Source organism: Streptomyces sp. CoH27 (assembly GCF_020181035.1).
GTDB classification, from domain to species: domain Bacteria; phylum Actinomycetota; class Actinomycetes; order Streptomycetales; family Streptomycetaceae; genus Streptomyces; species Streptomyces camelliae.
Genome location: NZ_JAIQYY010000002.1, coordinates 215828 through 273075 on the forward strand (window position 1 = coordinate 215828; position 57248 = coordinate 273075).

50 protein-coding genes and 2 pseudogenes (1 of these 52 cut by a window edge) are annotated in these 57248 nt (G+C 71.7%); 14 read left to right on the forward strand and 38 right to left on the reverse strand.

Going from position 1 to position 57248, the window contains the following annotated elements:
- A partial coding sequence (locus tag LE548_RS03800; RefSeq protein ID WP_225095165.1) for an MBL fold metallo-hydrolase occupies window positions 1–1128 on the reverse strand: 1128 nt, incomplete at its 3' end.
- Between the two features lie 290 nt (window positions 1129–1418).
- On the opposite strand from LE548_RS03800, the gene LE548_RS03805 reads away from it, so the two are divergent.
- Both LE548_RS03805 and LE548_RS03810 read left to right on the forward strand, forming a co-directional pair.
- On the forward strand, window positions 1419–2603 hold the full coding sequence (locus LE548_RS03805; protein ID WP_225095166.1) for a glutamate dehydrogenase: 1185 nt from the start codon (window positions 1419–1421) through the stop codon (window positions 2601–2603).
- A gap of 152 nt (window positions 2604–2755) precedes the next feature.
- The gene (locus LE548_RS03810) at window positions 2756–3376 is read left to right on the forward strand and encodes a TetR/AcrR family transcriptional regulator (RefSeq protein ID WP_225095167.1); all 621 of its coding nucleotides are present in this window, start codon (window positions 2756–2758) and stop codon (window positions 3374–3376) included.
- A gap of 82 nt (window positions 3377–3458) precedes the next feature.
- On the opposite strand, the gene LE548_RS03815 is transcribed toward LE548_RS03810, so the two are convergent.
- The 3 genes from LE548_RS03815 to LE548_RS03825 all read right to left on the reverse strand — a co-directional run bounded on the left by LE548_RS03815 (window position 3459) and on the right by LE548_RS03825 (window position 7427).
- Window positions 3459–4244, reverse strand: a complete 786-nt coding sequence (locus tag LE548_RS03815; RefSeq protein ID WP_225095425.1) for an SGNH/GDSL hydrolase family protein — start codon at window positions 4242–4244, stop codon at window positions 3459–3461.
- Between the two features lie 144 nt (window positions 4245–4388).
- On the reverse strand, window positions 4389–5105 hold the full coding sequence (locus LE548_RS03820; RefSeq protein ID WP_225095168.1) for a DUF6250 domain-containing protein: 717 nt from the start codon (window positions 5103–5105) through the stop codon (window positions 4389–4391).
- Window positions 5106–5351: 246 nt separating this feature from the next.
- Window positions 5352–7427 (reverse strand): alpha-galactosidase, encoded by a 2076-nt coding sequence (locus LE548_RS03825; RefSeq protein WP_225095426.1) that lies wholly within the window; start codon window positions 7425–7427, stop codon window positions 5352–5354.
- Window positions 7428–7643: 216 nt separating this feature from the next.
- On the opposite strand from LE548_RS03825, the gene LE548_RS03830 reads away from it, so the two are divergent.
- Window positions 7644–8441 carry a tyrosine-protein phosphatase gene (locus LE548_RS03830; RefSeq protein WP_225095169.1) on the forward strand — a complete coding sequence of 266 codons (798 nt, stop codon included), beginning with the start codon at window positions 7644–7646 and terminating at the stop codon, window positions 8439–8441.
- Between the two features lie 31 nt (window positions 8442–8472).
- On the opposite strand, the gene LE548_RS03835 is transcribed toward LE548_RS03830, so the two are convergent.
- Both LE548_RS03835 and LE548_RS03840 read right to left on the reverse strand, forming a co-directional pair.
- The gene (locus LE548_RS03835) at window positions 8473–8595 is read right to left on the reverse strand and encodes a DUF6126 family protein (RefSeq protein WP_225095170.1); all 123 of its coding nucleotides are present in this window, start codon (window positions 8593–8595) and stop codon (window positions 8473–8475) included.
- The gene (locus LE548_RS03840; RefSeq protein ID WP_225095171.1) at window positions 8592–9215 is read right to left on the reverse strand and encodes a helix-turn-helix domain-containing protein; all 624 of its coding nucleotides are present in this window, start codon (window positions 9213–9215) and stop codon (window positions 8592–8594) included. The genes LE548_RS03835 and LE548_RS03840 overlap by 4 nt, the downstream gene beginning before the upstream one ends.
- A gap of 146 nt (window positions 9216–9361) precedes the next feature.
- On the opposite strand from LE548_RS03840, the gene LE548_RS03845 reads away from it, so the two are divergent.
- The gene (locus tag LE548_RS03845) at window positions 9362–9661 is read left to right on the forward strand and encodes a hypothetical protein (RefSeq protein ID WP_225095172.1); all 300 of its coding nucleotides are present in this window, start codon (window positions 9362–9364) and stop codon (window positions 9659–9661) included.
- Window positions 9662–9674: 13 nt separating this feature from the next.
- Here the strand turns inward: LE548_RS03845 and LE548_RS03850 are convergent, their stop codons facing one another.
- The 18 genes and pseudogenes from LE548_RS03850 to LE548_RS03935 all read right to left on the reverse strand — a co-directional run bounded on the left by LE548_RS03850 (window position 9675) and on the right by LE548_RS03935 (window position 29859).
- Window positions 9675–11060 (reverse strand): aspartate aminotransferase family protein, encoded by a 1386-nt coding sequence (locus LE548_RS03850; RefSeq protein WP_225095173.1) that lies wholly within the window; start codon window positions 11058–11060, stop codon window positions 9675–9677.
- Complete coding sequence (dxs, locus tag LE548_RS03855; RefSeq protein WP_225095174.1) at window positions 11057–12955, reverse strand: 1-deoxy-D-xylulose-5-phosphate synthase; 1899 nt, start codon at window positions 12953–12955, stop codon at window positions 11057–11059. Before dxs ends, LE548_RS03850 begins: the two co-directional genes overlap by 4 nt.
- 30 nt (window positions 12956–12985) lie before the next feature.
- Entirely contained in the window at window positions 12986–14119 is a 1134-nt protein-coding gene (gene ispG, locus LE548_RS03860; RefSeq protein ID WP_225095175.1) for a flavodoxin-dependent (E)-4-hydroxy-3-methylbut-2-enyl-diphosphate synthase, read from the reverse strand.
- A gap of 4 nt (window positions 14120–14123) precedes the next feature.
- Entirely contained in the window at window positions 14124–15146 is a 1023-nt protein-coding gene (gene hpnH, locus LE548_RS03865; RefSeq protein WP_225095176.1) for an adenosyl-hopene transferase HpnH, read from the reverse strand.
- 5 nt (window positions 15147–15151) lie between these two features.
- Complete coding sequence (locus LE548_RS03870) at window positions 15152–15793, reverse strand: 1-hydroxy-2-methyl-2-butenyl 4-diphosphate reductase (protein ID WP_225095177.1); 642 nt, start codon at window positions 15791–15793, stop codon at window positions 15152–15154.
- 1 nt (window position 15794) lies between these two features.
- Window positions 15795–17819 carry a squalene--hopene cyclase gene (gene shc / locus LE548_RS03875; protein WP_225095178.1) on the reverse strand — a complete coding sequence of 675 codons (2025 nt, stop codon included), beginning with the start codon at window positions 17817–17819 and terminating at the stop codon, window positions 15795–15797.
- Between the two features lie 120 nt (window positions 17820–17939).
- The gene (locus LE548_RS03880; protein WP_225095427.1) at window positions 17940–19004 is read right to left on the reverse strand and encodes a polyprenyl synthetase family protein; all 1065 of its coding nucleotides are present in this window, start codon (window positions 19002–19004) and stop codon (window positions 17940–17942) included.
- A gap of 68 nt (window positions 19005–19072) precedes the next feature.
- Entirely contained in the window at window positions 19073–20590 is a 1518-nt protein-coding gene (gene hpnE, locus LE548_RS03885) for a hydroxysqualene dehydroxylase HpnE (protein WP_374116022.1), read from the reverse strand.
- Window positions 20560–20634 (reverse strand): annotated as a pseudogene (locus tag LE548_RS46405) (DUF6380 family protein); the annotation flags it as partial. The pseudogene LE548_RS46405 and the gene hpnE, both read right to left, overlap by 31 nt.
- Window positions 20634–21596: a presqualene diphosphate synthase HpnD gene (gene hpnD, locus LE548_RS03895; RefSeq protein ID WP_225095180.1), complete on the reverse strand. Its 963-nt coding sequence runs from the start codon at window positions 21594–21596 to the stop codon at window positions 20634–20636. The pseudogene LE548_RS46405 and the gene hpnD, both read right to left, overlap by 1 nt.
- Entirely contained in the window at window positions 21593–22489 is an 897-nt protein-coding gene (gene hpnC / locus LE548_RS03900) for a squalene synthase HpnC (protein WP_225095181.1), read from the reverse strand. Before hpnC ends, hpnD begins: the two co-directional genes overlap by 4 nt.
- Before the next feature lie 359 nt (window positions 22490–22848).
- Window positions 22849–23649, reverse strand: coding sequence for an ABC transporter ATP-binding protein (locus tag LE548_RS03905; RefSeq protein ID WP_225095182.1), 801 nt, complete (start codon window positions 23647–23649; stop codon window positions 22849–22851).
- Window positions 23642–24571, reverse strand: a complete 930-nt coding sequence (locus tag LE548_RS03910) for an ABC transporter permease (protein ID WP_225095183.1) — start codon at window positions 24569–24571, stop codon at window positions 23642–23644. Before LE548_RS03910 ends, LE548_RS03905 begins: the two co-directional genes overlap by 8 nt.
- Before the next feature lie 58 nt (window positions 24572–24629).
- Window positions 24630–25475: a glycosyltransferase family 2 protein gene (locus LE548_RS03915; RefSeq protein WP_225095428.1), complete on the reverse strand. Its 846-nt coding sequence runs from the start codon at window positions 25473–25475 to the stop codon at window positions 24630–24632.
- 32 nt (window positions 25476–25507) lie between these two features.
- On the reverse strand, window positions 25508–26287 hold the full coding sequence (locus LE548_RS03920; protein ID WP_225095184.1) for a CDP-alcohol phosphatidyltransferase family protein: 780 nt from the start codon (window positions 26285–26287) through the stop codon (window positions 25508–25510).
- A complete protein-coding gene (locus LE548_RS03925) occupies window positions 26265–27326 on the reverse strand; it encodes an iron-containing alcohol dehydrogenase family protein (protein WP_225095185.1) in 1062 nt (353 codons plus the stop codon). The genes LE548_RS03920 and LE548_RS03925 overlap by 23 nt, the downstream gene beginning before the upstream one ends.
- Entirely contained in the window at window positions 27314–28066 is a 753-nt protein-coding gene (locus LE548_RS03930) for a sugar phosphate nucleotidyltransferase (protein ID WP_225095186.1), read from the reverse strand. Before LE548_RS03930 ends, LE548_RS03925 begins: the two co-directional genes overlap by 13 nt.
- On the reverse strand, window positions 28063–29859 hold the full coding sequence (locus LE548_RS03935; protein ID WP_225095187.1) for a DUF5941 domain-containing protein: 1797 nt from the start codon (window positions 29857–29859) through the stop codon (window positions 28063–28065). Before LE548_RS03935 ends, LE548_RS03930 begins: the two co-directional genes overlap by 4 nt.
- 265 nt (window positions 29860–30124) lie before the next feature.
- Here LE548_RS03935 and galE point away from each other — a divergent pair, with 265 nt between their 5' ends.
- Window positions 30125–31096: a UDP-glucose 4-epimerase GalE gene (galE, locus tag LE548_RS03940; protein WP_225095188.1), complete on the forward strand. Its 972-nt coding sequence runs from the start codon at window positions 30125–30127 to the stop codon at window positions 31094–31096.
- 384 nt (window positions 31097–31480) lie between these two features.
- Window positions 31481–32074 carry an isopentenyl-diphosphate Delta-isomerase gene (idi, locus tag LE548_RS03950; protein ID WP_225095189.1) on the forward strand — a complete coding sequence of 198 codons (594 nt, stop codon included), beginning with the start codon at window positions 31481–31483 and terminating at the stop codon, window positions 32072–32074.
- A 33-nt stretch (window positions 32075–32107) separates the two neighbouring features.
- On the opposite strand, the gene LE548_RS03955 is transcribed toward idi, so the two are convergent.
- Entirely contained in the window at window positions 32108–32602 is a 495-nt protein-coding gene (locus LE548_RS03955; RefSeq protein ID WP_225095429.1) for an ATP-binding protein, read from the reverse strand.
- A gap of 281 nt (window positions 32603–32883) precedes the next feature.
- Here LE548_RS03955 and LE548_RS03960 point away from each other — a divergent pair, with 281 nt between their 5' ends.
- Window positions 32884–33639: an enoyl-CoA hydratase/isomerase family protein gene (locus LE548_RS03960; RefSeq protein ID WP_225095190.1), complete on the forward strand. Its 756-nt coding sequence runs from the start codon at window positions 32884–32886 to the stop codon at window positions 33637–33639.
- Here the strand turns inward: LE548_RS03960 and LE548_RS03965 are convergent.
- The 3 genes and pseudogenes from LE548_RS03965 to LE548_RS03975 form a co-directional block, all read right to left on the reverse strand.
- Window positions 33626–34261 (reverse strand): DJ-1/PfpI family protein, encoded by a 636-nt coding sequence (locus LE548_RS03965; RefSeq protein ID WP_225095191.1) that lies wholly within the window; start codon window positions 34259–34261, stop codon window positions 33626–33628. The genes LE548_RS03960 and LE548_RS03965 overlap by 14 nt on opposite strands.
- A 22-nt stretch (window positions 34262–34283) precedes the next feature.
- Window positions 34284–35243 (reverse strand): GlxA family transcriptional regulator, encoded by a 960-nt coding sequence (locus tag LE548_RS03970; RefSeq protein ID WP_225095192.1) that lies wholly within the window; start codon window positions 35241–35243, stop codon window positions 34284–34286.
- Window positions 35244–35317: 74 nt separating this feature from the next.
- Window positions 35318–35719: pseudogene (locus LE548_RS03975) on the reverse strand (VOC family protein).
- A gap of 181 nt (window positions 35720–35900) precedes the next feature.
- Between LE548_RS03975 and LE548_RS03980 the strand changes: the two are divergent.
- Window positions 35901–38309, forward strand: a complete 2409-nt coding sequence (locus LE548_RS03980) for a Tex family protein (RefSeq protein ID WP_225095193.1) — start codon at window positions 35901–35903, stop codon at window positions 38307–38309.
- Window positions 38310–38419: 110 nt separating this feature from the next.
- Window positions 38420–38989: a DinB family protein gene (locus LE548_RS03985; RefSeq protein WP_225095194.1), complete on the forward strand. Its 570-nt coding sequence runs from the start codon at window positions 38420–38422 to the stop codon at window positions 38987–38989.
- Between the two features lie 12 nt (window positions 38990–39001).
- Here LE548_RS03985 and LE548_RS03990 read toward each other — a convergent pair whose 3' ends face one another.
- Both LE548_RS03990 and LE548_RS03995 read right to left on the reverse strand, forming a co-directional pair.
- Window positions 39002–40642: an ABC-F family ATP-binding cassette domain-containing protein gene (locus tag LE548_RS03990; protein WP_225095195.1), complete on the reverse strand. Its 1641-nt coding sequence runs from the start codon at window positions 40640–40642 to the stop codon at window positions 39002–39004.
- Between the two features lie 104 nt (window positions 40643–40746).
- The gene (locus tag LE548_RS03995; RefSeq protein WP_225095196.1) at window positions 40747–41808 is read right to left on the reverse strand and encodes an oxidoreductase; all 1062 of its coding nucleotides are present in this window, start codon (window positions 41806–41808) and stop codon (window positions 40747–40749) included.
- Between the two features lie 65 nt (window positions 41809–41873).
- Here LE548_RS03995 and LE548_RS04000 point away from each other — a divergent pair, with 65 nt between their 5' ends.
- A complete protein-coding gene (locus LE548_RS04000; RefSeq protein ID WP_374116023.1) occupies window positions 41874–42788 on the forward strand; it encodes an FAD-dependent oxidoreductase in 915 nt (304 codons plus the stop codon).
- Between the two features lie 254 nt (window positions 42789–43042).
- Here the strand turns inward: LE548_RS04000 and LE548_RS04005 are convergent, their stop codons facing one another.
- Entirely contained in the window at window positions 43043–45055 is a 2013-nt protein-coding gene (locus LE548_RS04005; RefSeq protein ID WP_225095198.1) for a Xaa-Pro dipeptidyl-peptidase, read from the reverse strand.
- 199 nt (window positions 45056–45254) lie between these two features.
- Between LE548_RS04005 and LE548_RS04010 the strand changes: the two genes are divergently transcribed.
- Window positions 45255–46757, forward strand: coding sequence for a M1 family metallopeptidase (locus LE548_RS04010; protein WP_225095199.1), 1503 nt, complete (start codon window positions 45255–45257; stop codon window positions 46755–46757).
- Between the two features lie 79 nt (window positions 46758–46836).
- Here LE548_RS04010 and LE548_RS04015 read toward each other — a convergent pair whose 3' ends face one another.
- The 3 genes from LE548_RS04015 to LE548_RS04025 are packed head-to-tail and all read right to left on the reverse strand — an operon-like array spanning window position 46837 to window position 49748.
- Entirely contained in the window at window positions 46837–47754 is a 918-nt protein-coding gene (locus LE548_RS04015) for a PfkB family carbohydrate kinase (RefSeq protein ID WP_225095200.1), read from the reverse strand.
- Window positions 47751–48239, reverse strand: a complete 489-nt coding sequence (locus LE548_RS04020) for a macro domain-containing protein (RefSeq protein ID WP_225095201.1) — start codon at window positions 48237–48239, stop codon at window positions 47751–47753. The genes LE548_RS04015 and LE548_RS04020 overlap by 4 nt, the downstream gene beginning before the upstream one ends.
- A 42-nt stretch (window positions 48240–48281) precedes the next feature.
- The gene (locus tag LE548_RS04025) at window positions 48282–49748 is read right to left on the reverse strand and encodes an amino acid permease (protein ID WP_225095202.1); all 1467 of its coding nucleotides are present in this window, start codon (window positions 49746–49748) and stop codon (window positions 48282–48284) included.
- Between the two features lie 235 nt (window positions 49749–49983).
- Here LE548_RS04025 and LE548_RS04030 point away from each other — a divergent pair, with 235 nt between their 5' ends.
- On the forward strand, window positions 49984–50703 hold the full coding sequence (locus LE548_RS04030) for a MerR family transcriptional regulator (RefSeq protein ID WP_225095203.1): 720 nt from the start codon (window positions 49984–49986) through the stop codon (window positions 50701–50703).
- On the opposite strand, the gene LE548_RS04035 is transcribed toward LE548_RS04030, so the two are convergent.
- The 3 genes from LE548_RS04035 to LE548_RS04045 all read right to left on the reverse strand — a co-directional run bounded on the left by LE548_RS04035 (window position 50689) and on the right by LE548_RS04045 (window position 55329).
- Entirely contained in the window at window positions 50689–52872 is a 2184-nt protein-coding gene (locus LE548_RS04035; RefSeq protein WP_225095204.1) for a 3-hydroxyacyl-CoA dehydrogenase NAD-binding domain-containing protein, read from the reverse strand. The two genes, LE548_RS04030 and LE548_RS04035, sit on opposite strands and share 15 nt — an antisense overlap.
- A 41-nt stretch (window positions 52873–52913) precedes the next feature.
- Entirely contained in the window at window positions 52914–54128 is a 1215-nt protein-coding gene (locus LE548_RS04040; RefSeq protein ID WP_225095205.1) for an acetyl-CoA C-acetyltransferase, read from the reverse strand.
- Between the two features lie 64 nt (window positions 54129–54192).
- The gene (locus LE548_RS04045) at window positions 54193–55329 is read right to left on the reverse strand and encodes a CaiB/BaiF CoA-transferase family protein (protein ID WP_225095206.1); all 1137 of its coding nucleotides are present in this window, start codon (window positions 55327–55329) and stop codon (window positions 54193–54195) included.
- 276 nt (window positions 55330–55605) lie between these two features.
- Here LE548_RS04045 and LE548_RS04050 point away from each other — a divergent pair, with 276 nt between their 5' ends.
- Both LE548_RS04050 and LE548_RS04055 read left to right on the forward strand, forming a co-directional pair.
- Entirely contained in the window at window positions 55606–56784 is a 1179-nt protein-coding gene (locus LE548_RS04050; protein WP_225095207.1) for a trans-acting enoyl reductase family protein, read from the forward strand.
- Window positions 56785–56941: 157 nt separating this feature from the next.
- A complete protein-coding gene (locus LE548_RS04055; protein WP_225095208.1) occupies window positions 56942–57133 on the forward strand; it encodes a hypothetical protein in 192 nt (63 codons plus the stop codon).
- On the opposite strand, the gene LE548_RS04060 is transcribed toward LE548_RS04055, so the two are convergent.
- A protein-coding gene (locus LE548_RS04060) for an endonuclease V (RefSeq protein ID WP_225095209.1) crosses the window boundary here: on the reverse strand, window positions 57094–57248 show its 3' portion. 556 nt of this gene lie beyond the right edge of the window; the window shows 155 of its 711 coding nt (coding positions 557–711); the start codon falls outside the window, past its right edge; the stop codon is at window positions 57094–57096. The two genes, LE548_RS04055 and LE548_RS04060, sit on opposite strands and share 40 nt — an antisense overlap.

Here is a 57248-nt window from a genome sequence, read left to right on the forward strand (position 1 = left end):
CGAGCGCCAGGTACGGCGCTCCGTACCCGCCACTCCGCGCCACCAGGCCTCCGCCGGAAGCTTGCCCTCCGGTTCGAAGGGCTCGCCGGGCCGGGGCAGGGCCACCGCCTGGCCGGCCTCCTCGGCCGCCTCCTTGGTCCACTCCCCCGGCTCGGCCCACGGATGCGGAGCGAGATTGAAGGTGCCCCAGTGGATCGGCAGCAGCACGCCGTGCGGTGCGCCGCCCTGGAGGTCCAGGTGGGCGCGCAGGCCCTCGTCGGGGCGCATGTGGATGTCGGGCCAGAAGTCGCTGTAGGCCCCGATCTGGATCATCGTGGCGTCGAACGGGCCGTGGGCGGCGCCGATGTCCTTGAAGCCCTCGAAGTAGCCGGTGTCGCCGCTGTGGTAGATCCGGTGCTCCTCACCGGCGACGGCCCAGGACGCCCAGAGGGTGTGCTGGGTGTTGCGCAGACCGCGGCCGCAGAAGTGGCGGGCCGGGGTGGCGGTGAGGGTGAGGCCGCCGATTCTGGTGGACTCGTGCCAGTCCAGCTCGCGCAGCCGGTCCGCGGAGACGCCCCAGTGCTCCAGGTGGGCGCCGACGCCGAGCGGCACGGCGAACACGGTGTCCGTGCCGGCCAGCGCCTTGATCGTGGGCAGGTCGAGATGGTCGTAGTGGTCGTGGGAGATCACCACCACGTCGACCTCGCCGAGCGCGGCCAGCGGCAGCGGCACGGGGTGCAGCCGCCGCGGTCCGGCGAACGGGAACGGGGAGCAGCGCTCGCCCCAGACCGGGTCGAACAGCACCCGGTGGCCGTCGATCTCCGCGAGCACGCTGGAGTGTCCCATCCAGGTCAGCCGCAGCCCGGTGGCGGGCGGCTTGGCCAGGTCGGCGAAGGTCGTGGGGTGCACCGGGACGGTGCCCTCCGGGGCGCGCAGGGGCCGGGTCTCCTTGTCGAAGAACACCTTCGCGAAGTCCAGCGTGGAGCCGGAGGGCCGGGTGCGCGCGGTGCCGCCGGGGTTCTGGAAGACGCCGTCCTTGAAGTGGGGGGAGCGGCGGATGCGTGCCATGCGCTCACCGCCCGGGTCCGCGCCGAAGGCCGCCGGCCGCAGTGCGCGGAGCCCGGAGATCGAGGAACGCAGTCCGGTCACGGTACCTCCCGGTGGAGTGGGTGAGGTTCCCCATTATGGTCGGCGCCTCCGACAGTCCGGGCCCCTTGGGGTGCCGGACCGCTCCTGCCGTGCACTACTGAACCGTCGTTCAGCGCGTTGACAGGGTGCGAACGGACTCCCGATACTGACTCACGATTCAGTAATGGGGCGGTCCCCCGCGGGCGCCGTGTCCGAGAGGCGCCTCCACGCGCGCGTGGCCGTGGACGGGACCGACGCCGTCACCGCCCCGCCCCTCCCCCGTCCCCGCATTCGCGTTCCCGAGGAGCCCCATGTCCGCCCCCGCCCCCTTGATGTCGCTCGTCTGGACCGACCACGTCACCGGCCGTCAGGGCTTCCTGGTCGTGGACCGGCTGGTGCGCGGCGTGGCCGGCGGCGGGCTGCGGATGCGCCCCGGCTGCACCCTGGAGGAGGTGGCGGGGCTCGCCCGCGGCATGACGATGAAGGAGGCCCTGCACTACGACCCCGAGGGCCGCTACATCCCGCTCGGCGGCGCCAAGGGCGGCATCGACTGCGATCCGCGGGCCCCGGAGGCGTACGGGCTGCTGGTGCGCTATCTGCGGGCCATGCGGCCGTACATCGAGACGCTCTGGGCCACCGGCGAGGATCTCGGCCTCTCCCAGGACCTGGTCGACCGCGCGGCGGCCGAGGCGGGCCTGGTCTCCTCCGTGCAGGCGGTGTACCCGCTGCTGGACGACGAGACGGCGGCCCGCGCACGGCTCGCGGACGCCTTCGCCGTCGAGGTGGACGGCATCGGACTGGACGAGCTGGCCGGCGGCTGCGGGGTCGCCGAGTCGGCGCTCACGGCCCTGGACCGGGCGTCGGTGCCGTACGCGGGCACGCGCGTGGCCGTCCAGGGGTTCGGCACGATGGGCGGGGCCACCGCGCGGTTCCTCGCGCGCGCGGGACTGAGGGTGGTGGCGGTCGCCGACATCAAGGGCACGATGGCCAATCCGGCGGGGCTCGACGTCGAGGCACTGCTGGCCGCGCGGGACGGGTACGGCACCGTCGACCGCCGTGTGCTGCGGCCCGGCGACCGTGAGCTGCCCGGCGACGCCTGGCTGTCGGCCGGCGCGGAGGTGCTGGTGCCGGCGGCCGTGTCGTACGCGATCGACACCGGCAACCAGGAGCGGATCGGCGCCCGTTGGATCGTGGAGGCCGCCAACATGCCGGTCCTGCCGGAGGCGGAGGCGCTGCTGGCCGCGCGCGGGGTGACCGTGCTGCCGGACGTGGTGGTCAACTCCGGTACGAACGCCTGGTGGTGGTGGACCCTTTTCGGGGACATCGGTGCGGACGCCGGCGAGGCCTTCACCCGTATCCGGCGTTCCATGCGCGCCCTGACCGGCCTGATGCTCGACCGCGCGGACACCGACGGTACGACACCGCGCGCGGCCGCCCACGCCCTGGTGGCCGACCGGCTGCCGGTGATCGCGGATCGCTTCGGGTGGTACCGGTGACAACGGCGCACAGCTGACTCAACTGGCAGCAACCAGCGGGCTGCTGAGCCTGTGCCCCGGCCGCTCGGGTGTGCCTGAGATCTTCAGTGCCGGTCCGGACGGCTGTGGAGGCCCCTTCGGCGCCGCCGTCAGCAAAGGATTAGGGTGACGGCGTGGCGAGAGTGCGGTTGAGCGTGGCCGAGCGGCGGGAGGAGTTGCTGCGGGCCGCCATCGGGCAGATCGAGGCGCGGGGCGTGGCGGCGGTCAGGATCGCCGACGTGGCCGCGGCGCTCGGGGTGAGCAACGCGCTGGTGCTCTACCACTTCTCCACGAAGGAGAAGCTGGTGGCCGCCGCGTTCGCCTACGCCGCCGAGGACGACCTCACGCATCTGCGCAAGCTGCTGGGGCGGCGTACGTCCGCGCTGCGCCGGCTGCGGGCGGCGGTGCGCTGGTACGCGCCGACCGGCCAGGCCAAGGGCTGGCGGCTGTGGATCGAGGGCTGGGCGGTGGCCCTGCGCGAGCCCGCGCTGCGCGAGGTCACCCGGGACCTGGACAAGCAGTGGAAGGCGGCGATCGCCGAGGTGATCAGCGAGGGCGTCGCCGCGGGCGAGTTCACCTGTGCCGACCCGGCCACTGCCGCCCTGCGGCTGACCGCGCTGCTGGACGGGCTGGCGGTGCAGCTGACGTCGTACCCAGGCGCGCTGCCGCGCGGCCGGGCACAGGAGTGGGTGGACGACGCTCTCGCCCGCGAACTGGGCCTGGACCGAAGGGCGTTGACCGAACGGGGGCCCTGAACGGCCCACCGGGACGGGCAACGCCCGGAAGTCCCCCACCCGCCCCACCCCGCCGGCACAGGCGGGGTGGGAGGAGTGACGGTCAGGCCACCGAGGCGATGCGGTGTTTGATGTCGTCCGGGGACAGGGCGCCCTTCGCGGTCACGTGGTCGCCGGAGGACTCGCCGCGCAGTCGGCGGCCGATCCACGGGACGAGGTACTCGCGGGCCCAGTGGACGTCGTCGCGGCGGATGTCCAGCGTGCCCCGGGGCGGCAACGGCGGCCACGGCTGCTCCGGGTCGGCCGGGATCTCCAGGCCGAGCGCCTGGCCGGCGCGCAGCGCCACGCGCGTGTGCCCCTCGGGCGAGAGGTGGAGCCGGTCGCTGTCCCACGCCCTGCGGTCCTGCACGGACTTGAGGGACCACAGGTCGAGCACCGGGCAGCCGTACCGGTCGGCGATGGCCCGCACATGTCCGTTGTACGTGGCGATCTTGCCGCGCAGATGCTTGAGCACGGGAACGCCCCGCGTGTCGAAGCCGGTCGTCACGAGCACGGTGCCCGCGGCCTCCGTCAGCCTGGCCACGGCCCGCTCGAAACGCTCGGCCACCTCGTCCGGGTCGGTGCCCGGGCGGATGATGTCGTTGCCGCCCGCGCAGAAGGAGACCAGGTCCGGGGCCAGTTCGACCGCCTGCGGGAGCTGGTCCTCCACGATCTGGTCGAGCAGCTTCCCGCGGACCGCGAGATTGGTGTACTTGAAGTCGCCCTCGGGGCGCCGGTCGGCGAGCAGGACCGCGAACCGGTCGGCCCAGCCCACGAACGCCCCGTCGGGCCCGGGGTCGCCGACGCCCTCGGTGAAGCTGTCCCCCACCGCCACGTACGACCCGATCACTGATCTGTTGTCATTCTTCGAATCGTCTGCCACGTCGGACCATGATTCACCTTCGGATGTGACCTACGCGACCGTAGGCAGAGGTTGACGAACGGTGAGATGAGCCACTCTTAAATCATGTGCCATTCAGGAATACGCCGTCCTTCAGCGCTGTTGAGTGTGCGGTCGGCACACCCGGAAGCCGGTGACCCTGAAGTGGCTCCACACGGTCCGGAAGGCGAAGTGTCCGCCCGTGTACGGCTCGGGGTCCGTGTAGTCGAACACCAGGCGGCCGTTGTTCCACCACTGCACGAGCGAGCCGTCGGAGACGATGCACACGTGGTTGGGCTGGTTCGGGACCAGCAGCGGCTCGGTGTAGTCGTAGACGAGCGGGCGGACTCCGGGTTCACCGACGTAGCGGCGCAGCCGGGTGGTGGTGTTGTAGTTCGCGCCGTAGCCCGCGTAGTAGGTCGTGAGGTAGTCGTACTCGGCGAGCGCGCCGGTGCGGTGCGTGGCGAACAGGTCGGCCGGGGAGCGGACGTCCGTCGCGTTCCAGAAGTTGTTCAGGTCCGAGACGCGGTCGTTGGGGCCGCCTGCCGAGACCGCGGTGGCGGTGTACTCCAGGACGTAGGGCCCGTCGAGCCTGCGCCGGAACCAGACCGTCGCGCCGCTCGGCACGTCGATGTCCAGGACCCCGCGGCCGGCGGTGACGCTGCCGCCGTCCTGGAGTTCCGTCGCCCACTGGCCGAGGCCCTGCCGGAAGTCGTCGTGGGCGAGGAGCCGGCGACAGCCGGGTGCGGCGCTCGCGGCCGGAGCGGGGGCGAGCGCCGCCAGGGCGGTCGAGGCCGCGAGGGCGGTGAAGGCCCGGCGGGTGGTCGTCATGTGCGGGGCTCCTTCCGGAGGACCAGGGATGACGTCGTCGACACGCGCGCAGTAAGCGCTTGCTGTCGACGGCGACCACTGTGTCCCGCGCCCACCCTTTCTGTCGACACCCTGGGCGCGTCCGCCATGTGACCGCAACACATGACACAGGGCGGAGGCCGGACGAGCCGCAATCCGGGCGGCGGCAGGATGCGGCGTTCCGCCCGGACGGGTTCGAACGTCAGCGAGCGAGGCGCTGCTCACGCATCACCGGATGCGCCGCAGCCGGAGAACCGTGGCATCCAGGTCGCCCTTGAGTCCGGTGCGCAGACCGTGGTGCAGCAGCACGGCCCCGCGGTGCACTTCGCCGGTTTCGCGGCATTCGTACGACGCCGTCGGGTCGAGTCCGCGCAGTCGCAGCGCCGGCACCGGCTCGCCGTAGCTCTGCGCCTGGAGCCACGCGAGGACCACGGTCTCCTCTCCGCGGACGTACTGGACGGCGCTCAGCCCGCCGGACGGAGGCCGCAGCCGGTACAGCTCGCCGTGCTGGACGACCGGGCGGATCTCCTTGTACAGATCCACCCAGCGCCGGGCCTCGGCCAGCTCCTCGGCGCTCCACTCGGTGAGGTCGCCGCCGACACCGAGGACGCCCGCCATCGCGCTGACGAACCGGAACCGCAGCGAGCTGACCCGCCCGTTGAGCTGGATGTTCGGGCTGTCGGTGACCCAGGCGGCCATCACCCGGGCCGGATGGATCTGAGTGAAGCCGTGCTGGATGGCGAGCCGGTCCAGCGGGTCGGTGTTGTCGGAGGTCCACACCTGGTCGGTGCGGCCCAGCACCCCGAGGTCGATCCGGCCGCCGCCGCCCGAGCAGGACTCGAAGGCGACCTGGGGGTGGGCCGCGCGCAGCCGGTCCAGCAGGGCGTACAGGGCGCGGACGTGGTCCACCCACAGCCGCTGCGGGTACGGCTCGCCGGGCCAGCCGGCGTCGGTGAAGCAGCGGTTGAAGTCCCACTTCACGTAGTCGATCGGCGCGCTGGAGAGCAGGGTGTCGAGCTGCTCCCAGAGGTACTCCTGGACGTCCTCGCGGGCGAGGTTGAGAACGAGCTGATTCCGCAGTTCCGTCCGCTTGCGCCCGCTCTGGTACTGCACCCAGTCGGGGTGGGCGCGGTACAGCTCGCTGTCCGGGTTGACCATCTCCGGCTCGACCCAGATGCCGAACTGCATGCCGAGTCCGTGCACCTGGTCGGCCAGCGGCTTCAGGCCCTGCGGGAAGCGGTCGGGGTTGGGCGTCCAGTCGCCGAGGCCGGCGCGGTCGCTGGTACGGGCGCCGAACCAGCCGTCGTCCACCACGAACAGCTCGACCCCGATCTCGGCGGCCCGGCGGGCGAGCGCGAGCTGCTGCTCCTCGGAGATGTCGAAGTTCGTCGCCTCCCAGGAGTTGAACAGCACCGGGCGGTCCTGCTCCGCGTCCGGGACGACATACGCGCGCTGGTAGGCGTGCCAGGTGCGGCTGGCGCCGCCGAAGCCGCCGTCGGACCAGAGACCCGCGAAGACCGGGCTCGTGTACGACTCCCCGGCCTCCAGCATCAGCAGGCCCGAGTCGTCGTAGCCGGCGCCGCCGGTGATCTGCACGCGCGCGTCCGGGAGTTGGGCGACCGCGATCCGCCAGGAGCCGGACCAGCCCAAGGCGCAGCCGTAGACCTCGCCGCGTTCCTCGGTGGCGTCGGTGTCGAGGGCCACCCAGGGCAGGTGCTGGTGGCCGGTGTGGCCGCGGCGGCTGCCGATGACCTTCTCACCGTAGGTGAGGGGTGCGGTGGTGAGGCGGGACTCGGCGGCCCAGCGGCCGTGCAGCTGGGACAGCCGCCAGCCCGCGCGGTCGGGCAGGGTCCAGGTGGCCGCGTCGGCCCGCAGCAGCTCCACGCGCGCGTGTCCGCCGTTGGCCACGGTGACCCAGCGCTCGACGACATCGCCGCGCATCCGGTAGTGCAGGGTGATCGCGATTCCGCCGTCCTCGAAGCGCAGCCCCAGCTCGTCACCGTCGGCCGCGTACGACACGAAACGCCACTCGGTGCCGCGCCGCTCCTCGGTGCGTACGGACAGGGCGGGACGGACGAAGCGGGGGCCGCCCTCGACGGGGTACTCCTCGCGGCCGTCGAGCGGGGACTCGAAGGGCCAGTAGGCGGGCAGCGGGTGCCGGGCCAGGGCCTCGGCGTCCGCGAGGGCGATCCGTGGCCCCCAGTGGAGGTGGAGCAGTTCGTCCGCATCGGTGAGATGCAGGGCGTAGCTGCTGGCTGGCCCCGAAAGGAGCCAGGTACGACCGTCTTCGGCGATGTCCACCACTAGATACCTCACAGGTGCCAACAGATCCGCTCAAGTGCCAACATCATGAGAGTTCCACGGCCTCCGTTTCAATGCCTGGGCCTCCTCGTTTCCCCGCCGATGGCTGTCGTTTCCCTGCCTGTGGACAACTCCTTGCCCGAGGAAACCGATGTCGTATGGTCGACGGAGCGCCCGCCGACGAGCCGCGACGGCGGGGCCCGACCGGGAGGAGCCCCCGTGACGCAGCAGGTCCCGTCGACCGAGCCGGAGCTGGCCGGTGTGCGTAATTTCCGCGATGTGGGCGGTCTGCCGACCGCGGACGGGCGGCGGGTGCGCCACGGCGTGCTGTTCCGCAGCGGGCATCTGGCGCACGCGACCGAGAGCGACGCGGCCTTCCTCGCCTCCCTGGGCCTGCACACGATCTTCGACTTCCGCAACGCGGCCGACCAGAAGCTGGAGGGCCCGGACGTCGCACTGCCCGGCGTGCGCAACGTGAACCTGCCGCTGAGCGATCCGGCGGACGGCGCCGAGTTCTGGACCATGGTCCGGGACGGCGACCTCGACCAGCTGCGCGGGATCCTCGCCGACGGCAAGGGCGCGGCCCGGATGGTCGCCTCGTACCGGAAGATCGTCAAGGAGCGCACCGCCGAGCACTCCCGGGTGCTGCGCGCGCTCACCGAGGACAGCGTGCCCGCGCTGATGCACTGCGCGGCCGGCAAGGACCGCGCGGGCATCTCCATAGCCGTCACGCTCCTCGCCCTCGGCGTGGAGCGGGACGCGATCGTCGCCGACTACCTGGAGTCCAACGCCAAGCACCGCCGCTACAAGGTGCGCCGCAGCGGCAGCGCCGAGAGCGCGTACACCCCCGAGGTGATGGAGCTGCTCAGCCCGCTGTTCGACGCCCGCGCCGAGTATCTCCAGGCGGCCTTCGAGAGCATCGAGGAGACCTGGGGCGCGGTCGACACCTACCTGGAGCGGGGCCTCGGCCTCACCCCCGGCGGCCGCGACCGGCTGCGCGAACGCCTGCTGGACTGACCGTCGGGGTTCCCCCGGCCTGCCACCCCGGTCAGCCCTTGCCGCCCACCGCGAACAGCAGGTAGAGGAACGCGGCGAACAGGTGGCCGACGGCGATGTAGATGATCAGGCGGATCCACAGGGAACGGGGGAACTTCGTCTCGAAGTTGCTCATGGCAGCTCTCCGGCCGACGGCCCCAGGCACAGTGCGGCCGTGGGGCTCTGCAGCAGGGTGTGGACGAACAGCAGCTCGACGCCGTCGTGGTCCTCGGCGGCGAGGCGGTGCGGGGTGAGCGAGTCGAAGTGGGCGCTGTCGCCGGGGCCGAGCAGATGCGCGGTGTCGCCCAGGCGCAGACGCAGGCGGCCCCTGAGGACGTAGAGCCACTCCTCGCCGGGGTGGACGCGCACGATGTCGCCCTGCGAGCCGTACGGCACGCGCACCCGCAGTGCCTGCATGCCGCGGCCGGGCGCCCCGGCCTGGAAGTACGTCCAGCCGCCCGCCCGGGTCGGCTCCATGTCGCCGGCGCGCACGATCGCGTCCCGGCCGGTGACCGTCTCCCCCAGGAGTTCGGAGACCGTCGTACCGTAGATGCGCGCGAGGGCGAGCAGCATCGGCAGGGACGGCTGGCGTTGCCCGGTCTCCAGCCGGGACAGATGGGCGGGCGAGAGTCCGGCGTCGCGGGCCGCGGCCTCCAGGGTGAGGCCGGCGCGTCGGCGCAGGGCGCGCAACTGCGGCGCGACCACGGGCAGTGCGCCGCCCGGCTCCGCCGGTGACCCGGCATCTGAGGCGTTCATGCCTCTATTCAGCCCCTGTTTTGCCTCATCGGCAATTTTTTTGCCTGTGAGGCAAAACAGCCGGGTGATCTCTGCCAGCCAAGCGATCGGGCCGCTGCTACGCTCCCCCCAGGACTTGAACACGTTCAAAAATGGGGGACCGCATCATGTCCATATCGAGCACGCCCCGCCCCACCGGCTCCCGTCCGGCCGGCTCGCCCGCCGGCGCCCTCGGCCCGCTCTCGCTCGGCCTCGGAACCATCGCCGCCGTGAGCACCTGGCCCACGCTCACGTTCTTCCTGCTGCCCTGGTCGGTGCTCGCCGCCGCCTTCGCCGTCACCTTCGGCTGCATGGGGATCCACTACGCCGGCCGCGGATACGGCCGGCTGTGGACCTCGGTGACAGGGACCGTCCTCGGCGCGGTCGGGCTCGGCGCCTTCCTCCTCCTTCTCACCTTGATGTCCTGAGCACCCGCCGCCGTCAGCGATGGGCGACCGCCTGTTTGATCAGGGTCTTGCCGAAGTCCCACATCAGGCCGCCGCCGCTGTGCGCGTCGTCCATGACGGCGGTGAAGGCATCCATGAACCGGTCGACGTCCGCCTCGTCGACGACCAGCGGCGGGATCAGCTTGATCACTTCCAGGTGGTCGCCGGAGACCTGGGTGAGGATGCGGTGCCGCTGCAGCAGCGGTACGACGACCATCTGCGCGAACAGGCCCTTGCGGGCCGCCTGGAGCATGGTCCAGCGGCTGCGCAGCTTCAGCGAGGACGGCTTGCCGAACTCGATGCCGATCATCAGGCCCCGGCCGCGCACGTCGGCGAGCAGCTCGTACGTGTCGATCAGGGCGGTCAGCCGGGACTTCAGCAGCTCGCCGGTGCTGCGCACGCCCGCGACGATCAGCTCGTTCTCCATGACCGACAGCACCGCCAGGCCGCACGCCATCGCCTGGGCATTGGACCCGAAGCTCGCCGAGTGCACCAGCACGCGGTCCATGGACGAGTAGACCTTCTTGAAGATCCAGTCCTTGCCGAGAGTGGCCCCGACCGGGACGTACCCGCCGGACAGCGCCTTGGCCACGCACACCAGGTCGGGCTCCACGCCCTCCTCGTGCTGGTAGGCGTAGAAGTCTCCGGTGCGGCCGAGACCGGTCTGCACCTCGTCGGCGATCAGCAGCGCCTTGTGCCGGTGCAGCAGGTCCTGGGCGGCGCGCAGATAGCCGGGCGGCGCCTCGTGCACGCCCTTGCCCTGGATCGGCTCGACGATCAGCGCGGCCACGTCGCCCTTCTTCAACTCCCGTGCCAGGGCGTCCAGATCGCCGAGGGGTACGGCGGTGTCGGGCAGCAGCGGGGCGAAGCCGTCACGGAAGCCGTCCTCGCCGTTGACCGACAGCGAGCCGGTGGTCAGGCCGTGGAAGGCGTGGTCGCAGTACAGGATCCGCGGCCTGCCGGTGGCGTAGCGGGCGAACTTCAAGGCGGTCTCGACCGCCTCGGTGCCGCTGTTGCCGAAGAACACCCGGTCCAGGTGCGGGCTGTGGGCGAGGAGCCGTTCGGCGAGCAGGCCGGGCAGCGGCTGGCAGTCGAAGCGGGTGAGGTCGGCGAGGCCGAGGTCGAGGACGTCGTGCAGCGCCTTGCGGACGACCGGGTGGTGACGGCCGAGGCCCATCACCCCGAACCCGGCGAGCATGTCCAGGTAGTCGTTGCCGTCCGCGTCCCAGAAGTGGGCGCCCTCGGCCCGCTCGTAGACCTTGTCGAAGCCGATGGTGTGCAGCATGCGCGGGAGCTGCGGATTGAGGTACTTCGTGTGCAGCTCGTAGCGTTCGGCTCCGCGCTCGGCGAGAGTTGCGCCGAGGTCGAACTCCGTGCTCATTCCTTCTCCTTGGCTGGGCCGCCCGTGTCTCTGAAGGCCAGGCTCGCGCTGATCCGCCCGGCGATCTCGACGGGCGTGAGTCCGATGTCGGCCAGCACCTCGCCGCGCTTGGCGTGCGCGAGGAACTGCTCCGGGATGCCGAACCGCCGTACCGGCACGTCCACGTCGGCGTCGCCGAGGGCCAGGGCGACCGCCGAACCGACGCCCGCGGAGCGGCTGTTGTCCTCCACGACGGCCACCAGCCGGTGCTCGGCGGCGAGGCCGGGCAGGGCCGGGTCGACGGGCTTGACCCAACGGGGGTCCACCACCGTGCAGTCGATGCCGCGGGCCTGGAGCAGGTCGGCGGCCTGGAGGCAGACCGGTGCCATCACGCCGACGGCCACCAGCAGCACCTCGGGGCGTTCGCCGCGGTGCAGCACGTCCATGCCGCCGACACGGTCGAGCGCCGGGATGTCCGGGCCGGCCGACTCCTTCGGATAGCGGACCACGGTGGGCGCGTCGTCCACGGCGACGGCCTCGCGCAGCTGGGCGCGCAGCTGGCCGGCGTCGCGCGGGGCGGCGATCCTGAGGCCGGGCACGACCTGGAGGACCGACATGTCCCACATGCCGTTGTGCGAGGCGCCGTCGACGCCGGTGACGCCGGCCCGGTCGAGGACGAAGGTGACCCCGCAGCGGTGCAGGGCGACATCCATCAGCAGCTGGTCGAAGGCGCGGTTGAGGAAGGTGGCGTAGACGGCGAAGACCGGATGCAGACCGCCGGTGGCGAGCCCGGCCGCCGACACGGCCGCATGCTGCTCGGCGATGCCCACGTCCCACACGCGGTCGGGGAAGCGCTCGGCGAACCGGGTCAGCCCGACCGGGTGCAGCATGGCCGCGGTGATGGCGACGACGTCGTCCCGCTCCTCGCCGATCTTCACGATCTCGTCGCCGAACACCGAGGTCCAGGACGGGCCGTCGGACGGCGAGAGCGGCTCGCAGGTGAGCGGGTCCATCACGCCGACCGTATGGAAGTGGTCCTCCTCGTGGGCGAGGGCGGGCTCGTAGCCGCGGCCCTTCTCCGTGAGGCAGTGGACCAGCACCGGGCCGTGGAAGCGCTTCGCGCGGCGCAGCGCCGACTCGACGGCCTTGACATTGTGGCCGTCGATCGGGCCGACGTACTTCAGGCCCAGGTCCTCGAACATGCCCTGCGGGGCGAAGGCGTCCTTGAAGCCCTTCTTCGCGCCGTGCAGGGACTCGTAGAGGGTGTTCCCGACGACCGGGGTCCTCAGGAGGACGTCCTTGCCCCAGGCCAGGACCTTCTCGTAGCTGTCCGTGGTGCGCAGGGTGGCCAGGTGGTTGGCGAGGCCGCCGATGGTGGGGCCGTAGGAGCGCTCGTTGTCGTTGACGACGATGATCAGCGGCCGGTCCTTGGCGGCCGCGATGTTGTTCAGCGCCTCCCAGGCCATGCCGCCGGTCAGCGCGCCATCGCCGATGACCGCGACCACATGGCCTTTATCCCCCTGCACCTGGCGGGCCTTGGCGAGGCCGTCGGCCCAGCCGAGCGCGGTGGAGGCGTGGCTGTTCTCGATGACGTCGTGCTCGGACTCCTCGCGCGAGGGATAGCCGGACAGGCCACCCTTGCCGCGCAGCTTGGAGAAGTCCTGACGTCCTGTCAGCATTTTGTGCACGTAGCTCTGGTGGCCGGTGTCCCACAGGATGCGGTCGACCGGCGACTCGAAGACCCGGTGGAGGGCGAGGGTCAGTTCCACCACGCCCAGATTGGGGCCGAGATGCCCCCCGGTCCTGGAGACCGCCTGCACCAGGAACTCACGTATCTCGTGGGACAGTTCGCCGAGTTCCGCCTCGGACAGCGCCTTCAGGTCGCGTGGTCCCCGGATGTTCTCCAGAATGGTCACGCTCGGCCCCCTCTCGGTCCGTGCCTTGCCTCAATTCGACTGGTCTGCGGGGCTCGTCCGCTCGGCGAGCTTCATGGCCTCCTCGATGAGGGTCTCCACGATCTTCGACTCGGGGACGGTCTTGACGACCTCGCCCTTGACGAAGATCTGCCCCTTTCCGTTGCCCGAGGCAACCCCGAGGTCTGCCTCGCGGGCCTCGCCCGGACCGTTGACCACACACCCCATCACCGCGACACGCAACGGCACTTCCATGCCGTCCAGTCCCGCCGTGACCTCCTCGGCGAGCTTGTACACATCGACCTGGGCCCGCCCGCAGGACGGGCAGGAGACGATCTCCAGGCGCCGCTGCCTGAGGCCCAGGGACTCAAGGATCTGGATGCCGACCTTGACCTCCTCGGCCGGCGGCGCGCTCAGCGAGACCCGGATGGTGTCGCCGATGCCCCGTGACAGCAACGCCCCGAAGGCGACGGCCGACTTGATCGTGCCCTGGAAGGCCGGGCCCGCCTCCGTCACGCCGAGGTGCAGCGGGTAGTCGCACTGTTCGGCGAGCTGCCGGTAGGCCTCGATCATCACGACCGGGTCGTTGTGCTTCACCGAGATCTTGATGTCCCGGAAGTCGTGCTCCTCGAAGAGCGACGCCTCCCACAGCGCCGACTCCACCAGCGCCTCGGGCGTCGCCCTGCCATACTTCTGCAGCAACCGCCGGTCCAGGGAACCGGCGTTGACCCCGATGCGGATCGGCGTGCCATGGTCCCCCGCGGCACGCGCGATCTGCCGGACCTGGTCGTCGAACTTCTTGATGTTGCCCGGGTTGACGCGCACGGCCGCACAGCCGGCCTCGATCGCCGCGAACACGTACTTCGGCTGGAAGTGGATGTCCGCGATCACCGGGATCTGCGACTTCCGCGCGATCGTCGCGAGGGCGTCCGCGTCGTCCTGCGTGGGGCAGGCGACGCGGACGATCTGGCAGCCGGACGCGGTGAGTTCCGCGATCTGCTGCAGGGTGGCGCCGATGTCCGACGTACGGGTCGTCGTCATCGACTGCACCGACACCGGGGCACCGCCCCCGACCGCCACCGGCCCGACGCGGATCTGCCGCGACGTACGCCGCGGCGCGACCGGCCGGGCCGGTACCTCGGGAACGCCCAAGGGAACGGCGGTCATGGCGTCAGTCCCGGTTTCCGGAGACGGTCTCGCGCATGGCCCGCAGCGACTCCTTCAGGGAGCCCATGGTGGCGAGGACGGCGGTGGGCTCGTAGCCGCAGTGCGCCATGCAGTTGTCACAGCGCGGGTCCTTGCCGCGGCCGTACTTGTCCCAGTCGGTCTCCTCCAGCAGCTGCCGGTAGGTGGGCACATAGCCGTCGCTCATCAGGTAGCAGGGCTTCTGCCAGCCGAACAGCGAGTAGCTCGGGATCGCCCACGCGGTGCACGGGAAGTCGACCTTGCCCTCCAGGAAGTCCAGGAAGAGCGGGCTCTGGTTGAGCCGCCATTTCGCGCGATTGCCGCCCGAGAACGCCTTCTTGAACAGCTCCCGGGTCTGCTGGACGCCGAGGAAGTGCTCCTGGTCGGGGGCCTTCTCGTAGGCGTAGGCGGGCGAGAGCATCATCTCGTCCACCTTCAGGTCGTCGTTGAGGAAGTTGAGCACCTCCACGACGGTCTGCGGGGTGTCGGTGTTGAAGAAGGTCGAGTTGGTGGTCACCCGGAAGCCGCGTCGCTTGGCCTCCTTGATGGCCTCCACCGCCTCGTCGAAGGTGCCCTCCTTCGCGACCGAGGCGTCGTGCCGCTCACGCAGCCCGTCGATGTGCACCGCCCACGCGAAATACGGCGAGGGCTTGAACTTGTCCATCTTCTTGCGCATCAGCAGCGCGTTGGTGCAGAGGAAGACGAACTTCTTCCGCGCCACCAACTGCCTGACGATCTCATCGATCTGAGGGTGCATCAGAGGTTCGCCGCCGGCGATCGACACCATCGGCGCACCCGACTCCAGGACTGCGCCGACCGCCTGCGCCACGGGCATGCGCTGCTTGAGCACGCCCGCCGGGTGCTGGATCTTGCCGCAGCCCTCGCACTTGAGGTTGCACGCGAACAACGGCTCCAACTCGACCAGCAGGGCGAACTTGTCCCTCTTCCTCACCTTCTGTTCCAGCAGATATGTAGCGACCTTGAGGGTCTGACGCAACGGCATGACCATCTGGCTCACCTCCGGGGGAGCAACAAAGAACGGTGCCATTCGAAAAATGCGGGAAGAACGGAACGAAGAACACGGAAGGCTGATATTCCTCCGCGCACTGTGCCGATCCGGACGAGTTCATGTTCGGGAGCGTCCACGACCACCCGGACGGCCGCAACCGGGCGTTCGCCGGCGCGGACGGCGGCGAGGAGCGTGGCCGCCGACTCCATGTCGACCGCGATCGCGCCGGTCGCGAGCAGCTGGGATCGCTCGGGGCCGCGCACGACGTGGTCGGAGCCGGTGAGCGGCCCGGTGTGCACCGTGCGTCCGGGCAGCAGCCGCACCAGCTCCTTGACCAGCAGCTCGGTCGCCACGCAGGCGACCGTGCCACGCGGGTCCCGGGTCTCCTCGGCGACCACCAGATCGCCGGGGTGCATTCCGGGGGCGAGCCCGGCGCAGAACCCGGTGGCCAGCACGGCCGCGTCGGCGAGTGCCGGCCCGGCGAGCTGCCGGGTGACGGAGCGTTCCGCCGCCTTCGGGCCCATGCCGGTACGGACGACGGAGTACGGCCCGCCCGCCCCGCTGCGGTCCCCCGTGCGCAGGGCGAAGTGCTCGATGCCGAGCGCGCAGGCGATCAGCAGCGGGGCCGGGACGGGTTCGGCGGTCACCTCAGTGCACCTGGGCCTCGGCGTGAGGTTTCTTCGCGAGCAGCCGGCGCTCGAAGGGATCGCCGTGCAGGTAGCGGCCGAGCGCGGTGAGCGGGAAGACCTGCCGGTACAGGTGGTAGTTGATGGAGAAGTCCCAGGGGAAGCCCGTGCCGGTGAAGTACGGCTCGTCCCAGCTGCCGTCCTCGCGCTGGGTGTCGGCCAGCCACCGGATGCCGCGCTCGACGGCCTTGGAGTCCTGCTTCCCCGCCGCGAGCAGCGCCATCAGCGCCCACGCGGTCTGCGAGGCGGTGGAGGCACCGCGGCCGCTCCATTCCTTGGCGTACTTGTAGGAGCGCAGGTCCTCGCCCCAGCCGCCGTCGTCGTTCTGGACGCTCTCCAGCCAGGTCACGGCACGCCGGATCGCCGGGTGGGAGCCGGGCAGTCCGGCCGCGGTCAGCGCGGGGACCACCGACCCGGTGCCATAGATGTAGTTGACGCCCCAGCGGCCGAACCACGAGCCGTCCGGCTCCTGTTCGGCGAGCAGCCAGTCGATGCCGCGCCGGGTGCGCGGGTCGTGGGCGAGGCCCTCGGCGGCGAGCATCTCCACGACATGCGCGGTGACGTCCGCCGACGGCGGGTCGATCACCTCGCCGAAGTCGCAGAACGGCAGCCGGTTGGGGAACGGGCTGGTGTTGTCGACGTCGAAGGCGCCCCAGGCCCCGTTCTTCGACTGCATCCCGAGGTTCCAGCGCACCGCGCGCCCGATGGCCTTGTCCATCCGCTCGGGGTCGTGGTGCCGGACCCGGCGCAGCGCGAGCGCGACCTCGGCGGTGTCGTCGATGTCCGGGTACTGGTCGTTGTGGAACTCGAACGCCCAGCCGCCCGGCGGGAGCCCGGGCCGGCGTACGGCCCAGTCGCCGGGCCGGACGATCTCCTCGCCGAGCATCCAGTCGGCGGCCTTGACCAGTTGCGGGTGATCGACGGGCAGCCCGGCGTCGACCAGTGCGATGGTGGCGAGGCAGGTGTCCCACACCGGGGACTGGCAGGCCTCGATCATCCGGGCGCCGTCCTCGCGCCACACGGCGAAACGGTCCAGCGAGGCGAGTCCCTCGCGCAGCACCGGGTGCTGAAGGTCGTAACCGAGCAGGTGCAGGGCGATGACCGAGTACACGGCCGGTGGCTGGATGCCGCCCCAGCAGCCGTCGTTCTCCTGCCGCTCGACGATCCAGCGGGCCGCGCTGTTCATCGCGGCCTTGCGCAGCCGGCGTACGGCGACCCTGCGATAGCCGCGGACCACCTTGTCGAGCCGCTGGAAGAGCCCGTCCCAGCTGGTCATCGGGGCGAGCGGCTGCGGCGGGCTGGGGTTCGCCGGGTCGGTGTGCAGCTCGTCCAGGGCGAAGGGCGCCGGGCGCACCGGTCGCTTGGCGGAGACGATGGTGAGCGGCACGATGGTCTGCCGCGCCCAGCAGCCGAAGTTGTAGATGTTGAGCGGGAACCAGGTGGGGAAGTAGATGAGTTCCGGCGGAAGTTCGGGCAGGTCCTCCCACTTCCACCAGCCGAACAGGGCGAGCCAGATCCGGGTGAAGACCCGGGCGGCGGCGATTCCGCCGCGCTCGCGGATCCAGGCCGACGCCTTCGCCATGTGCGGCGCGTCGGGCGCGTCTCCGGCCAGCCGCAGGGCGACGTACGCCTCGACGGTGGCGGACAGTTCGCCGGGTCCGCCGTAGAAGGTGGCCCAGGTGCCGTCGTCGCGCTGCTCGCCGCGGATGAACTTCGCGGCGGCCTGCGTGGTCTTCTCGTCGCGGATGCCCAGGAACTGACGGAGCAGCAGGTCTTCGGCGTCCATGGTGACGTTGGTCTCCAGGTCGCCCTTCCACCAGCCCTGGGCGTCCTGCCGCGACAGCAGGAAGTCGGTGGCGCGCCGGGCGGCGCCTGCGGCGGCTTCGTGTACCCCGGCCGCCTCGGGGGTGGTGAGAGTGGTGTCGCTGGCCGCGGCCGCGTGGGACTGCGAGGCTGCCCCGGTGCTTCCGTCGGTCGTCGCTGTCATGGCTTCCCCTTCGTGCAGTCGTGCGAGTCGTGCTGCTGTGGGTCCGCCGTCGGCCGGTGTCCTCTCGTCTTCCTGCGACACCGGCCGGCGACTACGCGAGGCTTGTCGAGCCGATAATGATCATCTCTTCCGTACGACGACGAAGTCGGCGAGCGCCGCGAAGGCGTCCCGGACCCGGCCGGGCATGTCGACGGCGTCGAGGGCTTCGATGGCGATGGTGTGCTGACGGCGTGCTTCACCGGCCGTCCAGTCGCGGCCGCCGGCCTCCTCGATCAGGGCCGCGCGGGCGGCGAACTCCTCCTCGGAGAAGTTCTCGAAGTCGGTGCTCTTGGCGTCCGCCGCGAGCATCTCGCCGAGCTTCTCGGAGGCGGAGCCGCCGGCCGCGAGGGCGGCGACGACCGGCAGGGACTTCTTGCGCTGGCGCAGATCGCTCCAGGTCTGCTTGCCGGTGGCCTCCGGGTCACCCCAGATGCCGAGCAGGTCGTCGACGGCCTGGAAGGCGAGGCCGAGGTGGTAGCCGTACTTCTCCAGCGCGTCGGCGGTGGCGTCGTCCGCTCCGCCGAGGACCGCGCCGATGGAGCTGGAGGCGGCGAGCAGCGCACCGGTCTTGTTGCCCTCCATCTCCAGGCACTCCTCGACGCTGACGCGGTCGCGGTGCTCGTAGGAGATGTCCTGCGCCTGACCGTCGATCAGGGCGCGGGTGGCGGCGGTCAGCCGGCGCGTGGCGCGGCCGGCCTCGACGGTGCCGAGCTCCAGCAGAATCTCGTTGGCGAGCGCGAACAGGGCGTCGCCGACCAGGATGGCCTGAGCGGGCCCGTGCACCTTCCAGACGGTGTCGCGGTGCCGGCGCTGCTCGTCGCCGTCCATCAGGTCGTCGTGCAGCAGCGAGAAGTTGTGGACGAGTTCGACCGCGACGGCCCCCGGGATGCCCACCTCGGGCGCTGCGCCCGTGACCTCGGCGGAGAGCACGGCGAGGGCCGGCCGTACGGCCTTGCCGCCGTCTCCCTCGGCGGGGTTGCCGGCCGCGTCGATCCAGCCGAAGTGGTAGGCGGCGACGGTGTCCATGGGCGGCGCCAGGCGGTCGACGGCCGTACGCAGGACCGGTGTGGCCAGGGTCCGGCCGCGCTCCAGCAGCGCGGTCACGTCCACCGCGGTCCTCCGAGCGGGTGTCGAGGCCGGGGGCACAGTGGGCACAGTCTCTCCTCTTGTTGCGGTACCGGGGGTGCGGGGGCCTGCCCTGTACTGATCGAGCATCAGGCCGCCTCCTCGAACGCGAAGAGACGGCGGGGGCGGGGCCGGCCCAGGGCGTTCAGCGCGGCGTCGGCCGCACTCACTCCACTGCGGACCGCACTCTCCATGGTCGCGGGCCACCCTGTGGCGGTCCACGCTCCGGCCAGGTACAGGCCGGATGCCTTGGTACGGGCGCCGGGCCGCAGCCGCCCGACGCCGGGGGTGGGGGCGAACGTCGCCGTGCGCTCCCGGGTCACGAAGAAGTCCTTCACCACCGCGCCACGGGTGCCCGGGATCAGCCGCTCCAACTCGGGCAGATAGCGCGCGCGCAGCGCGGCGACCGGCAGCTCGATCTCGTCCTGCGCGGCCGACTGCGACAGCGCCAGGTACTGACCCTGGTCGAGCCCGGAGGCGTCGGTGCGGTCGAAGACCCACTGCACGGGGGTGCCGAGGGCGGCGAAGAAGGGACGGGCGAGCACCGTGCGGTCGTAGACGACGTGCACGTTGAGGATCGGCGCGGTGCCGATCCGCAGGAGTTGCTCGGGGGCGTCGAGGGCGCCGGGCGGCAGCAGGTCGTGCGCCTCGCGCTGGGGTACGGCGAGGACGACGGCATCGGTGTGCAGCGTCTCGCCGGGAACCTGAACGCTCCAGGTGCCGTTCTCGTTGGTAGAGACGGAGGTGACGCGTGTACGGACTTCGGTGCGGACGCCCGCGGAGTCGAGCGCCTTGCGGGCCAGCCGGTCGTGCAGTTCGCCCAGCGGGACGCGGGCCCAGCCGATGTCGGCCGCGCCCGGGTCGGACAGCAGACCGGTCTTGAACACCATCGCGGCGAGCCCCAGCGAGGCGTCGCCCGCGACCGCGTTGAGGGTGGCGACCCCGACCAGGTCCCACAGGGCCTCGACGGCGCGCGTCGACTGGCCGTGCGCGGCCAGCCAGCTGCCGAAGTCCTGCGTGTCCAGGGTCGGATCGGCGAGGTCGAGCCCCTTGAGCGCGAGCGCGGCACGCCCGACCGCGGCCCGCTCGGCCAGCGACAGATGCGGATACGTGGCGAGGCTGCGCCCCAGGTGGAGGGGGACGGGCAGTGCGTCGCGCCGCAGCCGGCCGAGCCGTCTGCCCTCGGGCCTGGCGACGTCGACGACGGGCACGTCGAGGCGGTCCTGCAGCGGTGCCAGCGCCGTGCCCTCGATCCGGTCGAGGAACCAGCGGTAGGCGGTGCAGCAGCGCAGGTACACGTGCTGGCCGTTGTCGACGGTCAGTTCGCCGCGCTGGAAGGAGAAGGCGAGGCCGCCCAGCCTCGGCCTGCCTTCGAGCAGGGTGACGCGGACACCCGCGTCCGCGAGCGCGAGCGCGGCGGTGATGCCGGCGAGCCCGCCGCCGACCACGACGGCGCTGCGGCCTGCCGGACCCTCGGCTCCCGCGATGTCAGCGTGCGCCTGTGCGGGGCGCGAGCCGTCGCTCATCGTGCGTCCTTCCCTGCCTGCCGACCGTGCTGGTTGAACGGTGCACGCTCGGCCGTCGCAGTCAGGGACGCCACGCCGCAGCCGAGGGTTGCCTGCCGCATGTCTCCTGGTTCGGTGAGGTCCATCAGGCGCGCCTCCTGACGGACCGCGGCGCGACATGGCGGGTCACATGCCGGGTGTCGAGCCCGGACAGACCGCGCACGGCGACGTAGGCCTTCTCGCGGCCGGGCAGCGAGACGCGGCCGCGCAGTACGGCTTCGGGGTCGCGCTCGATGCGGTCCAGCAGCCGGCGGTAGATGCCGGCCATGGCGGCCACGCAGGCGCCGCTGCGCCGGTCGAGCATGGGCAGCAACCGGTAGCCCTCGGCGAAAAGGGCGCGGGCCCGCCGTACTTCGAAGTGCACGAGGCCCGCGAAGTCGGAGCCCTCCGGTGGCGTCGGCCCGCCGAACCCGGCCGAGCAGCCGAACTTGGCCAGGTCGTCGGCGGGCAGATAGGTACGGCCGTTCTGGGCGTCCTCGCGGACGTCTCTGAGGATGTTGGTGAGCTGCAGGGCGAGGCCGAGGGTGTCGGCGTACTCACCGGCGCGCTCGGCGCCGCGCGCTCCCGGTTCGGTGCCAAACACGCCGAGCGAGAGCCGGCCGACGGCACCGGCGACACACCGGCAGTAGACCTTCAGGTCGTCCCAGGTCTCGTAGGTCTGCCCGCGTACGTCCATCTCGACGCCGTCGATCAGCTCGTCCAGGCCGCCGAGCGGGATCGGGAAGGCGCGGGCGGCGTGGTCGAGGGCGACGGCCACCGGGTCGGTGTCGTCCTCGCCGACCCGGCCGTCGCCGACCCGGGCGAGCAGGGCCCGGGTGTCCTGAAGACGGGTCAGCTTGGTCTCGCCGGGCAGGTCGCCGTCGCCGATGTCGTCCACGCGCCGGGAGAACGCGTACAGCGCCGACATGGCGCGGCGCTTGGGCGTGGGCAGCAGCCGGATGCCGTACGCGAAGTTACGGGCCTGCTGCCCGGTGACGGCCTCGCAGTAGCTGTAGGCGGCGAGTACCGGCGCGGACACATGCGACGGAGACTCCACGGTCCGGATCACCCCTCTCCTCGCAGGATCACGCCCGCCTCACGCAGCAACTGGACCTTGCCGGGCATGGGCGGGCCGGGAAGTACGTCGTATTCGGCGGCGGCGATCGCCCGGATCGCCGCCCTTCCCCCCGCCACGAACCCTGCGAGCAGCAGCTTCAACCTGCCGTGGACGCTACCCACGAGGGGGGCGCCTTCATTCAGCAGATCGCGGGCGCGTTGCGCTTCGTATGCAACCAGGGCGCGCACCGATGCGCCCCCGGTTTTCTCGCCAAGATCCGTTTCCTGGACGTGAAAGCGCTTCATGTCCTCGGCCGGGAGGTAGATCCGGTCCCGGCCGAGGTCCTCGGCGACGTCCTGGAGGTGCTCGACGATCTGCAGGGCGGTGCAGATGGCGTCGGACAGGCGGATCCGCTCGGGGGTCGCGGTGCCGGTGACGCCGAGGACGAGGCGGCCCACGGGGTTGGCGGACAGTTCGCAGTAGGCGAGGAGGTCGTCGTAGGTCTCGTACCGGCTGACGAGTTGGTCCTGACGGTTGGCGGCGATCAGGCCGAGGAAGGGCTCGGGGGTCAGGCCGCGGCGCCGGACGGTGGGCTGGAGGCGGCGCAGCAGCGGGTGGCTCGGGGTGCCGTCGAAGACCCGGCGCAGATCGGCCTCGAAGGCGTCGAGCAGGATCAGGCGGTCCTCGGCGTCGGCGGCCGGCACGCCGAGCAGCCGGGCGTCGGCGCCGCCGGGGGCGAGGTCGCCGTCGCCGATGTCGTCCACGAGGCGGGCGAAGCCGTAGACGGCCATGAGGTCGTCGCGCCAGGCCCGGGGCAGGAAAAAGGGGGCCACGGGGAAGTTCTCGCTCGCGGCTTTGTCCAGGGTGGCGCGTTCCGGGCCCGGCGCCGTCTCGGTCGCCGTCATCGCCCGCTGCCCGGGGCGGGGACGGCACATGCTGCGTTGAGCAGGGGAGTCTCCGTAGCCATCGCCGTCACATCTCCCGTTCTACACTGCGGATCCAATACACACTATTTCGGACACGCCGCCCGGCAATCCGGGGGACGCCCTGGCGCAGGGTGTCGCGCATTATCGCCCCACTTGCCGCTTTCCGGCACCGGTACAGCTTACGTTGTACAACGCATCGAGGTTCGTCGGGGTGTCCTGCAGATCACAACAACACACCGATCGGCGTCAAGATTCCCTGCGCCAGCCGGAGTTGACGTTTCCTTTGCGGCGCGGGGCCCAGCCGGACGGCTGCCGGCGGACCCCTGGCCGAAAACAGGCTACTTGCCCGTGAACTTCTCGTACTCCCTCAGCACCTCGCCGGTCGGCCCGTCCATCCGCAGCTCGCCGCGCTCCAGCCACAGGACCCGGTCGCAGGTGTCCCGGATGGAGTTGTTGTTGTGGCTGACCAGAAAGACCGTGCCGGCCTCCTTGCGCAGCTCCCGGATGCGCTCCTCGGAGCGCTTCTGGAACCCCCGGTCACCGGTGGCGAGGGCCTCATCGATCATGAGGACGTCGTGGTCCTTGGCGGCGGCGATGGAGAAGCGCAGCCGGGCGGCCATGCCGGAGGAGTACGTGCGCATCGGCAGGGTGATGAAGTCGCCCTTCTCGTTGATGCCCGAGAAGTCGACGATCTCCTGGTAACGCTGCTTGATCTGCTCCCGGGACATGCCCATGGCGAGACCGCCGAGGATGACGTTGCGCTCGCCGGTGAGGTCGTTCATCAGGGCCGCGTTGACGCCCAGCAGCGAGGGCTGGCCGTCGGTGTAGACCTTGCCGCGCTCGGCGGGCAGCAGACCGGCGATGGCGCGCAGCAGGGTCGACTTGCCGGAGCCGTTGGAGCCGATCAGGCCGATGGCCTCGCCGCGGTGGGCGACGAAGGACACCCCGCGCACGGCGTGCACCGTGCGCACGCCCCTTGCCGCGTCGTCGGAGCCCCGCCTGAGGATGCGGCTCAGCGCGGCCGTCGCGCTGCCCTTGCCGGTCTTCGCACCGTTGACCCGGTAGACGATGTGCAGGTCGTCCGCGATGACGGTGGGCCGGCGCCCGACCGTGCCCGGTGCGGTCAGCGGCTCAGCCACGGCCGTACCTCTCCTCCGCCTGCCAGAAGTACACGAAGCCGCCGGCGAAGACGGCCACGGCCCAGAACAGGGCGATGGCCCACACGTGCGGGGGCAGGTTCGCGGCACCGTAGCCGTCGATCAGCGCGTAGCGCATCAGGTCCATGTAGACGGCAGCCGGGTTGACCTGGAGCAGCCGGACCGCGATCTCGGAGCGGCCCTCCATCATCTTGCTGATGGAGAACATCACGCCCGAGGTGTACATCCAGGTGCGCAGGACGAACGGCATCAGCTGGGCGAGGTCCGGCGTCTTGGCGCCCATGCGGGCCACGATCAGCGCGAGCCCGGTGTTGAACAGGAACTGGAGCAGCAGAACCGGCACGATCAGCAGCCAGGCCGGGCTCGGGTAGCTGCCGAACCCGATCGCCACGATGAACATCACGATCATCGAGAACAGCAGCTGCTGGAGCTGCTGGAGCGAGAAGGAGACGGGCAGCGAGGCGCGCGGGAAGTGCAGGGCGCGCACCAGTCCCAGGTTGCCGGAGATCGCCCGGACGCCCGACATGACCGAACTCTGCGTGAACGTGAACACAAAGACCCCGGTGACCAGGAACGGGATGTACACGTCCTGGGACAGGCCGCGGCTCGCGTGCAGGATGACGCCGAAGATGAAGTAGTACACGCCCGCGTTCAGCAGCGGGGTCGCCACCTGCCAGAGCTGGCCGAGCTTGGCCTGGCTGTACTGGGCCGTCAGCTTCGCCTGGGAGAAGGCGAGGATGAAGTGGCGCCTGCCCCACAGCTGGCGGACGTACTCGGCGAGCGAGGGACGGGCGCCGCTGACGGCGAGGCCGTACCTGGCGGCGAGCTGCGCGGCCGTCAGTCCCTCGTCGGGCGACGGTATCGCGCTCACCGCGACACCGTCGTCATGGGTTGTGTGACTCACGAGTGGAATCCGGAATCTCTTGGTAAGAAGCTTGCTCTCTTCAGGTAAGAGAAGCTTCTCAGATCACCGGCGGCCGGCCCAGCCGGGTCAGCCGCCACACCGTGCGCCAGCGCATGGGGCGGCGCGGGCCGCACTCGGTCGTCCAGCCCTCCTTGAAGCCGCCGAACCAGGCCTTCAGGGCCGGCACCGACGGGCGGCGCAGCAGTGTGAGCAGCAGCCAGACGCCGAGGTAGACGGGGACGAGCAGCGCGGGCAGGTTGCGGCGGGCCAGCCAGACGCGGTTGCGGGCGACCATGCGGTGGTAGACCGCGTGCCGCGAGGGCGCCGTCGTCGGGTGGTACAGGACCATGTCCGACCGGTAGTCGATCAGCCAGCCGGCGTCCAGGGCCCGCCAGGCCAGGTCGGTCTCCTCATGGGCGTAGAAGAACTCGCCCGGCAGGACGCCGGCCTCGGCGAAGACCTTGGTGCGTACGGCGTTGGCGCCGCCCAGGAAGGTGGTGACGCGCGAGGAGCGCATCGGGTCGGAGGCGCGCAGCCGGGGTACGTGGCGGCGCTGGGTCTCGCCGGTGTCGGGGTCGGCGATGCGGAAGCTGATGATGCCGAGCTCCGGGTCTGCCTCGAACGCCTCCCGGCACAGCTGGGCGGTGTCGTGGCGGGCGAGCAGGCCGTCGTCGTCCAGGAACAGCAATATGTCGACATCGCGACCGCCTGGCCCGAACGCCTCGATGCCGACATTGCGGCCGCCGGGGATGCCCAGGTTCTCGGGCAGCTCGACCGTGCGGACACCCTCGGGGACGTCCGGGACGGGCGAGCCGTTGCCGACGACGACCACCTCGACCGGGTCGCCGTCCTGCTTGGCCACCGAGTCGATCAAGGCCCGCAGCTCCTCGGGCCGGTTGCCCATCGTGATGATGACGGCGCCGACCTTCACGGCGCTCACTTCAGCCTGCTGGAGGCGAGGATGGACACCAGGTGCAGCAAGGTCTGCAGCAGGGCGATGCCGGCCAGCACCGCGACACCCAGCCGGGAGAAGAACAGATCGCCGCGCACCTGGTCGACGATCGCCAGGACCAGGATGAGCAGGGACGCCTCGATGCCGAGGATCAGCCGGTGGAACTTCAGCATGGCGGCGGCCTTGCGGGCCAGCGCCATACCGGAGGAGCGCATCTCGGACGCCGACTCCTGCACCGGCGGCTTGCCCGCCTGGTGGCGGGCGACGCCGACGAGGTCGGTCTCGGCCTTGATGAGGATGGCACCGAGCGCGGCGAGCGTGCCGAGGAAGGCCCACAGCCAGTCGATACGGCCGCCGCCCCACAGGTCGGCGGCGCGCAGCCCGAAGCCCACGAGCACCGCGGCATCGGTGAGGTAGGCGCCGACCCGGTCCAGGTAGACGCCGTTCAGCGAGTACTGCTTCTTCCAGCGCGCGATCTCGCCGTCGACGCAGTCCAGCAGCAGGTACATCTGCACGCAGACCACGCCGAGCACGGCGCCCCAGATCCCCGGCACCAGCAGGGCCGGGGCCGCGAGCACGCCGAAGACGGTCATCAGGTACGTGAGCTGGTTGGGCGTGACCCTGGTGTTCACCAGGTAGCGGTCGACCCGCAGGGACACCTCGCGCATGTAGAGGCGTCCCATCCAGTGCTCACCGCTGCGCCGGTCCTTCACCCCGGCGGGGTGGACGACCGGACGGAGTTCAGCTACCGATGGCCTTGACATAGTCGGCGTAGATGTCCTTGATCTGGTTCGGCTTGAGGGCGAGGTGTTCGAGGATCGTGTAGCGGCCCGGCCTGGTCTCGGGAGCGAACTCCACGGCGCGGACGAACTCGTCCACGGTGAAGCCGATCTCCTCCGGCAGCACCGGAAGCCCGTGCCGGCGCAGCACCTCCGCCGTGTGGACCGCGTCCTCGTGGGCCCCGCGCAGATACGTCGCGAAGGCCGCGCCGAGCCCGCACTGTTCGCCATGGGCAGCCGCCCGCTTGGGGAACAGCAGGTCGAAGGCGTGGTTGATCTCGTGGCAGGAGCCGGAGGACGGGCGCGAGTCACCGGAGATCGACATCGAGATGCCGCTGAGGACCAGCGCCTCGGCGAGCACCTGGAGGAAGTCGTTGTCACCGATGCCGCCGGGGTGGCGCAGGACCGCCTCGCCGGCCTGGCGGGCCATGGCCGCGGCGAGACCGTCGATCTTCTCGCCGTTGACCCGGTTCGCCAGTTCCCAGTCGGCGACCGCGTTGATGTTGGAGATCGCGTCGCCGATGCCTGCCCGGACGAAGCGGGCCGGGGCCTCGTGGATCACGTCCAGGTCGATGACGACGGCGATCGGGTTCGGCACACCGTAGGAGCCGCGCCCGGCGTCGTTGTCGAGGGTGGCGACCGGCGAGCACAGGCCGTCGTGCGCGAGGTTCGTCGGTACGGCGACCAGGGGCAGGCCGACGCGGGCCGAGGCGAACTTGGCGCAGTCGATGATCTTGCCGCCGCCGAGCCCGACCACGGCGTCGTAGTGGCCGGACTTCATCTCGCCGGCCAGCCGGATGGCGTCGTCGAGCGTGCCGCCGCCCACCTCGTACCAGGAGGCGCCCGGCAGCGAGGGGGCGATGCGCTCGCGCAGTCTGGCACCGGAGCCGCCGCTCACGGCGACGGCGAGCCGACCGGACTGCGCGATGCGCTCGTCGGCGAGGACGTCGGCCAGGTCGTCCAGGGCACCCGGGCGGATGTCCACGACGACCGGCGAGGGAATGAGCCGGGTCAGTAGCGGCACGCGATCTCCCGGCCCTTGGCGAGGTCGTCGTGGTTGTCGATCTCGACCCACTGGACGTCGCCGATCGGCGCCACGTCGATCCGGAAGCCGCGGTTGACCAGCTCCTGGTAGCCGTGCTCGTAGAACTGCTGCGGGTCGGTCTCCCAGACCGCCTTCAGCGCGTCGGCCAGCTCGGGGGCGGCGTCGCCCTCGATCAGGGTGACGCCGATGTACTCACCGGTGGCCTCGGCGGGGTCCATCAGCTTGGTGATCTTCGTCATGCCCTTCTCGGCGTCGACGACGACCTTCATCTCCTCGTCGGCGAGGGACTTCACGGTGTCGAGGGCGAGGATGATCTTCTTGCCGTCGCCACGCGCGGCGAGCAGGGTCTTCTCGACGGAGACCGGGTGGACGGTGTCGCCGTTGGCGAGGATCACGCCGTCCTTGAGGGCGTCACGGCCGCACCACAGGGAGTAGGCGTTGTTCCACTCCTCGGCCTTGTCGTTGTCGATGAGGGTGAGCTTGAGGCCGTACTTCTGCTCCAGGGCCGCCTTGCGCTCGTACACGGCCTCCTTGCGGTAGCCGACGATGATCGCGACCTCGGTCAGACCGATCTCGGCGAAGTTGCCGAGGGTGAGGTCGAGCACCGTGATGGAGTCCTCTGTTCCCGTCGGCCCCACCGGCACCAGCGCCTTGGGCAGGGTGTCGGTGTAGGGGCGCAGACGCCGTCCGGCGCCGGCCGCCAGCACGAGGCCGATCATGCAGGTTCTCCTTCATCGTGTACGGCGGGCGCCCCTGCGGACACCCAGAAGCGGATGCTCTCGGCGAGCACCACGAGGGCGACGACCACGGCGAGGACCGTGAGCGCGACCGTGAACTGCGAAGCGGTGAGCACCGCGGCCAGGGCGGCGACGAGCAGCGTCCGCCCCTCGTGCCCCCCGATGACGCGCGTCAGCCAGGCCGGGGGTGCTCCGGCGTTGCCGCGGATGCGGTACACCGTGTCGTAGTGATGGTAGGCGACGGCGGCCACCAGCCCGAAAGCCGCCGGCAGGGCTCCGTTCACCCCCGCCTTGTCCGCGAGCACGAGCACGGTGCCGTACTCCGCGGCCCGGAAGAAGGGCGGGACCAGCCAGTCGAGGGCGCCCTTGAGGGGGCGGGCGACGGCCAGCGGGGACTGCAGGACGTAGAAGAGGGCGCCGAGGACGGGCCACCAGCTGCCGTACGGGGCGAGCCAGGCGGCGAGCACGACGACGGCGCCGCCGGCCAGGACGGTGTACGCAGGGGCCCGCAGGGACACCCGGCGGGCGACGCGGGTCAGCCCCTGCGCGAGCGGTCCGCTGTCCGCGAGGTCGGCCAGCGCCCGCGCGGCCCGGCCGGTGCGCTTCGCCTTGCGGGTCAGCGACCGCAGCACCCGGCCGGCCGTGGTGTACGTCGCCGCGAAGGCGCAGCCGACGAGCAGGACGCAGAAGGTGATCCGGGGCGTGGTGGCCGCGGTGAGGACCGCGATCATCGCCCAGCGCTCGCCGATGGGCAGGACGATCATCCGCCGCACCCACACCGTCCAGCCGACGCTGTCCAGCTTGTCGGAGAGGGCGGCGGTGGGGCTGGTGTTGGCGGTGGCGTCGTGGTTGGCCTCGTTGAAGGAGAAGTCGACCACGTGCCGGCAGGTCTGGAGGACCATCGCGCCGAGGGCGAGGGCCCATACGTCGTCGCCGCCCCGGGCCGCGCCGAGGGCGAGGCCGGCGTAGTAGGCGTACTCCTTGGCCCGGTCGAAGGTGGCGTCCAGCCAGGCGCCGAGGGTGGAGTACTTCAGGGCGTACCGGGCGAGCTGGCCGTCGGTGCAGTCCAGCACGAAGGACGCGATGAGCAGCACGCCGGCCGCGATGAACCCCGCGCGCGTGCCCGTCGCCGCGCAGCCGGCCGCGATCAGGGCGGTGAGCAGCGAGGCCGTGGTGACCTGGTTCGGGGTCAGGCCCCGGCGGGCACACCAGCGGGCGAGGTAGCGCGAGTAGGGGCTGATGAAGAACGTGGTGAAGAAGCCGTCACGGGACTTCACGGCCGACTTCAGGCGTATGGCCTCGTCGTCGACGGCGGCGACGGCCTGCCGGGCCTCGTTGCGGTCCTGCGGGTCGGCGGGGACGGCGGCGACCAGGCTGCCCAGCTCGGGCCGGTGCACCTCGCCGCCGTCGGCGTCCAGGGCGGTGACGATGCGGTCGGCGAGGCTGTCCACGGCGAGCGCGGTACCGCCCCCGGCAGGGGTCTCGCGGGCCACGGCCCGGGTCAGCGCCTGCCGGGCGGCCGGCTGGGCGGTGACGGCGCCGGGGATCGCGGAGAGCGGGAAGCGCGGGTCGGTCAGGCCGAGGCGCAGCGCGTGCGGGTGGCCGACGAAGCGGGCGTCGACCAGGGCCACGCGCTCACCGGCGGGAGCGGCGGCCAGCAGGGTCTCGGCCTCGGAGGCGTCCGCCGCGGTCCGGACGTCGAAGCCGAGGGACCGCAGATCGTTCTCAAGAGCCGATCCGGGAACCGGCTGACCGGTGACGATGGCGGTCGGCAACCGAACTCACTCCCTGGGTACCGGCGCGCGGGCGCCGGTCGATCGCGTGATGGGGGCGCCTGTCTGCGGCACCCGGGCGGCATGTCGGCGAAGGCTATCGGATGGTTCCGGACCCGTGTTCACCGGCCGTTCACGGCCCCGTCCTCGGTGGCTGCCCCGGCCTTTGCCGCGATCATCATCGGGGATCCTGGGCCCGGCCCACAAACCCAGCGGCGCAGACCCGGGCAACCGGGACACACCGGGGATCGGCTTAGGCTGGTCAACCATGACATGGCTGATCACCGGCGGAGCCGGATACATCGGAGCACATGTGGCACGGGCCATGACGGGCGCCGGGGAGAGCGTCGTGGCCCTGGACGACCTGTCGGCGGCGGTACCCGAGCGGCTGCCCGCGGACGTCCCGCTGGTCGAGGGCTCGACGCTGGACGGGGACGGGCTGAAGCGGGTCTTCGCGGAGTACGGCGTCACGGGCGTCGTCCATCTCGCGGCGCGCAAGCAGGTCGGGGAGTCGGTGGCGGAGCCCACCCGCTACTACCGGGAGAACGTCGGCGGTCTGGCCACACTCCTGGACGCGGTCGCAGAGGCGGGGATCCGGCGGCTGCTGTTCTCCTCGTCGGCGGCCGTGTACGGCAATCCGGACGTGGACCTGATCACCGAGGACACCCCGTGCGCCCCGGTGAACCCCTACGGCGAGACCAAGCTGGCCGGTGAGTGGCTGGTGCGTGCGGCGGGGCAGGCGTACGGCATCTCCACGGTGTGCCTGCGCTACTTCAATGTGGCGGGGGCGGCGGCGCCGGAGCTGGCGGACACGGGGGTGTTCAACATCGTGCCGATGGTCTTCGACCGGCTCACCCGCGACGAGGCCCCGCGGATCTTCGGCGACGACTATCCGACGCCCGACGGCACGTGCGTCCGGGACTACATCCACGTGGCCGATCTCGCCGAGGCCCACCTGGCCGCGGCCCGCCGCCTCTCCGAGAAAGGAGCGTCGGGCGATCTGACGCTGAACATCGGCCGGGGCGAGGGCGTCTCCGTTCGGGAGCTGATCACGGTCATCGGCGAGGTCACCGGGGACCGCCGGGAGCCGCTGGTGGAGGCACGCCGACCGGGCGACGCCCCCCGCGCGGTCGCCTCGGCCGAGCTCGCCGCGAAGGAACTGGGCTGGCGGGCCCGGCGCGACGTCCACGAGATGGTCACGTCGGCCTGGCAGGGCTGGCAGCGGCACCACGGCGCCTGAGCGGGGGCACCGGCCGGGCCACCCTGACCTGCGGAACGTTTTCCGCAGGTCAGGGCCATGGATGTGCGGTGCCGCGCTGCCCCATGCCCCCACGAGAAGATGCGGCACGGGCTCCGGGGCCGCCTCGGCGCTCCCTTCGACGTGGAGCACCGCACCTTCCCGCTGGAGCCGAGCGGGCACGCGGCGCACGAGGCACATCTGTGCCCCTGAACGCACGTACAGGTGATGGCGCCCGTGGGCGGTTCCCGGCGGCGGCCGCAGGGCACGATGATCTACCGGGTCCCCGTCCCGGTACGGCGCCGCGCGCGGACGTGCGGGGAAGTGCCGGGAGTGCCGGATTCGTACGGCAGACTTGGGGTGCGAAGAACGAGGCGAAGGATGGGTATGCCGATCACACCTGCCACCGCGACGCAACTCTCGTCGCAGGGCACCGCAGAGGCGATTTTGCTGGAACTGGTCGACGAGAAGGGTGTGACGATCGGCACGGCGGAGAAGCTCGCCGCGCACCAGCCGCCGGGGCAGCTGCACCGCGCGTTCTCGGTGTTCCTCTTCGACGAGCAGGGCAGGCTGCTGCTCCAGCAGCGGGCGCTCGGCAAGTACCACTCCCCCGGTGTGTGGTCCAACACCTGCTGCGGCCACCCCTACCCCGGCGAGGCGCCGTTCGCGGCGGCGGCCCGCCGCACCTTCGAGGAACTGGGCGTGTCGCCCTCGCTGCTCGCGGAGGCGGGCACGGTCCGCTACAACCACCCGGACCCGGCCTCGGGCCTGGTCGAGCAGGAGTTCAACCACCTGTTCGTCGGCCTGGTGCAGGCGGAGCTCGCGCTGGACAAGGAGGAGGTCGCCCAGACCGCCTTCGTGACGGCCGCCGAGCTGGCCGAGCGGCATGCCCGTGACCCGTTCTCGGCGTGGTTCATGACCGTGCTGGACGCCGCCCGCCCGGCGATCAGGGAACTGACCGGCCCGTCCGCGGGCTGGTGAGCGGCGCCACGGCGGTGTCGCGGGCCTGCGGTGCTACGGCAGGCCCGCGGGCTTGAGCGGCAGGGCGGCCCAGATCACCTTCCCGCCGCTCGCGGTGTGCTCCACGTCCACCGTGCCGCCCGCCTCCCGGGCCACCTCGCGGACCAGCAGCAGACCCCGCCCGCCGGTCTGGCCGTGGTCGGCCTCCAGGGCGGTCGGCCGGTAGGGGTGGTTGTCCTCCACGGACACCCGCACCCACTCGGCTCCGACGGCGACCTCCACGGCCAGCGTCGGCGACAGCAGCGCCGCGTGCCGGACCGCGTTGGTGACCAGTTCGGAGACGATCAGCAGCAGGCCGTACACCAGGTCCTCGGAGACCGGCACGCCCTGGCGCAGCAGCAGGTCCCGGACGGCGTGCCGGGCCTGCGGGACGGAGGCGTCCACCGCGGCGGCGGTGAACCGCCAGACGCCCTCGTACGGAAGTGGATCGGGCGGCCGCTCGGCGCCCCCCGCTGGGCGCGGGTCGTCCCCGCACCCGTGGTTGTCCATCGTCCGGTCGCCACCCTCGCGCTCGATTGTCACCACACGTCGAGTGTTGGTAACGATCGGCTCCGGCCTGGATACCTGAACACAAGTCAGCGGGTATCGAGCGGTTTATGACCGAGTGCGTATGACACGGTCACGTGTGGGACTGCTTCCTGTCGCCCCCGACGCCGCTTCGCGAACTATTCGGGTTGTACGGGTTTGGGGCGGCCCGTGCCCGGGACCAGCCCGACGACAGGCCGCGGGGGGGTTCGGCAATGCCCCGGCCGGCGCATAGCATCCCGGCCATGGAGCCCCAGCTGTCGCACCGGGTCGAAGGCGCCGTCGCCACCGTCGTCATCCGTCATCCGGCCAAACGCAACGCCATGACCGCCGCGATGTGGCGGGCGCTGCCGCCGCTGCTGGACACGCTGGCGCGTGATCCCGGGGTGCGAACGCTGGTGCTGACCGGGGAGGGCCGGACCTTCTGCGCGGGCGCGGACATCAGCACGCTCCAGGGCTCGCCGGAGGAGGCGCAGGGGCTCGCGGTGGCGGCCGAGGAGGCGCTGGCCGCGTTCCCCAAGCCGACCGTCGCCGCCGTGCGCGGGCACTGCGTGGGCGGAGGGGCACAGCTCGCGGCGGCCTGCGATCTGCGGCTGGCGGAGGAGAGCGCGCTGTTCGGGGTGACCCCGGCGCGGCTCGGCATCGTCTACCCGGCGTCCTCGACCCGCCGGCTGATGTCGCTGGTCGGCCCGGCCACCGCCAAGTACCTGCTGTTCACGGCCGAGTTGATCGACGCCGGCCGGGCGCTGCGTACCGGGCTCGTCGACGAGGTGCTGCCAGAGGGCGAACTGGACAAGCGGGTCGCGGAGCTGGCCCGGATCCTGGCCTCCCGCTCCCAGCTCACCCAGGCCGCCGCGAAGGAGTTCACCGGCGGCCGGACGGACCGGGACGCCCACTGGGCCGAGCAGGCGCGCGGCAACCCCGACACCGCCGAAGGGGTCGCCGCGTTCCTGGAGCGCCGCCGGCCGTGCTTCACCTGGACCACGGCTACGTCAGGCTGAACCGGCTGCCGGCCCGGATCTCAGCCACGAGGTGCGCGGGCGCCTTGTGCGGGGCTCCGGCGTCGTACGGAGGCTGGGGGTCGTACTCGGTCAGCAGCTGGACGGCCCGGGCGTGCTCGTCGCCGGCGATCCGGCCCGTCAAGGTGAGCGCCATGTCGATGCCGGCGGAGACCCCGGCGGCGGTGACGTACTTCCCGTCGGTCACGACCCGCTCCCCCGTCGGCTCGGCACCGGACTTCTCCAGCAGCTCCAGGGCGGCCCAGTGACAGGTCGCCCGGCGCCCGCGCAGCAGTCCCGCGGCGGCGAGCAGCAGCGAACCGGAGCAGACCGAGGTCGTCCAGGTGCTGGTGGCGTCGGCCGCGCGCAGCCAGTCCAGCAGGGCCGGGTTCTCCAGCTGGTCCATCGTGCCGGGACCGCCGGAGACCACCACGAGGTCGGGACTCGGCACCTCGTCGAGCGCCCGGTCGGCGGTGACGGCGAGAAACCCGGTGTCGGTACGGACGGGCCCGGGCCGCTCGGCGACGAAGGCGAGGTCCGCGTCCGGGAGCCGGCTGAGGATCTCGTAGGGGCCTACGACGTCCAGGGCGGTGAAGCGGTCGTAGACGACCAGGGCGATCTGCATGGGGGCTCCTTCGAGCGGGTCTTCAGCGGGCCGGGGCCGGGTGGAAGCGTCTGCGGTATTCCGCGGGCGGTGTGCCGAGGGCACGCACGAACGTGCGGCGCATGGCCTCGGGGGTGCCGTAGCCGCTGGCGCGGGCGATCTCCTCGATGCCGTCGGCGGTGTCCTCCAGCAGGCGGCGGGCGTGTTCGAGGCGGACCTGGTCGACGTAGCGGCCGGGGGTCGTGCCGGTCTCCGCGCGGAAGGCGCGCGCGAAGTGGCGGGGGGAGAGCCGGGCCCTGGCGGCCAGCGACTCGACCGTCAGGTCCCCGGCCGGGTGCTCGGTGACCCACTGCTGGACCTCCCGCAGGGGCGCGCGCTGCGCTGTCTGGGCCGCCAGCTGGGCGCTGAACTGCGCCTGGTTGCCGGGCCGGCGCAGGAAGACCACCAGGTGCCGGGCGACGGTGAGCGCGACGTCCCGGTCCAGGTCCTCCTCCACCAGGGCGAGGGCGAGGTCGATGCCGGAGGTCACCCCGGCCGAGGTGGCGACGTCCCCGTCACGGACGTAGATGGGCTCCGGGTCCACGGTGACGGCCGGGTGGTCGCGGGCGAGCTTGTCGCAGTAGGCCCAGTGGGTCGTCGCCCGGCGGCCGTCGAGCAGCCCTGCGGCGGCGAGCAGGGCGGCGCCGGTGCACACGGAGACCAGGCGCCGGGCGCGCGGGCCGTGAGCGCGCAGCCAGTCGACCAGGCGCGGGTCGGGGGCGCGGGTGCCCTGGCCGCCGGGGACCACCAGGGTGTGCGGGTCGGACACGGCGGTGAGCGCCTCGTCGGGTACGAGGGTCAGCCCGCTGGAGCAGCGCACCGGGCCTCCGTCCAGGGAGGCCGTACGGATCCGGTACGTGCCCGGCGTGTGCTTCTCGGCGCCGGCGAACACCTCCAGCGGGCCGGTGACATCGAGGCTCTGGACCCCGTCGAAGAGGACGAAGAGGAGCGTGCGGTGGGGCATGGCATCAATTCTTCGGCGCCCGGAGCATGGCCGCAATGACGTGTTTCCCACCTTTCCGGCCACGGCAGGGTCGGTCAGAGGGGCTGGATCCCGGCGTGCACGAGGCAGAATTCGTTGCCTTCCGGGTCGGTCAGGACGTGCCGGCTCTCGGTTCCGGTCCGGTCCGGTCCGGGTGACGTCGGCGCCGGCGGGCCTGACGCGGAGCGCGGGCAGCCGCTCCCGCACGGTGTCCTGGTCGCGGACGGTGGCGTCGACGTCGATGCGCAGGGGGAGTTTCCCGGTCCGCGGGTCGCTGCCGGGGGCTGCTGACGAGGGTGGGCTGCGGGCCGCCGAGGCAGGTGCCGGGCGGCCCGATCTCGATGCGTGCGTCGTCGTCCCGGCCAGCCGCGTTCGACGTGGCAGAGGACCTGGCTCCGGGACGCGGCGAGCCGTTCGGGGCCGGCGCCGAGGACCGACTCGCTGATGCGGCATGCCATGTCCGGCGGAGTACGGAGACCGGCCGGGCGTCGTCGGTCGTCGGCCGCGTGCCGGAGGGCGGCCACCTCCGCGATCGGTGAAACGGCCCGCGGCCCGCCGGTGGGACGCCCTGAGCGCCGGTTGTCGGTTCCACCTGCCACAATTGCCGCGCAACCTCAGTGGAGAAGGCGGTACGGGATCGTGACGACACCCGGGTCCAGCGGATCCATCAGCGTGGGATCCATCGAAGGCAGGATCGCCGAGGAGCTCGGCGTACGGGAGCGGCAGGTGAAGGCCGCGGTGGAGCTGCTCGACGGCGGTTCGACGGTGCCCTTCATCGCCCGCTACCGCAAGGAAGCGACCGAGATGCTCGACGACGCGCAGCTGCGCACGATCGAGGAGCGGCTGCGCTACCTGCGGGAGCTGGAGGAGCGGCGGGCCGCGATCCTGGAGTCGGTGCGCGAGCAGGGCAAGCTGACCGACGAGCTTCAGGCCCGGATCCGGGGCGCCGAGACGAAGGCGCGACTGGAGGACATCTACCTCCCCTACAAGCCCAAGCGGCGCACCAAGGCGCAGATCGCACGCGAGGCGGGTCTGGAGCCGCTGGCCGAGGGCCTGCTCGGCGACCCGTCGGTGGAACCGCAGGCGGCGGCCGCCGCGTTCGTGGACGCGGACAAGGGCGTCGCCGACCCGCAGGCCGCGCTGGACGGCGCGCGGGCGATCCTCACCGAGCGGTTCTCCGAGGACGCCGACCTGATCGGCGAGCTGCGTGAGCGCATGTGGGTGCGCGGGCGCCTGGCCTCGAAGGTGCGGGAGGGCAAGGAGGAGGCGGGCGCCAAGTTCGCCGACTACTTCGACTTCGCCGAGCCGTTCACCGAGCTGCCCTCGCACCGGATCCTGGCCATGCTGCGCGGCGAGAAGGAGGAGGTCCTCGACCTCGTCCTGGAGCCGGAGGAGGCCACGGAGGGTCCCTCCTCGTACGAGGGGATCGTGGCGCACCGGTTCGGGATCGCCGACCGGGGCCGCCCCGCCGACAAGTGGCTGACGGACACGGTCCGCTGGGCCTGGCGCACCCGGATCCTCGTTCACCTCGGCATCGACCTGCGCCTCAGGCTGCGCACGGCCGCCGAGGACGAGGCGGTGAACGTCTTCGCGGCGAACCTGCGCGACCTGCTGCTGGCCGCCCCGGCGGGCACGCGCGCGACGCTGGGCCTGGACCCGGGTTTCCGTACGGGCGTGAAGGTCGCCGTGGTCGACGCCACCGGCAAGGTCGTCGCCACCGACGTGATCTACCCGCACGTCCCGGCCAACAAGTGGGACGAGGCCCTCGCCAAGCTGGCCCGGCTCGCCCAGGAGCACGCGGTCGACCTGATCGCGATCGGCAACGGCACGGCGTCCCGCGAGACCGACAAGCTCGCCGGTGAACTGATCGCGAAGCACCCGGAGTTGAAGCTCACCAAGGTGATGGTGTCGGAGGCGGGCGCGTCGGTGTACTCGGCGTCGCAGTACGCCTCGCAGGAGCTGCCCGGCATGGATGTGTCGCTGCGCGGCGCGGTGTCCATCGCCCGCCGCCTGCAGGACCCGCTGGCCGAGCTGGTGAAGATCGACCCGAAGTCCATCGGCGTCGGCCAGTACCAGCACGACCTGTCCGAGGTGAAGCTGTCCCGCTCGCTGGACGCGGTGGTCGAGGACTGTGTGAACGGCGTCGGGGTGGACGTCAACACCGCGTCCGTGCCGCTGCTTTCGCGGGTGTCGGGCATCTCCTCCGGCCTCGCCGAGAACATCGTGGCGCACCGGGACGCCAACGGGCCGTTCCGGTCGCGCTCCGAGCTGAAGAAGGTGGCACGGCTCGGCCCGAAGGCGTACGAGCAGTGCGCGGGCTTCCTGCGCATCCGCGGCGGCGACGACCCGCTGGACGCCTCCAGCGTGCACCCCGAGGCGTACCCGGTGGTGCGCCGCATGGTGAAGACCAGTGGCGAGGCAGTGGCCTCCCTCATCGGCAACACGGGCGTGCTGCGCTCGCTGCGGCCCGCCGACTTCGTGGACGACACCTTCGGTCTGCCGACGGTGACGGACATCCTGAAGGAGCTGGAGAAGCCGGGGCGCGACCCGCGTCCCGCGTTCAAGACGGCCACCTTCAAGGAGGGTGTGGAGAAGATCTCCGACCTGTCCGCCGGGATGGTGCTGGAGGGCGTGGTGACGAACGTGGCCGCCTTCGGCGCGTTCGTGGACATCGGCGTCCACCAGGACGGTCTGGTGCACGTGTCGGCGATGTCGAAGACCTTCGTCAAGGATCCGCGCGATGTCGTCAAGCCCGGTGACATCGTCAAGGTGAAGGTCCTGGACGTGGACATCCCGCGCAAGCGGATCGCGCTGACCCTGCGTCTGGACGACGAGGCGGCCCTGCAGGGCGGCCAGGGTGGCGGCCGGCAGCAGCGCGGCGGCGGACGCCCGCCCCAGCAGCGGCAGGGCGGCCAGGGGCAGGGCCAGGGACAGCGGCAGGGCCGGGGCGGTGGCGACCGGGGCGGTCGTCAGGCGCCGGCACCGGCCAACAGCGCGATGGCCGACGCCCTGCGCCGCGCGGGCCTGCTCGACCCGAAGAAGCGCTGACCGGCCGGGGGGCCGGGGCCACCGCGGCTCCGGCCCCGCGCCGTCCCGGGGCGGGGCGGGGCCCGGGAAATTCGGGTGGACGCGGATCGTCCGGACGGCAGACTTCCCGCATGACCGATCCCAAGGAAGACCTGCGGGTCTATCTCCAGGACGCCCGCGACGTCCTGCTGTGGAAGCTCGACGGCCTGTCCGAGTACGACGTCCGCCACCCGCTGACCCCGACGGGCACCAATCTGCTGGGCCTGGTCAAGCATCTGACCGGCGCCGAGGCCCTGTACTTCGGCGCGACGTTCGGCCGGCCCTTCACCGGGACACCGCTGTGGATCACCGGGGAGGCGGAGCCGGACGCCGATCTGTGGGCGCGGGCCGACGAGTCACGCGAGGACATCGTCGGCCGCTACCGCCAGGCATGGGCCCACGCCGACGCGACCATCGCCGGCCTCCCCCTGGACGCGCTGGGCCGGGTGCCGGGCGCATCGCGCGAGATCACCCTGCACCGGGTGCTCACCCACATGATCGCCGAGACCCAGCGGCACGCCGGACACGCCGACGTCGTACGGGAGTTGATCGACGGCACGGTGGGCCAGCGACCGGACGGGCTCAATGTGGCGCCGTACGATCCCGGGCACCGGGACCGGGTCGAGCGAGCCGCGAAGGAGGCCGCGGCGCGCTTCTCATGAGGTCCGCCGGGGTCAGCGTTCCGTCACCTTGCCGTCGGCCACCTCCAGGCGCCTGCTCACCCGGACCGCGTCCAGCATGCGGCGGTCGTGGCTGACGAGCAGCAGTGTGCCGGTGTAGGAGTCGAGGGCCGACTCCAGTTGCTCGATGGCGGGCAGGTCGAGGTGGTTCGTCGGCTCGTCCAGGACCAGCAGGTTCACGCCCCGGCCCTGGAGCAGGGCGAGGGCGGCGCGGGTGCGTTCGCCCGGGGAGAGGGTGGCGGCCGGGCGCAGCACATGGTCGGACTTCAGGCCGAACTTGGCGAGCAGGGTCCGCACCTCGACCGGCTCGGTGTCCGGTACGGCCGCGCAGAAGGCGTCGAGCAGCGCCTCGGGGCCGTGGAACAGACCGCGGGCCTGGTCGACCTCGCCGACCAGGACGCCGGAGCCGAGGGTGGCGTGCCCGGCGTCGAGCGGGACGCGGCCGAGCAGCGCGCCGAGCAGGGTGGACTTGCCCGCGCCGTTGGCCCCGGTGATCGCGACCCGGTCCGCCCAGTCGATCTGCAGGGACACCGGGCCGAAGGTGAAGCCGCCACGCCGGACCTCGGCGTCCCGCAGCGTCGCCACGACCGCTCCGGAGCGCGGCGCGGAGGCGATCTCCATCCGCAGCTCCCACTCCTTGCGCGGCTCATCGACCACCTCCAGGCGCTCGATCATCCGCTGGGTCTGCCGGGCCTTGGCAGCCTGCTTCTCGCTGGCCTCGCTGCGGAACTTGCGGCCGATCTTGTCGTTGTCGTTGCCCGCCTTGCGCCGGGCGTTCTTCACGCCCTTGTCCATCCAGGTCCGCTGCATCTGCGCACGGTCCTGGAGGGCGGCCTTCTTGTCGGCGTACTCCTCGTAGTCCTCGCGGGCGTGCCGGCGGGCGACCTCACGCTCCTCCAGGTAGGCCTCGTAGCCGCCGCCGTAGAGGTTGATCTGCCGCTGGGCGAGGTCGAGTTCGAGGACCTTGGTGACCGTGCGGGTGAGGAACTCGCGGTCGTGGCTGACGACGACCGTGCCCGCGCGCAGGCCGGTCACGAAGCGTTCCAGGCGGTCCAGGCCGTCGAGGTCGAGGTCGTTGGTGGGCTCGTCGAGGAGGAAGACGTCGTAGCGGGACAGCAGGAGCGAGGCGAGGCCGGCGCGGGCCGCCTGGCCGCCCGAGAGGGCCGTCATCGGCTGGTCCAGGTCCACGGCCAGGCCGAGGGAGTCGGCGACCTCCTCCGCGCGTTCCTCCAGGTCCGCGCCGCCCAGGCCGAGCCAGCGCTCCAGGCTCACCGCGTACGCGTCGTCGGCGCCGGGCGCGCCGTCGACCAGAGCCTGGGTGGCCTCGTCCATCACGTGCTGCGCCTCGGCGACGCCGGTGCGGCGGGCCAGGAACTCCCGGACCGTCTCCCCCGGCCTGCGCTCCGGCTCCTGCGGCAGATGGCCGACGGTGGCGGTGGGCGGGGACAGCCGCAGCTCGCCCTGCTCGGGCGGGGTGAGCCCGGCGAGCAGCGTGAGCAGGGTGGACTTGCCCGCGCCGTTGGCACCGACCAGCCCGATAACATCGTCGGGCGCGACGACGAGGTCCAGCCCGGAGAAGAGGGAGCGGTCGGCGTGCCCGGCGGCGAGGTTCTTGGCGACGAGGGTGGCAGTCATCAGGACGCCGATCCTAATGGGCCCGGCGTCCCGCTCTCAGCTCCGATTCCGGCGAACCCGCACCCGCGGCTCAGCTCCGATTCCGGTGGACACGCACCCACAGCTCAGCTCCGATTCCCGCCGGTCGCCGCGCCGCGAGCGCGCCCGCCGTTCCCGCTGGTCACCGCCGTCACGAGCACACCTCCCGTCGTCCGGGCGACCAGGTACGCCTCCCCCTTCACCGCGCGCGGATCCAGGGCGACGCGGTGCCGGCCGGGCTCCAGGACACCGTCGTACACCTGCTGGGTGCGGGTGCGGTGCAGCCGGTCCAGACGGTACGCGGTGATCCGCACCCGGCACGGCGCGCTCACCTCGACGTCCGCCGCGTGGCCGGCGGCGGCCAGCCCGGTCAGCCTGCGCCGGGCGAGCGGGCCGCGGTCCAGGGCGTGCTCGATCTGGGCGACGAGCAGCGGCACGATCGGGGCCAGGCCGTCCACCGCCGCGGCCTCGACCCCGGCCTGCGCGAAGGCCCGCAGTACGGCGGCCCGTTCGGCCTCGCCGACCGCGCGGCCGAAGGCGACCGCGCCGTACCCGCGCAGCTCCTCGGCGGGAACGGCCCCGGCGTCCTGGGTGATGTCGGCGCCGATGCCGATGGTGCGCAGTGCGGCGGCCAGCCGGGCGAGGACGGCGACCCGGGCGCCGATCAGCAGTACGCGGCGGCGCGGCGGGCCTTCGCCCAGGGCGGTCAGCGCGGCACGGTACTCGGGGCCGCGGAAGCGGAACGGCCCTATGCCGGGGTAGCCGTCGCGCTCCAGGTCGGCGTGCTCGTCCGTCTGCCAGGCGAAGTCCCGCCAGACGTAGTCGTCTCCGTCGCGCTCGATGACGGCGGTGACCGCCCCGCAGCCCAGGTCCTCGCACTCGGGGCAGCCGTAGAGGACGAACCGGCCGTCCGGGAGCGGCGGTTCGGCCTCCAGCAGCAGTGCGCGCACCTGCTCGGTGAAGATGGCGGGCGGGATGTCCGAGGCGAGCGGGGAGACCGCGTCCAGATCGGACAGCTGGAACAGCAGCGGGCGGCCGTCCACGACGAAGTCCACGAAGTCGCGGTGGACCTGGTAGCCGCCGTCGGCGAGGACACCGCCGGCGCGGGTCGCCGGAGCCAGGCCGAAGGTCGCGTATGCGGCAGACATGCTGTGAGTATCCCCACACCGGCGCGACCTATCGTCCTGGTGTGGACAGCGAACCGAATGACGAAGTGATCGTGGTCGGAAGCGGGGTCGCCGGGCTGACGACGGCCGTGGTGCTGGCCGAGTCCGGGCGCCGGGTACGGGTGTGGGCGCGCGAGCCCGCCGAGCGTACGACCTCGGCGGTCGCCGGCGGTCTGTGGTGGCCGTACCGCATCGAACCGGAGCCACTGGTGGGCGCCTGGGCGCTTGCGTCCCTCGCCGAGTACGAGGAGTCGGCGCGGCGGCCGGAGGAGACGGGCGTACGCCTGGTCGACGGCGTACACCAGGGGATCCGGCTGGACGAACTGGGCGCGTGGGCGGGCCGGGTGCCGGGACTGCGGGCGGTGGCCGGCGGCCTGGCGGCGCGGCTGCCGGTCATCGACATGCCGGTGCATCTGGCGTGGCTGCGGGAGCGGCTCGCACGGGCGGGAGGCGTGGTCGAGGCACGCGAGGTGACCGACCTCGCGGCGGTGCCCGCGCCGGTCGTGGTCAACTGCGCGGGCCTGGGCGCGCGTTCTCTGGTGCCGGATCCCGCGGTGCGTCCGGTGCGCGGGCAGCTGGTGGTCGTGGAGAATCCGGGGATCACGACCTGGTTCACGTCCGTGGACCACTCCTCCGCCGCCTCCACCTACTTCATCCCGCAGCCGTACGGCCTGCTGCTCGGCGGTACGGCGGAGGAGGACGACTGGTCCCTGGCGCCGGACCCGGCGACCGCCGCGGCGATCGTCGCCCGGTGCTCGGCGGTCCGCCCGGAAATCGCGGCCGCGCGCATCCTCGCCCACCGCGTGGGCCTGCGCCCGGCCCGCAGCGCGGTACGACTCGAACGGCGGCGGCTGCCGGACGGCCGCGTCGTGGTGCACAACTACGGGCACGGCGGGGCCGGGGTCACGGTGGCGTGGGGGTGCGCGCGGGAGGCGGCCGGATGGGCGTTTCCGGCCGCCTGAAAGCACACCCGTGCGGTGGTAGGGCGGGTGGGTCGCTGGCCCGCGCCGGTGGGCGGAACCCCGAAGGGGTGCGGGGCTGTGTCGATATGCGGCTCCGCCGCATCGGGGGTACCCCCTCCCGGGTTCGAGCGAAGCCGAGAACGTGGGGGAGCGAGCGGCCCCGACGCACCCGCACCCGCACCCGCACCCGCACCCGCACCCGCACCCGCACCCGGCAACGGTCAGGCACCCCGACGGCGCACGGCCGCTCAGCGCTACGCCGGGACGTGCCGGGCCGCCCCCGGTACGCGGACGCCGTTCAGGTCCGTCGGCGTGGGAGTCCTGCCCGTGCTGCCGGACGTGGCGCGGGTGAACGCGGACGCGCCGCCGACCAGCGGAAGGCCGGCCGTCGTACCGGCCAGGTCGATCGTGAGGGTCGGCTTCGTGGACGGGGGGTCGATGAGGTCCTTGTCCGTGCCCGCGATGATCAGCGCCAGCCGGTGCCCCTTCGGGACGACGTGATCGGTCGCCGCCAGACGGAGAGTCATCGTGTACGCCTTGCCCGGGGTGAGCGGGACGCCCTTGTCGAGGGAGGCGTAGTGGCCGAGGTCGGCCCAGCCGCGGCTGAACACGGTGTAGTCCACCGTTGCCGTCTTGGCCTTGGTCTCCTTGAAGCAGGCGCTGTCCCCGGCCGTGCTCTCGCCCCAGCAGGTCCGGTTTTTCAGCGTGGTGATGCCCTCGGCGGCGTCGGCGTAGTCCCGGATGGTGTCGGGGCCGAGGTCGACCAGGACGGCGGACAGGTGGGCCGAGGCGGTGGTCGGGGTCGCCGTCACCGTCACCGTGGACGAACCCGACAGGCGCAGGTCGCGCGTGAGCGGTGCGGTGAGGAAGCCCGCCTTCTCCGGGGTGGGCGCGGTGAGGTGGGCCGCCCAGTCCGTCTCGCTCAGCTTCGGATCGTCGGTGAAGGCCGAGGTGCCGGTCGCGGGGCGCAGGCCGAGTGTGCCGACGCCGGGCCCGGTGCCGGGGGCCGGGTGCAGGACGGTGGTGCGGGTGGTCTGCGGGGGCCAGACCCGGGAGGTCACCCACTGGTCGGGGTGGCGTTCGATGTCGGCCATCGGTTCGCGGTCGATGCCGTTGTCGTAGCCGAGGAGTTCGTGGTCGAACCAGCGGTGCAGGGTGTCGACCCAGGCGCCGCGCCGGTAGTCGAACGGGTCGACGTGCCCGGTCTGGGAGAGCCAGATCTTGCGCTTCACACCGTGTTTCGCCAGGGCGTCCCACCACTGTCCGAAGTGTTTGGTGCGCACGTTGAGGTCCTGCATCCCGTGCACCAGGAACACGCTCGCGCGCACCTTGGCCGCGTTCCCGACGTAGTCCCGCTCGGTCCACAGCGGTGTCCAGTCGCCGCTGCGCGGGCTGCCGTCGGTGAGTTTCTTCCGTACGGCCGCGCAGTGGGCCTTGGCCGCGTCGCTCTCGACGTAGCCGGCCAGCTCGGCGGGGCCGCCGTCGTACAGCGGGGCCCCTTGCGCGAAGTAGTAGTCGTACCAGGAGGAGATGCCGCTGATCGGGACGATGGTCTTCAGGCCCTTGACGCCCGTCGCGGCGACGCCGTTGGCGATCGTGGCGTCCCAGCTCTTGCCGATCATGCCTGTGGCGCCGTTGGTCCAGGTCGCCTCGACGGTCTGCGTGCCGGTGCGGCTGGTGTACGCGCGGCCGCGGCCGTTCAGCCAGTCGACGACCGCTTTCGCGGACTGGATGTCGGAGCGGCCGCCGACGTCCGCACAGCCGTCGGAGCGGTTGGTGCCGGCGAGGTCGACGCCGACGAAGGCGTAGCCGCGGGGCACGAAGTAGTTGTCGTAGAACAGCGGCATCTGGACGACACGGCCCTGCGCGTCGTACGTCTTGACCTGGCTCTCGTTGCCGCGTCCGCAGCAGGAGAAGTAGGGGCTCGCGTCCATGATGACGGGCACCTTGCGGCCCTGCCGGGCGGGTTCGGCGGGCCGGACGATGTCGGCGGCGACCCGGTCGGACTTTCCGTCGCCGTCGCCGTCGAGGCCGGTGTCCACCCAGACGGACTCGCGGATGGCGTGGGCGTAGGAGTAGACGGGCCGGCTCTCGCGGGGTGTCCCGCTGTCGCGGCCGGCGGCCTGTGCGGCGGCCGGGGTGAGGAAGGCGGCCGTCAGGATGACGGCGACCGCTGTCACGGACGCTCTCCAGATCGTGAAGCGCGTACGTATCCGCGTGCGTATCCGCGGGTGTGTCCGCGTGCGTGTCGGCGTGCTTTTCGGCATGCGCGGACGGTACTCCGGTCAACTCCCGTGCAGAAGAGGGCTTCAGGGCGACCCCGGTGACGCATGACGGCTGAATGGCGATCGTGTGACAGCGGGTGCTGTGGACAGGCCAGGGGTCACAGGGAATGAATAGGCTCCGGAAAGATCCACCGAACAGATCCACCGAACGGACTTGCATTCCCGACGACTTGGAGCTGACGTGCACCGCAGAATCATCGCGCCGGGCGCACTCGCGGCGGCCTCCCTCCTGCTGGCGATCCCGGCATCGGCCGCGAGCTACTCCCCCGGCGCGCCGGGCATCGGCGACCCCTACTACCCGTACTACGGCAACGGCGGCTACGACGTCTCGCATTATGACCTGAGGCTGCAATACCAGCCGAAGACGGACGAGCTGCAGGGCACGGCGACGATCCTGGCGAAGACCACCCAGGACCTGTCCAGCTTCGACCTGGACTTCCTGCTGGACGTCAGCGACGTACGGGTCAACGGCGCCGAGGCCGCGTTCACCACCTCCGGGCAGCACGAACTGGTCATCACGCCGAAGACGCCGCTGGCCAAGGGCACGCCGATCACCGTCGTCGTCCGGTACAGCGGGGTGCCGTCGACGAAGACCGCCTACGGCTTCAACACCTGGCACCGCACGCCCGACGGCGCCGTGGCCGCCGACGAGCCCGAGGCCGCCTGGTGGTGGTTCCCGAGCAATGACCACCCGAGCGACAAGGCCACCTACGACGTGTCGGTGGCCGTGCCGGACGGCACCCAGGCCATCTCCAACGGCACGCTGCAGTCGACCAGTTCGAAGCTGGGCTGGACCCGCTACAACTGGCGGCAGAACAAGCCGCAGGCGACCTATCTGGCCACGCTCGCCATCGGAAAATTCGACATCACCACCAGCACCTCCGACGGCGGTGTGCCGGTCGTCAACGCCTACAGCCAGGACCTCGGCGACAACGACGGCGCCGCGCGGGCGAGCGTGGAGCGCACCGGGGAGATCGTCGACTGGCTGAGCAACTACTTCGGGCCGTATCCGTTCAGCTCGGCCGGCGGGTATGTACCGAACACCACCACCGGGTACGCGCTGGAGACGCAGACCCGGGTGTACTACAGCCCCAAACAGTTCGCCAATGGCTCCAACACCTCCGTGGTCGTGCACGAGCTGGCCCACCAGTGGTACGGCGACGACGTGTCGCTCAAGGGCTGGAAGGACATCTGGATCAACGAGGGCTTCGCCCGGTACGCGCAGTGGCTGTGGTCCGAGCACGAGGGCGAGGGCACCACGCAGCAGCTGGCGGACTACGTGTACGCCTCACACCCGGCCGACGACCCGTTCTGGAAGGTCGAGCCCGGCGACCCGGGCCCGGACAACCAGTTCGACATCGCCGTCTACGACCGGGGCGCGGCCGCGATCCAGGCGCTGCGTAACGAGGTCGGCGACGACGCGTTCTTCGCCATCCTGAAGGGCTGGCCGAAGGAGCACGCATACGGCAACGCCTCGGTGGCCGACTTCCAGCGGTACGCCGAGCAGGTGTCCGGCAAGCCTCTTGCCGCGCTGTTCGACACCTGGCTGTTCCAGCCGTCGAAGCCGGCCGTGGCCGCGGCCCGCGCCGTGGCCCTGGCGAAGCCGGGTACGACGGTGGCCCAGCCGAAGTCGTGGAAGAAGATCGAGGCGACGAACGACCTCCACGACACGCGCGGGCACTGACCCCGGGGGCTCGGGGCGGGCCAGGGCCTCGGTGGCCGCGGTGCTCGGTGGCCTCGGCACGGTCACCCAGGGGCTCGGCCTAGGGTCTCGGCTCCGCCGCCCGCTTGAGCAGCCGGTCCCGGCCTATCGCGTCCGCGCGGGAGGCCGGGACCGTGCAGGCGTAGGCCCCGGCGAGGGCGCCGTAGCGGGCGCAGGTCGCGGGCGGCTCGCCGGTGAGGCGGCCGTAGAGGAACGCGGCGGCGAAGGCGTCGCCCGCGCCGTTGGAGTCGACCACCGGCGCGGGCGGGGTCTCGGCGGGCACCCGGCTCAGCTCGCCGTCGGCCAGCAGATACGCGCCCTCGGCCCCGGCGGTGGCGACGACGGTCCGGGCCCGGCCCTCACAGGCGATCCGCCGCATGGTCCGCTCGGGATCGGCCAGGGCGGCGGCCGACAGGAAGACGACATCCGCGGCGAGGGCGAACGGCTCGTGGTAGGGATTCTCGCCGTCCCAGTCGTGCAGGTCCGTGGACAGCGGCACGCCGGTCGCGGCCAGCACCGGCAGGGCCTCGGCGCAGGGCTGGGTGATGGTCACGTGGACGTGCCGGCTCGCGGTGGCGAGCGTGCGCAGCGTCTCCTCCGGGAAGCAGTCGCCGGGGCGGGCCCGGGTAGTGTCGTACAGGGACAGGCGGCGGCCGTCGGGACCGACGAGATTGACCGCGCGCTTGGTGCCGACGGGCTGCGGGAGCGCGGTGAGGGCGATGCCGTGCTCACGGTGCAGGGCGCGCACGAGGTCGCCCTCGGGGTCGTCGCCCAGCAGGTCGAGATGGTGGGTGCGCAGGCCGAGGGCGGCGAGTCCCAGCGCGACGAAGTCGCCCGTCTGTCCGGCCCGGGTGCGGATCCCGGAGTCGATCATGTAGCTGTCGGCGTACGGCAGGGGCAGCTCGGGAACATGGATGACCGTGTCGACCCCGGATCCGCCCAGCACCAGCACATCCGTCGCCTCACCCTGTGAGGTCATCCCCCGCCCTCCCCGTGGTCGTACACCGTCACCGTGATTCCGCGTTTCACCAGCCGCTCGCTGATAAGCGGTTCTATGCGGGACCACTTGCCGCCGGCCAGGCCGCAGCCTATGCGGGGCATGTGCACGGACGCGCCGCGTTCGGTCACCTCGTCTGCGAGGCGGGCGAGGGCGGTGTCGATCGCCTCGTAGCGGACGGGGACGCCCTTGCTGCCCGTCCTGATCCCGCGCTGGCCGATCATGTTGGCCACCCACACATACGGCTCGACCCGGACCAGCTGGACCGCGCCCAGGGCGAAGTCGTTGTGCGCGCGGTCGCGGTGCCAGGCGCGGTACGCCCGCTCCGGCTCCGGCCAGCGGCGCGAGAGGGCGAGGACGAAGCCCTTGCCCCAGCCGCCCAGGTCGTTGCAGACATGGGCGATCACCTTGGCGCCCTTGACCGACGGAACGGTGGCGTCACCCCGGATGTATGTGATCCCCGACATGACGCCACCGTAGGCGATGCCACTGACAGTGACTCTGACCTGCTACTTCGTCAGCTGCGCCAGTTCCTTGTCGGCGTTCGCGGACACCCGGCGGCGCACACCGAACCAGCCGGCGACCAGCATGACGGCGATCACCGGGATCAGCAGAATGGTCTTGCGGCCGACGTCGGGGTCGTTCCACATCATGCCGAGGCAGACCAGCAGGAAGGCGATCGTGGCGATCTCGGTGACGGGGCTGAACTTCAGCTGGAAGTGCGGCCGGGTCACCAGGCCCTCGCGGGCGCGGCGGACGAAGACCATGTGGCAGATCATGATGATCACCCAGGTGCTGATGATGCCGAGGGAGGCGACGTTCAGCACGATCTCGAAGGCCTGGCTGGGCATCAGGTAGTTCAGGCCGACGCCGAGCACGCAGACCGCGCAGGTCAGCAGGATGCCGCCGTAGGGCACCTGGCTGCGGCTCATCTTGGCGGTGAACTTGGGGGCGGAGCCCGCCATGGCCATCGAGCGCAGGATGCGGCCGGTGGAGTACAGGCCGGAGTTCAGCGAGGACATCGCGGCGGTCAGGACGACGAGGTTCATCACGTCACCGGCCGCCGGGACACCGATCTTGGACAGAACGGTGACGAACGGGCTCTCGTCGGCGGAGTACACCGAGCCGGGCAGCAGCAGCGCGAGCAGGACGACCGAGCCGACGTAGAACAGGCCCACGCGCCACATGATCGAGTTCACCGCGCGCGGGACGATCTTCTCCGGCTCGGCGGTCTCGCCGGCGGCCACGCCGACCAGCTCCAGCGCGGCGTACGCGAAGATCACGCCCTGCATGACCAGGACGACCGGCATCAGGCCGTGCGGGAAGATGCCGCCGTGGTCGGTGATCACGCTCAGGCCGGGGGTGTGGCCGCCGACCTTGTGCTGGGTGGCGAGCAGGAAAATGCTGACCAGCATGAAGCCGACGATGGTGGCGACCTTGATGATCGCGAACCAGAACTCCATCTCGCCGAAGATCTTCACCGAGATCAGGTTCACGGCGAGGACCACCGCGAGGGCGATCAGCGCCAGCACCCACTGCGGGATCGAGGTGAAGAAGCTCCAGTAGTGCGTGTAGAGCGCGATCGCGGTGATATCGGCGATGCCGGTGGTCGACCAGTTCAGGAAGTACATCCAGCCGGCGACGTAGGCGCCCTTCTCACCGAGGAACTCGCGCGCGTAGCTCACGAAGGAACCGGAGGACGGCCGGTACAGGACCAGCTCGCCCAGGGCGCGCACGACGAAGAAGGCGAAGACGCCGCAGACCAGGTAGGCCAGGGCGAGCGCCGGGCCGGCGTTGTGCAGTCGGCCGCCGGCTCCGAGGAGGAGACCGGTGCCGATCGCACCGCCGATGGCGATCATGTTGATGTGGCGGGCCTTGAGGTCCTTGCTGTAACCGGCGTCGCCCGCGTCCGCGGGCGTTGCGGCCGCCTGCGCAGGGGCTACGGCCTGTGCCGAATCCACGGCGTCCTTGCTCACGGGTGGTACCACTTTCCTGGTGCGCCCGGACCTCGTGGGCCCAGGGGGCTTGCTTTCTTGGCCCGCACCCTCCTGGTGAGTCGCGGTACAGACCAAGCCAGCAGCTTCCCAGAAAGATCGCCGGATATGCGGTGGCCCATGTCACAGAGCGTTACTTCTCACACGATCCACCCGGTGATCACAGACTGTTCACCACGGGTTTCACACTTCTGGTGAGACAGCGATACTGCTGCACATGACGACCGACGCGACGAGCGATACCGGGGAGCAGACCCTCACGATCGACGAGCTGGCCGCCCGCGCGGGCGTCACGGTCCGCACCGTCCGCTTCTACGGCAGCAAGGGGCTGCTCCCGCCGCCGGAGATCGGTCCGCGCCGGGTGGGCCGGTACGGCACCGGGCATGTGGCGCGGCTGGCCCTCATCGAGGAGCTCCAGCAGCAGGGCATGACACTGGCGGCGATCGAACGCTATCTGCGGCAGCTGCCGCCCGGCCTCAGCCCGCACGACCTCGCCATTCACCGCGCGGTCGTCGCCTCCTGGGCGCCGGACGCGGTGGACACCGTGTCCCGGCAGGAGCTGGAGCGGCGGGCCGGGCGGCCCCTGTCCGCCGAGGACGTGGAGCGGCTCGCCGCGATGAACGTCGTCATGGCGGCCGGCGACGACACCTTCCGGGTCGACTCCGGGCTGCTCCGGCTCGGGGTGCGGCTCCTCGACGTCCCGCTGTCGCAGGAGGCGATCCTCGCGGCGCGCACCGTGCTCATCGAGCACTCGCGCGCCGCGGCCCGTGAACTGTCCCAGCTCTTCCGCGGCGAGGTGGCCGAGCGTGCCGCGCGGGACGTGAAGTCCCTGTCGGCGCACATGCACCCGCTGGTGGTACAGGCGCTGCTGACGACGTTCCAGCGGTCGCTGCGGGAAGAGCTGAGCGAGTGGGTCACCGGGTCAGGAACGGACTGAGTCGGCGAACGGCTCCCCCTTCTCCGCCTTTTCCACGAGCAGCGCGGGCGGGGTGAACCGCTCGCCGTAGGTCTCGGCGAGCTGCCGCGCGCGGGCCACGAAGCCGGGCAGGCCCCCTTCGTAGCCGTTGATGTACTGGAGCACACCGCCGGTCCAGCCGGGGAAGCCGATGCCGAAGATCGAGCCGATGTTGGCGTCGGCGACCGAGGTCAGGACGCCCTCCTCCAGGAGGCGTACGGTGTCGAGCGCCTCGGCGAAGAGCATCCGCTCCTGCATGTCCCGGAACGGGATCTCGTACCCCGGCTTCGTGAAGTGCTCGCGCAGGCCCGGCCAGAGCGCGGCGCGCTTGCCGTCCTCGGTGTAGTCGTAGAAGCCGGCGCCGCCGCTGCGGCCGGGGCGGCCGAACTCGTCCACCATGCGGTCGATGACCGCCTCCGCCGGGTGCGCCGTCCAGGTGCCGCCCGCCTCCTCGACCGCCCGCCTGGTCTCATTGCGGATCTTGCGGGGGAGGGTGAGGGTCAGCTCGTCCATCAGGGAGAGCACCTTGGCCGGGTAGCCGGCCTGGGCGGCGGCCTGCTCCACGGAGGCCGGCTCGATGCCCTCGCCGACCATGGCGACGCCCTCGTTGATGAAGTGGCCGATCACCCGGGAGGTGAAGAAGCCGCGCGAGTCGTTGACGACGATCGGCGTCTTGTTGATCTGCCGGACCAGGTCGAAGGCCCGCGCGAGGGCCTCGTCGCCGGTGCGCTCGCCCTTGATGATCTCGACCAGCGGCATCTTGTCGACCGGTGAGAAGAAGTGCAGCCCGATGAAGTCGGCCTGGCGCTCCACGCCCTCGGCGAGGGTGGTGATGGGCAGGGTGGAGGTGTTGGAGCACAGCAGCGCGTCGGGCGCGACGACGGACTCGATCTCCTGGAACACCTTGTGCTTGAGCGCGGTGTCCTCGAAGACGGCCTCGATCACCGCGTCGCAGCCGGCGAGGTCGGCCACCTCGGCGGTCGGGGTGATCCGGGCGAGCAGCGCGTCCGCCTTCTCCTGGCTGATACGGCCCTTGGCCACGGCCTTGGCGCACAGCTTCTCGGAGTAGCCCTTGCCCTTGGCGGCCGCCTCCGCGGAGACGTCCTTGAGGACGACGTCGATGCCCGCGCGGGCGCAGGAGTAGGCGATGCCGGCGCCCATCATGCCCGCGCCGAGGACGGCGACCTTGCGAACCTGGCGGGGCTCGACGCCCTTCGGCCGGTTGGCGCCGGAGTTGACGGCCTGGAGGTCGAAGAAGAACGCCTGGATCATGTTCTTCGCGGTCTGGCCGGTGACCAGCTCGGTGAAATAGCGGGTCTCGATGGTGATCGCGGTGTCGAAGTCGACCTGGGACCCCTCGACGGCCGCGGCCATGATGTTGCGCGGGGCCGGGTAGGGCGCACCGTTGGTCTGCTTGCGCAGACTGGCCGGGAAGGCGGGCAGGTTGGCGGCGAACTTCGGGTTCGCCGGGGTGCCGCCCGGGATCTTGTAGCCGGGGACGTCCCAGGGCTGCTGCGACTCGGGGTGGGCGTCGATGAAGGCGCGGGCCTTGGCCAGCATCTCCTCCTCGGTGGCGGCCACTTCGTGGACCAGGCCGTTGTCCAGGGCGCGGCGCGGGTTGTACTGGGTGCCCTGGAGCAGCACCTTCAGCAGGGCGTCCGTGATGCCCATCAGGCGCACGGTGCGGGTGACACCGCCGCCCGCGGGCAGCAGGCCGAGGGTGACCTCGGGCAGGCCGATCTTGGAGCCGGGGGCGTCGAGGGCGATGCGGTGGTGCGAGGCGAGCGCGATCTCGTAACCGCCGCCGAGGGCCGCGCCGTTGATGGCGGCGACGACCGGCTTGCCGAGGGTCTCGATGCGGCGCAGGGCGTTCTTGATCTCGGTCGCGGTGTCGAAGACCTGCTGGGCGTCCCCGGGACCGGCCTTGATCATGTCCTTGAGGTCGCCGCCCGCGAAGAAGGTCTTCTTGGCGGAGGTGTAGATGATCCCGCGGATGGAGTCCTTCTCCGCCTCCGCGCGCGCGGCGATCGCCGTGATGGAGGCGCGGAACGCCTGGTTCATGGTGTTCGCGGACTGGTTCGGGTCATCCAGGACGAGGGTGACGACACCGGTGTCGTCCTGCTCCCAGCGGATGGTCGTGCTTTCGGTCATTACAGTCGTCTCCGTTGAAGTCGCTTGGTTCCGCCGGGAGTTCAGATGCGCTCGACGATCGTGGCGATGCCCATGCCGCCGCCGACGCAGAGGGTGGCGAGGCCGTAGCGCTTGTCCTGGCGCTCCAGTTCGTCCACGAGGGTGCCGAGGATCATCGCGCCGGTCGCGCCGAGCGGGTGGCCGAGGGCGATGGCGCCGCCGTTGACGTTGACCTTGTCCAGCGACAGGCCCATGTCCTTGACGAAGCGCAGCACGACCGCGGCGAACGCCTCGTTGATCTCGACCAGGTCGATGTCGTCGATGGTGAGGCCGGCCTTGGCGAGCGCCTTGCGGGTGGCGGGGGCGGGCCCGGTGAGCATGATGGTGGGCTCGGAGCCGGAGACGGCCGCGGAGACGATCCGCGCGCGCGGAGTGAGGCCGTAGCGCTCGCCGACCTCCCTGGAGCCGATCGCGACGAGCGAGGCGCCGTCGACGATGCCGGAGGAGTTGCCCGCGTGGTGGACGTGGTCGATCTTCTCCACCCAGTGGTACTTCTGCAGCGCCACGGCGTCGAAGCCGCCCAGCTCGCCGATGTCGGCGAACGACGGCTTGAGCTTCGCCAGGGAGTCGGCGGTGGTGCCGGGGCGCGGGTGCTCGTCGTGGTCGAGGACCACCAAGCCGCTGCGGTCCTTCACCGGGACCACCGAGCGGTCGAAGCGGCCCTCCTTCCAGGCCGTGGCGGCGCGCTCCTGGGACAGCGCCGCATACTCGTCGACGTCCCGGCGGGAGAAGCCCTCGATGGTGGCGATGAGGTCGGCGCCGATGCCCTGCGGCACGAAGTTCACGGCGAGGTTGGTCATCGGGTCGTTGAACCAGGCGCCGCCGTCGGAGGCCATCGGCACCCGGGACATCGACTCCACGCCGCCGGCGAGGACGAGGTCCTCCCAGCCGGAACGCACCTTGGCGGCGGCCAGGTTGACGGCCTCCAGGCCGGAGGCACAGAAGCGGTTCTCCTGCACGCCGGCGACCGTGTCAGGCAGACCTGCGGCGACCGCGGCGATCCGGGCGATGTCGGAGCCCTGGTCGCCGACCGGACCGACGACGCCGAGGACGATGTCGTCGATCGCGGCCGGGTCGAGACCGGGGAAGCGGTCGCGGATCTCGTGGATGAGGCCGACGACCAGGTCGATGGGCTTCGTCCCGTGCAGGGCGCCGTTCGCCTTGCCGCGGCCGCGCGGGGTGCGGATCGCGTCGTACACGTACGCTTCGGTGCTCACTGGTGTGCCTTTCGGAAAGGGTGGGCCGAGCGGGGTCGGTCGCTGCCTGCGACCGGGTCGTCGTTCACGAGTCGTCGTTCACCGTCGTCGGTATTCCCCAGTCCCGCACCACAGCCTCGGTGTCCGCGCCGGGCAGGGCAGGGCCGGTACGGACGGCGGTGGGGGTCGCGGAGAAGCGGGGGGCGGGGGCGGGCTGCGTGATGCCGCCGTGGTCGGTGAAGGTGCCGCGGGCGGCGAGGTGGGGGTGGTGCGGGGCCTCGCGCAGGGACAGCACGGGCGCCACGCACGCGTCGGTGCCCTCGAAGACGGCCGCCCACTCGTCACGGGTGCGGGCCTTGAAGCGGGCGGCGATCCGCTCGCGCAGCTCGCCCCAGCGGGTCCAGTCCTTGCGGGCGCCGGTCAGGTCCTCCAGGCCGAGCAGGAGCAGGAACTCCTCGTAGAACCGGCCTTCCAGGGCGCCTACGGCCATGTACTGTCCGTCTGCGGTCTCGTAGGTGCCGTAGTAGGGGCAGCCGCCGTCGAGGAGGTTGGCGGCGCGCCGGTCCTGCCAGCCGCCGGCGGCGAGCATGCCGTGGATCATCGCGGACAGATGGGCGGTGCCGTCGACGATGGCGGCGTCGACGACCTGTCCGGTGCCGGTCGCGCGCGCGTGGTGCAGGGCGGCGAGGACGCCGACGACCAGGTAGAGGGAGCCGCCCGCGTAGTCCCCGAGGAGGTTGGCGGGGACGGCCGGGGGCTCGTCGGGGCGGCCGATCATGCCGAGGGTGCCGGTGAGCGCGATGTAGGCCACGTCGTGGCCCGCGCGCTGGGCGAGCGGGCCGTCCTGGCCCCAGCCGGTCATCCGGCCGTAGACCAGGCGGGGGTTGCGGGCGTGGCACTCCCCGGGGCCGACGCCGAGGCGCTCGGCGACGCCCGGGCGGTACCCCTCGATGAGGATGTCGGCCCGCTCGGCGAGGTCCAGCACGCGCGCGGGGCCGTCCGGGGTCTTCAGGTCGACCACGACCGAGCGCTTGTTGCGGTTCGTGACGTCGTACGCGGGGTCGATCGCGAGGCCGGGGCCGCCCGGCCGGTCCACCCGGACCACGTCCGCGCCCAGGTCGGCCAGGAGCATGGCGGCGAACGGGCCCGGCCCGATGCCGGCCAGCTCGACCACGCGCACACCGGAGAGCGGGCCCTGCCCCGGCTTCGCTGCCGTCGTCATGCTCCAGCCCCCAAGCGTGTGTGACACAACTGATGTAACACCCGTGATGCTAAGAACGCGTTCCATCTGACACAAGACCTGAACGAGCAAGCGCTTAGCCAAGTGCCCGGCGCGTCGGGGATCACCCGAAGGGGTGAGAGGCGGGTGCGCCATGCGCCGGACCGGCCCGCTTCCGCCCCCGCTCGTCGCCGGAGTGCGGCCGGTCGTCGGAGCGCGCACTCCTCACGCTAGCCTCAGCCACCGACAACGGCGCGGGCCGCACGACCAAGGGGTGTCATGAGCAGGCTAAAAAGGACGGACCGTCCCTACGACCTCGTGCTTTTCGGAGCCACCGGCTTCGTCGGCACCCTCACCGCGGAGTATCTCGCGGCGCACGCACCGGACGATCTGCGCTGGGCGATCGCCGGCCGCGACGAGCGGAAGCTGGAGCGGCTGCGCGAACGGCTGCCCGGCGGCGCGGACATCGGCGTGCTGCGGGCCGACGTGACCGAACCGGCCACGCTGCGCGCCCTCGCCGAGCACGCGCGCGTGGTGGCGACCACCGTCGGGCCGTACGTGCTGTACGGCGAGGAGCTGGTCGCCGCCTGCGCGGACACCGGCACCGACTACCTGGACCTGACCGGCGAGCCGGAGTTCGTGGACCTGATGTACGTCCGGCACGACACATGCGCGCGGGAGACGGGTGCGCGCCTGGTGCACGCCTGCGGATTCGACTCCGTACCGCACGACCTGGGCGTGTACTTCACGGGCCGGCAGCTGCCGGAGGGGGTGCCGCTGCGGGTGGACGGGTACGTGACCGCCGACGCGGCCTTCTCCGGCGGCACCCTGGCCTCGGCGCTGAACCAGTTCGCCCGCGGCCGGCAGATGCTGGCCGCCGCGCGGGACCGGGGACGGCACGAGCCGCGGCTGCCGGGACGCCGGGTCACGGCGCCGACGGGCGCGCCGCGCTTCGCCGGGGAGGTGGGCGCGTGGGCGCTGCCGCTGCCGACCATCGACCCGCAGATCGTGCGCCGTTCGGCGCGGGCGCTGGAGCGGTACGGGCCGGACTTCCGCTACCGGCACTACGCGGCGGTGCGGCATCTGCCGGTCGCCCTCGGCGGGGTCGCCGCCGTCGGCGCAGCAGTGGCCGCCGCCCAACTGCCGCCCGCGCGGCGCTGGTTGTCGGGGCGGCTGGAGCCGGGGGACGGGCCGAGCGCCGAGAAGCGGGCGCGGAGCCGGTTCGCGGTGCGGTTCGTCGGAGAGGGCGGCGGCCGGCGGGTGTGCACGGAGGTCGCGGGCGGCGACCCGGGCTACGACGAGACGGCGAAGATGTTCGCCGAGGCGGCCCTGTCCCTGGCCTTCGACGACCTGCCGGAGACGGCGGGGCAGGTCACCACGGCGCAGGCGCTGGGCGACGCCCTGACCGGGCGGCTGCGCGCCGCGGGAATCACCTTCCGCGTCGCGGCCGGCGGGTGACCGCCCGCTGCCCAGCCTCCCCGCCTCCCCTCCGGTTTGAGACTTTGCCGCGAGGAAGTGGCGCCTGGCAGCTGACCTGCACGGAAAACTCTCACTGGGTCTTTCAATGAAACGATGGAAGTCTCAGTGTGCAGCACCGCAAGGAGGCGAGGAGAGCGTGAAGTTCGTGCTCGAAGTGACGGTGGACGAGGGCGCGTCGGCGCAGGACCGGGCGAGTGAGCTGGGCCGGATCCTGCGCTACTGGGGCGGCAATCTCCACCACTACGCCCTCGAACCGGGAGACGGCTCGGCCGTCTACGACTCGGCGTATCAGGAGGTCGGTGCCTGGCGTGTGGTCGCCGCCTCCTGAAGGGCCCGGCGGCACAGGGCGTCAGCCCGGCGGGTGGTCTCCGGCAGCCGGTAGCGCGGGGTCAGGGCGAGGGTGTGGGCCAGGGCGTTGTCCAGGCTCACCCGGTGGCCGACCG

Excerpts from the sequence above, each read along its gene's own strand:
- idi (WP_225095189.1), top strand. The coding sequence starts at position 31,481 with ATGCCGATCACACCTGCCACCGCGACGCAACTCTCGTCGCAGGGCACC.
- LE548_RS03970 (WP_225095192.1), bottom strand. The coding sequence starts at position 35,243 with ATGCCCCACCGCACGCTCCTCTTCGTCCTCTTCGACGGGGTCCAGAGC.
- shc (WP_225095178.1), bottom strand. The coding sequence starts at position 17,819 with ATGACAGCGACGACCGACGGAAGCACCGGGGCAGCCTCGCAGTCCCAC.
- LE548_RS03835 (WP_225095170.1), bottom strand. The coding sequence starts at position 8,595 with ATGAGCAACTTCGAGACGAAGTTCCCCCGTTCCCTGTGGATCCGCCTG.
- ispG (WP_225095175.1), bottom strand. The coding sequence starts at position 14,119 with ATGACCGCCGTTCCCTTGGGCGTTCCCGAGGTACCGGCCCGGCCGGTC.
- LE548_RS03930 (WP_225095186.1), bottom strand. The coding sequence starts at position 28,066 with ATGATCGGCCTCGTGCTGGCGGCCGGCGCCGGACGGCGTCTGCGCCCC.
- LE548_RS03805 (WP_225095166.1), top strand. The coding sequence starts at position 1,419 with ATGTCCGCCCCCGCCCCCTTGATGTCGCTCGTCTGGACCGACCACGTC.
- LE548_RS04015 (WP_225095200.1), bottom strand. The coding sequence starts at position 47,754 with ATGACCTCACAGGGTGAGGCGACGGATGTGCTGGTGCTGGGCGGATCC.
- LE548_RS04020 (WP_225095201.1), bottom strand. The coding sequence starts at position 48,239 with ATGTCGGGGATCACATACATCCGGGGTGACGCCACCGTTCCGTCGGTC.
- LE548_RS03840 (WP_225095171.1), bottom strand. The coding sequence starts at position 9,215 with ATGAACGCCTCAGATGCCGGGTCACCGGCGGAGCCGGGCGGCGCACTG.
- LE548_RS04030 (WP_225095203.1), top strand. The coding sequence starts at position 49,984 with ATGACGACCGACGCGACGAGCGATACCGGGGAGCAGACCCTCACGATC.
- LE548_RS03990 (WP_225095195.1), bottom strand. The coding sequence starts at position 40,642 with ATGACTGCCACCCTCGTCGCCAAGAACCTCGCCGCCGGGCACGCCGAC.
- LE548_RS04050 (WP_225095207.1), top strand. The coding sequence starts at position 55,606 with ATGAGCAGGCTAAAAAGGACGGACCGTCCCTACGACCTCGTGCTTTTC.
- LE548_RS03920 (WP_225095184.1), bottom strand. The coding sequence starts at position 26,287 with ATGTCAAGGCCATCGGTAGCTGAACTCCGTCCGGTCGTCCACCCCGCC.
- hpnH (WP_225095176.1), bottom strand. The coding sequence starts at position 15,146 with ATGGTCATGCCGTTGCGTCAGACCCTCAAGGTCGCTACATATCTGCTG.
- LE548_RS03915 (WP_225095428.1), bottom strand. The coding sequence starts at position 25,475 with ATGGGCAACCGGCCCGAGGAGCTGCGGGCCTTGATCGACTCGGTGGCC.
- LE548_RS03955 (WP_225095429.1), bottom strand. The coding sequence starts at position 32,602 with ATGGACAACCACGGGTGCGGGGACGACCCGCGCCCAGCGGGGGGCGCC.
- LE548_RS04045 (WP_225095206.1), bottom strand. The coding sequence starts at position 55,329 with ATGACGACGGCAGCGAAGCCGGGGCAGGGCCCGCTCTCCGGTGTGCGC.
- LE548_RS03995 (WP_225095196.1), bottom strand. The coding sequence starts at position 41,808 with ATGTCTGCCGCATACGCGACCTTCGGCCTGGCTCCGGCGACCCGCGCC.
- LE548_RS03850 (WP_225095173.1), bottom strand. The coding sequence starts at position 11,060 with ATGAGCACGGAGTTCGACCTCGGCGCAACTCTCGCCGAGCGCGGAGCC.
- LE548_RS04035 (WP_225095204.1), bottom strand. The coding sequence starts at position 52,872 with ATGACCGAAAGCACGACCATCCGCTGGGAGCAGGACGACACCGGTGTC.
- LE548_RS03960 (WP_225095190.1), top strand. The coding sequence starts at position 32,884 with ATGGAGCCCCAGCTGTCGCACCGGGTCGAAGGCGCCGTCGCCACCGTC.
- LE548_RS03820 (WP_225095168.1), bottom strand. The coding sequence starts at position 5,105 with ATGACGACCACCCGCCGGGCCTTCACCGCCCTCGCGGCCTCGACCGCC.
- LE548_RS03845 (WP_225095172.1), top strand. The coding sequence starts at position 9,362 with ATGTCCATATCGAGCACGCCCCGCCCCACCGGCTCCCGTCCGGCCGGC.
- LE548_RS03965 (WP_225095191.1), bottom strand. The coding sequence starts at position 34,261 with ATGCAGATCGCCCTGGTCGTCTACGACCGCTTCACCGCCCTGGACGTC.
- galE (WP_225095188.1), top strand. The coding sequence starts at position 30,125 with ATGACATGGCTGATCACCGGCGGAGCCGGATACATCGGAGCACATGTG.
- LE548_RS04005 (WP_225095198.1), bottom strand. The coding sequence starts at position 45,055 with ATGCCGAAAAGCACGCCGACACGCACGCGGACACACCCGCGGATACGC.
- LE548_RS03985 (WP_225095194.1), top strand. The coding sequence starts at position 38,420 with ATGACCGATCCCAAGGAAGACCTGCGGGTCTATCTCCAGGACGCCCGC.
- hpnC (WP_225095181.1), bottom strand. The coding sequence starts at position 22,489 with ATGACGGCGACCGAGACGGCGCCGGGCCCGGAACGCGCCACCCTGGAC.